This is a genomic window from Rubripirellula lacrimiformis (assembly GCF_007741535.1).
Taxonomy (GTDB): Bacteria; Planctomycetota; Planctomycetia; order Pirellulales; family Pirellulaceae; genus Rubripirellula; species Rubripirellula lacrimiformis.
In genome coordinates, this window is sequence record NZ_CP036525.1 from 6,978,235 (window position 1) to 7,035,905 (window position 57,671).

Here is a 57,671-nt window from a genome sequence, read left to right on the forward strand (position 1 = left end):
GCCGCGAAAACACCGAACTGCATCAACGGCTAGATGAACGCTTCGGTTTCGAAGGCATCATCTACACCAGCAAGAAAATGCAGGACGTGATCGATCGCGTCCGCCGAATTGCCGCTACCGATGCCACGGTCTTGATCACCGGCGAAAACGGTACCGGCAAAGAAGTCATCGCCCAAGCGATCCACCAAAACAGCCCGCGACGCGCCAAACGCATCGTCGCGATGAACACGGGTGCGATCGCCGAAAACTTGGTCGAAAGCGAACTATTCGGACACGTCAAAGGATCCTTTACCGGCGCCGTATCCGACCGCGAAGGTGCGTTCCAGTATGCCAACGGCGGCACTCTGTTCCTGGACGAAGTCGGCGACATGCCGATGGCGACCCAGATCAAATTGCTGCGTGTGCTAGAAGAAAACCAGATCACTCGAGTCGGCGACAACAAGACGATCAAGGTCAACGTACGGCTGATCTCGGCCACCAACCGGCCGCTGGAAGACATGATCGAAGCCGGCACGTTCCGCCGCGACCTGTACCACCGTTTGAAGGTCGTGACGATCGAACTGCCTGCCCTGCGTGAACGCCGCGAGGATGTTGTTCCGTTGATGGACAGTTTCCGCAAGATGTTCCTGCGACGCCACGACAAGCCATCCACGCATTTCACACCGGCGGTCACCAAGCGTTTCTTTGCCTACGATTGGCCCGGCAATGTTCGTCAGCTACGTAACTTTGTCGAAACCATGGTCGTGCTGGACACCGACGGAAAGCTAGACATCGACGACCTGCCGCCTGAATTGGTGGACACCGATTCGGATGCGGCTGTGGACAGCGATTTGGCGATGCCGATGGTCGGCGGCAATAGCGACCTGATCGGGAAAAGCCTTAGCGTGATCGAGCGTTGGGCGATCGAGGAAACCTTGAAACTGACCGGCGACAACCGCGAAGAAGCCGCCAAGATTCTGGGGATTGGTGCCCGCACGCTCTACCGCCGCCTGGACCAATACAAGAAACCCGGTGACGGCACCGACCAGGTGGATGAATCCGATCGCGAAGACGATCACGACGACTGATCACTTGCTGACGACGGTGCAAGTCGACGTGGCGGTGGCGACTCGCTTCCCACGCAGGGTGGTGATTTCGCAGTCGACGAAACCGATTCGCAAACCACGCTCGACGACCCGAGCTTTCGCGATGATCATTCCGTCGCGGACGGGACGAATGAAATTGACTTTCATTTCAATCGTCGAAAAGTCTTGGTCGTCCATCAGAGTCCGACCAAACGCAATCCCCATCGCCGCATCGGCAAGCGCCGCAATCAGGCCGCCATGGACGCGTTGCATCGGGTTGTGATGATGGTGCGTGCATTTGATTTGCACGCGGGCAACGCCCACATCGTCACCATCATCGTTCGGCAAAACATCGAAGCCGACCAAACGAGAGATCGGTGCATCGTCGAATCGATCAGGTTTTCCAGACACCCACACCTCGCTTAGGACTGAGCGGAAAATAGGTGTCCGCCCACTTTGGGGGCGAAGCACCCGAAGGGCCGGTTCCCAGCAAAAGGGGTCGGAAACTTTTTGCTCGCACGATCATGACAGACTTCGAACTTGACATCCTATCCAGCTGATCGGACAACCGATCGCCTAGTAAACGTACTGTAGCCCGAAGTGAATCCCTTGCACGTAGAACGTGTCATACCGCAGTGCCGGTGATGGCGTCTGGGATCCCACCAGTGGCGAGGACAAGTTCGATGCCAGGTTCGGATCGATGGCGCCCGAGACTTGCAAAGCATCGGTCATCGCGATGATGTGATAGCCAAGCGTCACGTCAAAGTGAGGGAATCGGTGCCAGCCTAGCGACATGTCCAATTCCGGTACCCAGCCGAACGCGTGATCGGTCGTCGTACCGCTGTTGGTACTCCGCACCAACAATCCCTCGGGTTCGACGAAGACATCTGATCCGTTTTCGCGGCGTGTCGAACCGCTTCGTTTGGCCGTTCGTCGCAGCGATCCAAAGCCGACCTTCGCCAACCCTTGGAACGACCAGCAACCTTCACGGTAGCGAGTCGACAGCCCCAATTGGCCACCGTTGAAATCATTGATCGCATCGATGGAATCAGCGACTGAAATCACCGACCCGGCTGGCCCAAAGGTACCGTCCAGCGACAGCGATTCGCTGGACACGTTTAGGTTTTCGTCCAATCGCATGTATTGATAACCGTACAGCAAGTCGACGGTTCCGCCGTACTGGCCGAACAAGAATTGACGAACCGAGATGTCACCACCGAACACGTTGCTGCTGCCGCGAGCGTGAATCGATCCAGAAGCTGCACCTGGAAACGCGGCGACAATCGTAGCCTGTTCCGCTGGCGTCACATCGGTCGCAAAGAACGGACGTGTCAGCACGGCATGGCGGTTTTGGTCGCTGCCAAAGCTGAACGATTCTTCGGCAACTGCCCAACCGCGGAAAACCAAACTGCGGCACTGCGAACTGTCTAACCATGTTCCCAGTGTCAGACGCAAACCAAACGATGCATCTTTGTATTCCGTGGTCCCACCCGCCAAGACGCTCGTGCCGGCTTGATTCAACTGGCCCGCCGTGACTGGATCCGTGCTTGGCCCCGTGGTCACCAATGGAGGAAGCCGATCGCCATTCCGGAACATCAACATCAGGTCGATGCCGCCGAACCATTGATCGCGGGAAAAACAGATCGATCCGTTCGAAATGCCACGCCCGCATCCACAGCCGCTGTCGCATCCCATCGAATCGCAACCGCCCATGCCACAGCCGACCGATTCACATCCGCAGCCAACATCGAAGCTGCCACAATGATCACAGCCACCGCCATGCATTCCGCCGCCGAACTCCATCTCTTGGCCATAGGACTGGTCATAGATCACGGTGGGTTCTTCGAAGACCCTTGGTTGGTTGATCGCTTGGTGCGATTCGATGATGCGAGTTCCCGGCTGGGTCAAGATGACCTCGTTGTGGCCAACCGGCTGAAGCTCGCCCTGCCAAGATTCCGAATCCCGTGGATCAACATTTTGCCGATCACGGGGAACCGACGAATCCGATCGGGACGCGGTTCGAGATTGCGAACTGGACGCCTGACTTCGCGTGGCCCCTAGCGGTTCGACCTCGACCGATTCCAACTGGGACGCATCGATTTGCGGCGATTGATAGACGTCGCGATCAGGTCGCTTGGTTCGCACCTGAGCCGAAGCTGGCAGTGCGGTCGTCAACAACACAGCCGCAACGACGCCACCGATCGTCAACGGCCGCAGCCATTGAACAGGACGGGAAACACGTTGCAACAGTAATGAAGCACTGGTCGACTCTTGCACCGTGGCAATATTCAGACAGGTGCTTGCGGATTTCGACGGATCCATCGGTGATTCTTCCCGGCAGTCAAATGATCAACTCAAACCGGGGCGAGCGCACCACCGGCGTAACCATCCCATCGACTTTAACGGCAGTGCCGGTTGAATAAATCTGGCAAGCTTTGACGGTTAAGTCGCCTTCTCTGCCCAATCTGTCCTCGGATCGAGCGTCGGTCTAGCGCAGAACCCCAGCCTCGGAAACCTGCCAATACTGACGGTTTCCCAGATCGACAGCGGTCAGCCAGCCGCCGCCGTAGCAATAGGTATCGATGCACAGCAGGTGACCAATATCCAGGACCTCGCCGTCGCGGTTCGCCGTGTGCCCGACGACGGCTGTCTTGCCGCTTCGGTGGCGTGCGGGCAACCCTTCGGTCAACGAATACCAACGCAGCAAATCCGCCGGTTGCTGTTCCAGGGGCGTGTCCGGATCGTAGGCCGCGTGGGTAAAGAAATAGTCCCCATGCTCGAAATAGTCGCCCAGGGAATCAAAGAAAGCCTCGTGTTCAGCCGGCAGGAAATCCAGATCGCCGTCAAAACCATAGCTATCCAGGGTTTCGACGCCGCCATGGCGAAGCCAACTGTGGTGGGATTCCCCCTCGCGGACCACCGAAAGCATCATTTCCTCGTGATTTCCTAACAAACCGACCAACCGGGTTCGCCGCCCCAGGTCGATCAGGGTGTCGATCACGCCTCGTGAATCGGGGCCACGGTCCACGTAATCCCCCAGCGTCACCACAATATCGTCCGGCGTTGGGGCGATCGCCTCCAACAGTTTCTCTAGCGCCGTTCGGCAGCCATGAATATCGCCAATTGCAAGCAGTCGCCCGGACAAATTGATATCTCCGCCAAATAGAGCCAAAAACATGCGGCAACAGGACCATCAGGGTCGCCGCTACGGCCAAGACCGCCGCTGGCGGAAACAACCGTTTGAACCGACTCTGCACCCCGACAGCAGCGGTTGGAATGCCCGCAGATGCCCATCGGGCCAGTTTCGGACCGTCCCTGCTGCCAACGCTACCGATACGCAATCGAGTACATCGTGCCATTCTCTGCGTTCAAAGGATGCCAGCACAACGTCACGAGGTCGGATAAGAAGGGTCACCGACACCCAAACTCCGCCCAGGCGGGGTGAAAGCCAGACCTTCTCGTTGAAAGTTTGTGCGGCTTGAGTGAAACTGTCTATACCAGCTGCATCAATCTCGGCCTCATCACGCCCCACCATTTGGGTGGAACCCAGGAGCGCCTCCTTGTCGACCATTCCCCCTCTGTCTGCAGACTCTAACCTTCCCATCGGCGCCAATGCGGCGACGCCGGTCGGGTCATCGTTGGATTCCAGCTCAGAAGCGGATCCCGTTTCAGGCCTGGACCGTTCGGCGTCAGCGACCGGCGGTCCCCGCGACGATGTCCCAGCCGACGACGACTTGGAGGCCTGGCCAGAAGACGAGTTGGACGATGAATCGATTCTAGAGAGCAGCGAAACAGTCGCGATGATCGGCAGCCTGCTGGTCCACCTGATCATCATCCTGTCGCTGGCCCTGGTCCCGCTGCAACTGATCGAAGACGAAGAAGCGGTTGTGATCGTGTCGAAGCCGCCGGCCGAGACCATCGAAAAAGTCGAAATGATCGACGAGGTCACCTACAGCGATGTGCCCCAACTTCGCGTCGGTGCTAACAGTTTGGCCGAGACCGAGATGGCCGAAGCATCCGCCGAAATCTTCGCCGAGATCTCGGAGATCCCCAGCCCCGTCGAACTGGAACAATCCGATCGTGGCGACTTCCTGCTGAACGAGTTCTTTGACCAAGCGGTCGCACCGCTGGACAAGTTAGAGAATCAAAAAGGGAAAGTCGGCCAGGGGGCCGAAGGAGCCGTGGGGGCAGTCGACCGAATCACTTTCGAACTCCTGAAATCGATGGAGGAACGTCCCACCACGATCGTGTGGTTGTTTGACGAAAGCGGTTCGCTGCATCGCCAACGCCGCGAAATCCGTGACCGATTCGATCGCATCTACACCGAACTGGGGATCGCTCAGAGCAACCAAGCGGCCGCCTTTCGCCGCAACGATGATGATTACCCTTTGCTGACCTCGGTGATCGGATTCGGCAGCCAAGTCAAACTTTACACCGAAGATCCCACCGATGACTTGGACGAGATCAAGGACATCATCGACAACATCCCGGTCGATTCCAGCGGCGAGGAAAAGGTCTTCTCGGCCATCTCGTCCGCGGTGAACGAGTTTCGATCGCTGCGCCGAAGTCGTGGAAGCCACGGGCCACAGCGCAATGTGTTGTTCATCGTCGTAACGGACGAAAAAGGGGACGACGACAATCTGTTGGAACCGTCGATCGATTCCTGCCGCAAATGGGGAATCCCGGTGTACGTGATCGGCGTGCCAGCCCCGTTCGGACGTCAGCATACGTTGGTCAAATACGTTGACCCCGATCCCAAATTTGACCAAACGCCACAGTGGGCCCAAGTCGACCAAGGCCCGGAAACCTATTTGCCCGAACGCGTCCAAGTTGGATTCACCGGCAACTTTGAACAAGAACCTGTCATCGACAGCGGCTTTGGTCCCTATGCGTTGACGCGGTTGTGTTACGAAACAGGCGGCATCTATTTCACCGTGCACCCCAATCGCAATGTCAACCGCCAAGTGCGTCGCGGTGAACTGGACGCGTTCGCATCGGATCTGAAGTACTTCTTTGACCCGATTGCGATGTCCCGCTATCGCCCCGATTACCTTTCGCAGTCGGATTACATTGCGAAGGTCAAAGCCAGCCCACTGCGTCAATCGTTGGTCATGGCCGCGCAATTGAAACCGACCACCGGCCTCAGCCGACCACAAACACGTTTCGTCCGTCGTGGCGAAGCGCAACTTTCGGGCGACTTGACGCGTGCCCAACAAACCGCTGCGGTCCTAGAGACGCCGCTGCTGCGAATGGCTCAGACGCTGGAACCGGGCATGAAGGCTCGTGATCAAGAAGAAAGCCCTCGTTGGCGTGCTGGATTCGACTTGGCGATGGGCCGTGTCCTGGCGCAAAAGGTACGTACCGAAACGTACAACGCGATGCTGGCACGTGGAAAACTAGGCATGTCATTTCAAGATGCCAAGAACAACACGTGGGTGCTGAACCCCAGCGACGATATCTCCGTCGGCAGCAAATGGAAAAGCGAAGCCGAATTGGCCAAAGAACTTCTGACCACCGTCGTCAATGACCACCAAGGAACCCCTTGGGCGTTGCTGGCCAAAGAGGAACTGGAAGTGCCGATCGGATGGACATGGGAAGAGGAGTTCACCGACCTGACTCCGCCGGCCCAGCGGGGTGGTGGGAACAACAACAATAACCCGGCACCGCCCAAAGACGATCAAGCCCGGATGCTGAAGAAAGCTCCCAAACGACCGCTCCCCAAACTCTAACGCGGCATCCCGATCGCGATGCAAGGCCCGCAGCAGTGGATCTCGCCAGCAGCGTGGTGGTGGATTTGATTGTTGAATCTTTCGTAGTGGGATTCGCCAGGATTCCCTGTTCAAAAAGAGTGCTGGGGAAGGCCACTACGCCACTCGTTCAATGGACGTCCGGAGCGTCGGCAAAATGCTGGTCGCCCCAGAACAACGGGGCCGAATCAACGGCTATCATGGTTGCTTTCCATCCCCCGTTGTTCGAATGCGAGTCTGTCATGCTGCGCTCCCTTGCCCTGTCCGTCTGGCTGATCGGCTGCGTTGTCACCGGTGCCAGCGCGGCCGACGATCGCCCGAACATTGTGGTCCTCCTTTGTGACGACCTCGGGTATGGCGACCTAGAATGTTATGGGCACCCTCACATTCAAACGCCCCATCTGAATCGACTCGCCCAGGGTGGCATTCGATTCACCGACTGTTATTCCGCAGCCCCCGTGTGTTCGCCGTCTCGGGTCGGACTGTTGACCGGGCGAAGTCCCAATCGCGCGGGCGTCTATGACTGGATCCCACCAGCGAAAAATCAAACGGCCGATCGCCGGAACCTCGTGCACATGCGGGCTGGCGAAGTCACGATCCCTGCCCTCTTGCGGAAGGCGGGCTATCAAACGGCCATGGCTGGCAAATGGCACTGCAACAGTGCGTTCAATGATGACCGGCAACCGCAACCGGGTGACTTTGGTTTCGACCACTGGTTGGCGACTCAGAACAACGCGTTGCCATCGCATAAGCATCCCAAGAACTTTGTCCGTAATGGAAACCCCGTCGGTGCAACTGACGACTTCAGTTGCCAAGTGGTCGCCAGCGAAGCGATCGATTGGCTGGCGAAGACCGATGATGACAAGCCATTCTTTCTGTATGTTCCCTTTCACGAGCCGCACGAACCGGTCGCGTCACCAGAGGCAATCGTGGCCAAGTATCGCGATGTCGCCAATAGCGAAGACCAAGCACAGTACTTTGCAAACGTGCATAACGTCGACTTGGCAGTCGGGCGGATCATCGATGCGTTGGACCAATCCGGACGCCGGGACAACACATTGGTCATCTTCACTTCGGACAACGGTCCCGAAACGTTGAACCGTTATGCCTCGGCGAATCGATCCTATGGCACGCCCGGCCATCTTCGCGGGATGAAACTTCACACGACCGAAGCAGGCTTCCGAGTGGTCGGGATCATGAACTGGCCCGCGGCCATCCAGGCTGGTCAAACCGTGTCTGTGCCTGTTTCGTCACTGGATTTCCTGCCGACGTTTTGTCGTTTGGGGCACGCCGAAACGCCGGCGGCAGCAACTCTAGACGGCACCGACTTTGGGCCGGCGCTGACGGGTCACCCCATCGACCGCAGCAAGCCGTTGGTGTGGGTCTACTTCAACGCGATCAACGAACACCGCGTCGCCATGCGTGATGGCAAGTGGAAAGTGATCGCAAAGCTGGACGGCGGCAGCTTCCCCAAGATGCAGAATGTGACACGCAGCGACTTGGACAGAATCCGAAGTGCTAAGTTGACGGACATCGAGGTCTACGATCTGGAAATGGATACCTCCGAGCAGACCGACCTGGCACAGTCCGATCCAGCGATGGCTGCCGAATGGGCAGCCAAACTGACGACTGCTTACCAAGAACTAGTCAACCATTCACACGTCTGGTAATCCACGTTAGGTACCACCGGCGGGACTGCCGATCAACTGGTATAACGTGTCGCTGTCCTTCCCGTCGTCGACCAATTGTTCGCCGAATTTTCGCGATCGATTTTGCGTCACCGACTTCTCTTGATATGAACCGCTTTTGCATGAATGATTCAAATGCCACGTCGATGGAAATCCGTCGCCACAACACACGCCTCGGGTTGTGGCTATTCCTGATCTACCTAGCGTTGTACCTAGGCTTTGTGTTGATCAACGCCTTTGCCGCCAACGTGATGGAAACCATCGTGATTGCGGGTCTGAACTTGGCAATTGTCTACGGATTTGGACTGATCGTCGCCGCCTTGGTGATGGCTTTGATTTATGGCGTGATGTGCCGTAGCGAAGGAGAAGCCAAGTGATTTACGAACCCTCCATGATGGCGGTGGTTGTTTTTCTGCTGTTCGTTTTTGTAACGGTCGGGATCAGTTTTTTCTTGGGCCGCAATGCCAAGTCTTCCGAAGGCTACTTCGCCGCGCACGGGCAGATCCCTTGGGCCGTCAATGGCGTCGCCTTTGCCGGTGACTATCTATCGGCTGCATCGTTCCTGGGCATCTGTGGAATGATCTCGACCTACGGCTACGATGGGTTCCTGTACTCCATTGGTTTCTTGGCCGGTTGGATCGTCGCCCTATTCGTGATCGCCGAACCAATGAAACGGTTGGGACGGTTCACGTTCGCCGATGCGTTGGATGCGAAGTTCAATTCGCGAGGGATCAAGGCCGCTGCTGGGATCAGCACTTTGGTCGTCAGCATCTTTTACTTGATTCCGCAGATGGTCGGCGCCGGCGTATTGATCCAACCTCTGTTGGGTTACCCGCACTGGGTTGGTGTGGTGATGGTAGGCATCGTGGTGATCGTCATCGTGGTTACCGCCGGGATGGTGTCGACGACCTGGGTGCAATTCCTCAAGGGATCCTTGTTGGTGATCTTCAGCGCGGTTTTGGTGGTGATGCTGCTCAAAGGCGGCTTCAAGACGGACACCACAACCTTTGCATCGATTGGTCCAATTCCGACCGATTCGTTGGTCGCAGAAACGATTGATGGGCGAAAAGTGTTGCCCAGCAGTGATGGTTGGCAGGACGAACCTTACGTCCGTTTGGCCAGTACCGATTCGGTGGGCTATGACATTTACCGCATCGAAGCCATCGACGACTCCGACAAGATCCTGCTGCGTCGGGCTCAGTCGATGACCAAGATCGATGGGCAGACCATGATCGACGGAGCTCCGTTGGGGATCGAGGAAGGACAGAAGCAACTGTTGCCGGTGGGGCACATCGCCGAGCTTCCTGGTGGCGAAACGGAAACGGGCCCCTTGGGACCGATTGAGTTTTTCAACACGATTCGTGACAGCGAAATCGTGCTGTGGGGGAACCAATCGATCGCTCACGCAAATGGCACCAAAACAACGGTTTACTTCCAGAAGCTAACACCGGGAACGCACGTGCTGCGTCCGGGGGAACACCCTAAATTTGCCGGGATTCGCGGTGACAACGCCATCGACAAGTTGAATTTCTTGTCATTGATGCTGGCGTTATTTTGTGGAACCGCATCGCTGCCGCACATTCTGATTCGGTATTACACGGTCAAGGACGGCGCGGCTGCCCGCAAGAGCACGATCGTCGGCATCGCGACGATTGGTTTCTTTTACGTGCTGACGCTGTACTTGGGATTGGGAGCCATGACCAGTGGCGCGTTGGACCTTTCCGACAGCAACATGGCGGCGCCATTGTTGGCACGCAGCATTAGCCCATGGTTGTTCGCGATCATTTCAGCGATCGCATTCACCACCGTGCTGGGCACCGTCAGCGGTTTGATTTTGGCCAGCAGTGGCGCGGTCGCACATGACTTACTTGGTGGCGTGATGGGAATCGAACTGGAGAGTCACCAGCAGGTTCGAGTTGCCAAGTTGGCGGCGGTTGCAGTGGGTGCGATCGCGATCGTTTTGGGCATTTTGTTCAAAGAGATGAACGTCAGCTACTTAGTCGGCTGGGCCTTCAGCATCGCGGCCAGTGCGAACTTACCGGCGCTTGTCATGTTGTTGTTTTGGAAGCGAACGACCAAGGAAGGCATCATCGCCAGCGTGGTGGTTGGAGCCGCGTCATCGCTGGGCTGGATTTTGTTGTCGGCCGACACCTACGCCAAGGTTTATGGCCTGGATCCTGCGGACGCCATTGCTCCGTTCAGCCAACCCGGCATCGTCACAATCCCATTGGCCTTCGTCACATTGATCGTGGTATCGCTGATGTCACGTCCCCACGAAGACGCACCTACCAGTGCAGGGACGACCTAGCCCGGGCGACCGAATCGGCTGCAACCAAAATCCAAGCAACCCAAACGGTGCCACCCACCTAACCTAGATGGTGCCACCCACCATTTATTTGACTTGGATTCTGAATTTGGTAGGTTTGGGCATGGACAGATTTCTTTAGCAGGAGAACTGGCATGCCTCGACCTCCACGTTCCTCGCAATTTGATGCTTCCGAAGTTTGCATCGTTCACGCGGTCCAACGCTGCGTACGGCGGGCATTTCTTGCCGGCCTGGACCACGTTTCGGGAAAAGACTACTCGTTCCGTAAAGAGTGGATCCGCAGACGAATGGAAGCACTCGCATCGGCCTTCGCCGTCGATGTGCTCTCCTATGCCATCCTTAGCAACCATCTGCACCAAATTATCCGCAATCGCCCCGACGTTGCGGCACTCTGGAGCGATCGAGAAGTTGCCACACGCTGGTTGAAGGTTTACCCAGGTCGACGAATCGAAGAACATCTGGCTGAACCGACGGAGAATGACGTGAAGGCCCTATGCGCCGACAAAGAACGGTTGGCCGAAGTCCGCAAACGCTTGTCCGATATCTCGTGGTTCATGCGTGCGCTCGCCGAGCCGATCGCAAGGATGGCTAACAAACAGGAGGAACGCACAGGCCGGTTTTGGGAAGGACGCTTCAAGGCACAGCGGATCGTTGACGAAGCCGGGTTGTTGGCGTGCAGCATGTACGTGGACCTGAACCCCGTTCGCGCGGCGATCGCCGAAAGTCCCGAGAAATCCGTGCACACATCGGCCTACGACCGAATCGAAGCGGACAAAGGACGCCAGATCATTTCGGCAGCTTTTGACTTAAAGCCGATCCCAACCGAAGAAGCGGGTCAAAAGATTCGCGACACGCCACTGGATCAGCTTCGCAAAGAACGAAAAGCAAAGCGTCGTAACCCTACCGGTCGTAAAGTTCGACGCGACGGATGGCTTGCACCGATGAAACTGAAGCCGGACAAGCTGGTGTCCGACGCAGAGGTCCATACACATGGGTTCCGCAGCAGCGACCGAGGATTCTTGAACCTGGAATGGGCGGACTACAAACAGTTGCTGAACTGGACAGCAAAGCAGTCGGTCGCTGGCGCAACGACAGAGTTGCCGAAGCCACTTGCCAAGACGATCACAGAGCTTGGCATTGACGCTTCGATGTGGCGAGATCTTGTATGGAACTGGCAGAAGTATTTCGGGAAGAGCAGTTGCGTCGGCAGTCCCGAATCGATGAAGGCAAATGCTAAGCGAACAGGCCATCACCACTGCCGTGGCCAAGCATCCGTGTCATGCTGCTTCAGCTAATTCACTTTACTTGCCCCAGTTCTCACGTCTTCAGAATCGGCAGTGACCAGCTGCGTGCGACCGTTGATTGTCGACACCGAAAGCGCTCTACCGTGCTTCGGTCGCGACGAGTGCGGCGCCGGTGCTTCACACTTAGGGTGATGAATCTTGCGGGAGAGCCTGCGGTTCCGGTTTTTTTGGCAAAATCCACTACGCTAGAGTCGACTACCAAAGATGGATCAAGCACCGACGGTGCTCAGGTTTGCCCAATAGTGGGTGGCACCATCTGAAGCGAGCGGTGCAGTAAAGGGATTGTTCGAAAATCCACTACGGCAGTCCTGGATGAAAGTTGCTGAGCCAAGGACTTACGAAATCAGGTCGACGGACCGGTGGGTGGCACCGATTGGGACATTATGAAGGCAAATGCTAAGCGAACAGGCCATCACCACTGCCGTGGCCAAGCATCCGTGTCAGGCTGCTTCAGCTAATTCACTTTACTTGCCCCAGTTCTCACGTCTTCAGAATCGGCAGTGACCAGCTGCGTGCGACCGTTGATTGTCGACACCGAAAGCGTTCTATCGTGCTTCGGTCGCGACGAGTGCGGCGCCGGTGCTTCACACTTAGGGTGATGAATCTTGCGGGAGAGCCTGCGATTCCTGGATTTTTGGCAAAATCCACTACGCTAGAGTCGACTAGCAAAGATGGATCAAGCACCGACGGTGCTCAGGTTTGCCCAATAGTGGGTGGCACCATCTGAAGCGAGCGGTGCAGTAAAGGGATTGTTCGAAAATCCACTACGGCAGTCCTGGATGAAAGTTGCTGAGCCAAGGACTTACGAAATCAGGTCGACGGACCGGTGGGTGGCACCAATTGGGAATGATTGAATAGTGGGTGGCACCGATTGGGAGGGGGGTTAGTGGGTGGCACCGATTGGGAGGGGGAGAAATTAAAAAACCCGGCAAGCCGAATTGGCTTGCCGGGTTTCGGCTCGGTTGATCAACAACTTCTTGGCTTGCCTATGCCTTGGCTACTGCGGGCAGGCCTTCGAGTTCCCATCCGGCGCGATATTCGCGACCGACGAACTGGTTGACCGCTGGCACATTGGGGCTGGTCATCGTGGCGGCGTCCCACTCGATCCGTTGGCCTTGCCCGGCACGCATCGCTAGGTTCCCAGCCAAGATCGTTTCGGTCAAACGTCCGGCGTAGCCAAAGTTGGCCATCGTACCCGGCTCGTATTCGCCCTTGACGGTGCTGACGAATTCCCACTTCTGACGTTGGTCGTTCCCAGCTTCGTACGGGATCCGTGGCAGAGTTTGCTCGGGCGGCGTGAAGTCGGTGTACTGATCGTTGGGCAACAGCATGTACTGTGCACCGTAATCATCAGGCGAGAACAACAAGCCCTTGCTACCGACCAACACAGCGCCGCTGGTCTGACGCTTGGACGGATCTTTCTTCAGCGCGTCGACCTTCTTTTGGAAGCTCTTGGGCAACTGGGCGATGATCCGTTCTGGAGGCAGGTTGCCACCGTCATACCAATGGAAGTTGCAAGCCGACAGGCCTTCGCGTTCCGGGAACTCGAACTTGATTTCCGAGCTGCCCGGGAAGGTTTCGCCTTCGAAGATCCCAGGGTTGCGGACGGCGGTCATCGCGACCGGGTCCCAAAGTTTCAGTGCCATCACGGACAGGTTTGTCGTGTGACATGCCATGTCGCCCAAGGCACCGGTGCCGAAGTCGACCCAACCGCGCCAATTGAACGAGTGGTAAGCACCCGCTTTGTAAGGCCGCATCGGTGCTGGACCAATCCAAGCGTCCCAATTCAAGTTTTCTGGAACCGGATCCGAACCTTCTGGACGCCCCAAACCTTGTGGCCAAACCGGGCGGTTGGACCAAATGTGGATTTCGCTGACGTCGCCGATTGCACCGCTGCGAATCACTTCGACTGCTTCACGCAAACCGTTCTCGCTGGTGCCTTGGTTGCCCATCTGGGTGACCACGCCCATTTCTTCGGCGGTTTCACGCATCAAACGTGCTTCGGCGATCGACCAAGTCAGTGGCTTCTGACAGTACACGTGCTTTTTCATTCGCATCGCGCGGACGGCGGCCGACGCGTGCGTGTGGTCAGGCGTGCTGACGGTGACAATGTCAACCTTGTCGCCCAATTGGTCCAGCATTTCACGGAAATCGTTGAACTGCTTCGCACTGGCGAACTCGCGTCCCTTCTTGACCAAAACAGAACCATCGACATCGCACAGACCGACGATTTCGACGCCTTGTTCAGCGATGTGGCTGGTGTCGCTGCCACCCTTGCCACCAACACCGATGCAACCGGCCGTCAGCTTTTGCATAGGCGAATCAGCAGCAAAAAGCTTAGGAGAGCTGCTGGCAAAGTAGCCGACGCCAGCGGTCAACGCCGCTGTTTGTCCGATGAATTTACGACGTGTAGACTTCTGGCTCATCAATAGTCCTTGAAGGTGAGATCATGCAGTGAGAGATGCGAGTGAACGGAAACAAGCCTTCACACGCAAAATCGGTGGGTAAGATGTGATTTATTCACCCTTTCAGGATACCAGCCAAGGCCCTTGAAAACAATCATTCCGGGGGCTTTCCGCCGGTTTCATTCACCTACCCATCGCGACTACGGCAAGCGATCCTCCACTACCCAAACCACCGCCATTCGCGGCCGTTTGTTGCCGGTTTGCGAGGAAATGTCTAATCTACGTGCCGCAACGCCCACTTTCGGTTGCCCCCAGAAGACCGAAAAATGGCGGCACGCCCCCCATCCCATCCCGTATTCCACCCTTCGCTGATTTGCTGACCGCCATGCCCAATTCATTTTCCAGAGAGTTCGCAGCGTTTGGACTGATCCTGATATCGCTTGCTCTCGCCGGCTGCCGACCGAAATCGGATGTCGCTGAAAGCCCGCAACCCGACGCCGCCCCCCAAGTAGCGAACGTAGCCCCGCCTGCCGATGACGCCGAAATGGTCCAGGCGCTGCGCGACGCAGGCTTCACGCTGACGGAAAACGCATCCGGCAACATCCAGAAAGTCGCCGCCGTCGTAACCCCTGAAACCAGCACGGTGATCGCCCAGCTAGTCGGCCTGCACAGCCTGCAAGAATTGACCCTGTCGGGCAAAGGACTGTCCGACGAAGTCGTCGCTGTGCTGAGCGAACTGGATGGACTGAAACGACTGGACCTTTCTCGATCCGATGTCCGCGATTCGGCCTTGGAAGCCATCCAAAACCTGGGCACCCTGGAGGTCCTGTTTCTTCGGCAAACAAGCGTTACCGACGATGGACTTGCCAACCTAACGGGATTGTCGAAATTGCGAGCGATCGACCTTCGCAACAGCAACATTTCCGATGCCGGCACCGTCCATCTGGCCAAGATCAAAACGCTTTCCGATGTCCAACTGGAAAAAGCAAAGATCAATGACGAAGGTGCCATTCGCTTGGCGTCGCTGCCCCTGCGTTCGTTGAACCTGAACTACTGCACGACGATCTCCAACAAAACGCTCGAAGCGCTTAGCAAGAATCCGAAACTGACGTCGCTGCAAATGGATTACACCAAGATCAACGACGAAGGAATGAAGTTCGTCGCCAACTTCAAGGACATGACCCGGCTTCGTATCCGCGGAACCGATGTGACTGGCGTCGGTCTACAAAACATCCAAGGTCTGCAGAAAATGCAACGCATGGAACTGCGTGATTCCTCTCTGGACGATGATGGCATGGCGATCATCGCATCGCTGCCAAACATCAGCTTCCTTGATATCAGCGAATGCCGAATGGTTACCACCGAAGGCTTCAAGCAGATCGCAAAGATGACCAACCTGACCCTGCTTAGCCTCTGGGAAACCAAACTGGACGACGAAGCGTTTGCGGAGTTCGGCGGTCTAACCAAACTGGAAAACCTAGACGCCAGGTCGACCAAGATCACCGACAAGTCGCTACCCGTCCTGCTGTCGCTGAAAAACCTGACTCAGCTGAACCTTGGCGGCACCCTGTTCAGCAATGAATCGTACCTCGAGATCGGCAAGCTACCGAAGCTGAAAACGTTGATGGTCGCCAACACCAAGATTGGCTACGACGTGATGGACGAATTGGCGGAATCTCGCGAAGACCTCGAAGTCATCGACTACTAATCGCCAACGCCCACCTGGCAAAACGCGTCATCAGAAAAAGGTGGTGGATTTCAATGAAACCCACCACCTTCGATGATTCGCTTGGACCTTGTCCGCAGCAGACGATCCGATCCAACCACGCGACCGCGGTTTGGCTGGACCTCAGCCGATCACTCGTAGTCCCACTTCATGATCCACGGGTCGTCCATTTCTTTCTGCATCGCTTTTAGCTTCGCCTTGTAAGTCTCCAGCACATCCTGGTGCCCCTGGCTATCGGCTAGGTTGGTCGTTTCCAACGGATCGGCCGCGATGTCAAACAATTCGAACTGCGGACGCTGGACGTATTGCCCAACAGTCATGTTTCCGTACGGAGCATCGTTCCCCTTGGCCAACTGGGCCTGCCAACTGCTGGCGCTCCACAAATCCGATGCGAACGGATAGGGCAACGGATAGGCGATATTCCAAATCAACTTGTACTTGTCGTCGCGAATCACTCGCATCGGATAGTACATCTGGATTTCGTGGAACGTGTGTGACGCAAAGATTTCGTCATGATGACTTTCGGCTGGCTGAGCCAAGCAGTGCAGCCATGATTTGCCATGGTAAGAATCGAATGGTTTTCCACCGTCTCGATTGTCCATCTGAGCCTCTTCGCGTTCAGCCCAGAACTTCTTGACGTTCAACGGATTTTTGGGGCCGTTGGTTTCGGGATCCAGCCCGCCTGCAAAGTCCAACAGCGTCGGCGTGATATCGATATGGCTAATCAACGCATCACTTTCCACACCGCGGTTCTCGACATACGGGTCACGCACCACCATCGGTACTCGCAATCCACCTTCGTAAACCGTGGTCTTGCCGCCGGCAAAAGCCATCCCGTGATCGCTGGTGAATACGATCATGGTTTTGTCGTACAGGTCAGCTTCTTTTAAGATCTGAACCAGCCGCGCAACCCCTTGATCGACTCGCGCGATCGACTGGTAATAATTAGCCAACTCCTCGCGGGTTTCCTGCGTATCGGGCAGGAAGGATGGCACCACGACATCCGCCGGATCGTAGAACACTTCTTCCACGCCCGGAAACGATCCACGCTTGGGTTTGTTGCCGAACAGGTTGGGTTTCAGTTCCGACTTGGACGTCTTGTCATTTCCACCGCCACGGTGTGGGTCCGAGGTACCGAAGTACAGCATGAAGGGCCGCGAATCGGATTCGTCCGTCATGAATTCACGAACGTTTTCGGCCATCTGCACTGCGTTTCGCCCATCACCTTTCATGTACGTTTCGAAATGAAATACCGATTCGGGAGCCACGTGATATTTGCCGATGTGGCCGGTCCGATAACCGGCTCGGTCCAGCACGCGTGGCATCGCCAAACGAGCGACGTCATGAAAGGCGGCGAATTTGTGGTAGTGGTGCTGATGCCCAAATTGCCCGTTGCGATGATTGTGCAACCCGCTCATCACGACGCTTCGGCTGGCACTGCACGATGCTGTGGTGGCGAACGCATTGCGAAACACCATGCCGTCGGCCGCGATGGCGTCGATCGCTGGGGTTGCCGCTGCGGTGTCGCCGTAGCAACCCAGCGTCGGACTCTCGTCATCGGTAATGATGAACAGAATGTTGCGTTCGGCAGCGGATACCACAGACCCCACGAACACAAACGCAACGCAATACAAAACTTGTCGAAACAGGGTAGTCATGAACAGACTCTGGAAGATACGTAAACGGGTTACAATGCAACGGCACCTTGGGTGCCATCCGGAAAATCGCGTCGGCCTGCTGACCACCCATTCGCTCCATCGCGGACAGGCAGTCGACGATTGCGAACACGATGACGGGTTTCCGATGGCCCCACTGGCAAGCGGCGACATTCTACAATTCGGCGGCAACGCAAACGAGCCGATCGTTTGCCGAACAGCCCCAGTCTAATAGGCAGCACGGAACGATGGGAAAGATGTTTTGGGAACCGAGATGTTGGAGTGTTCAGTGAGGTCAACTTTAGCGGTTGCCGCATCCTGCTGCCTGTTATTTTCCGTAGGCATGGCGGCCGAACCACCCCATCCGGCCTCGGATCGGACCACGCTGCTGCTGCCGATCATCCACCGCGATGCCACCATCCAAACGGAAACGGCGGATCAGACCGAAGTTGCCCCCGATTCGGGTTCCTCCCCTACCGCCCCCAAGAACGCCGCGGCACATTATCCCGACCAATCGCTAGGATCGTACGCTGGCGAAGGATGGCGGGCCTACATGCAAGTGTGGCGCGAACATCACCGCGATCCAGCCAACGCCGAGATCCGCCGATTCCTAGGCCTGCCTCTATCAGGATCGCCAGGCTGGTCGGCCAAACGCAGCCGATCGGCACCGTCGTGGCTGAACTGGAAACCAGGCACCTACGCCCAAATCGACACACCTCACTTTGTCATCTATAGCCAAGCCGACAAGGACGATTCGGTGACGGTGGCGGACGACCTGGAACGCTGCTATTGGGGCTGGACCCAGATGTTCTTTCCGCTGTGGGAAGGCAGTCCGCAAGTCACCGGTGTGATGGCGGGCGCGGCACCCGACGACTCCATCGTGGATCACCTGAAGTCCAATCGCGGTCGCATCACGATCCGGCGAAAGATGAAAGTGATCCTGTTCCGTGACGTGTCGGGCTACGCCGCTGCGCTTGCGCGAGACGTCCCGGGCATCGAACGTTCCACGGGATTCTATAGCGACGCACGCAAAGCGATGTGTGTGTACGCCGCTGAAAACGACGACGCGGCCACGCGACGACACGAACTGGTCCACCAACTGTTCCGCGAAGCGACTCGCAGCGGGTTGGGGCGATCGATGCCTGGGGAAGCTCGCGATTTCTGGCTGGTCGAAGGCATCGCAGGCTACTTTGAATCACTCAGCATCCATGGCAACCAAGCCACCGTGGGTGGCTGGGATTCACCGCGGCTTCAATTCGCGCGGTACCGTGTGCTGGTCGGTGGCGACCAGATGCCGCCGGACGAACTGAGAACCGATGGACGTTTGGCCGCCCAACGTCGCGATGACATCGCCCGATGGTATGCGCATGCGATCGCCGAAACGCATCGCATGCTAGACGGTGGCAATCTTGCCGATCGACTCGCCGTCTACCATCAACTGGCGGAACTGTATCGCATCGATTCGCCGCTTGACGACACCCCGATCGAAACCGACCAGGTGCCCGCGGCGAGAAAGCTTTCCGAATTCTTGGCCATCAACGATGCGACTCTGATCGACAATCCAAGCAATCGCCAAATCCAATCATTGTGTTTCGCGGGCTGCCAAGTCACCGAAACGGGGCTGGCGTCGATCGATCCGCAACCGGATCTGACGTGGCTTGACCTAGCCCGTTTGCCGGTCGGAAACGAAGCCGTCCTGCGGTTGGCCCCGAATCCAGCCCGGCTGGAACAACTGACATTGGAGGCGACACAAGTCGACAATCAGATTGCAACTTGGTTGTCCCAAGCGGTCAACCTTCGCGAACTGGACCTCAGCTGGACCGATTGCGGCGACCCCGTTCTGGATGCGATCCAACCAGCGGCGAAGATCAGTGTGCTGTGGATGACCGGCACGGCGATCACCGATGAATCGATCGATACCATCGCGGCCAAAACGCAACTTTCGAACATCGATGTTCAACGAACCGGTGTGTCCGAAACGGGGCTGAACAGAATCCGCCAATCGACCGATGCCAAGATCAACCCGCTGGAATTGCGACCCCAACCATGACGACCACTTTGGATCGCTCGCCGATCGCATTTCCCAAAATGTTTCGCGTGCGGCAAAGGTTTGATTCGCATGCGATTCCCGACATCCAGTTTGCGGTATCCAACGAGATGCGGCGGGTCGGGTTGGGCGGCATCATTCATCCGGGCCAACGGGTTGCACTGGCCGTCGGCAGCCGAGGCATCACCAACCTGACTGGGATCGTCGCCGCAGTGGCTGATTCGGTCCGTCAAACCGGTGCCACGCCAATCGTTGTTCCCGCAATGGGCAGCCACGGCGGGGCAACGGCCGATGGCCAATCCAATGTGCTTGCGTCTCTGGGGGTCACCGAATCCACCGTCGGGGCCCCGATTGTTTCGTCGATGGAAACGGTCGTCGTGGGCCAATCGCATGGCATCGACATTCATTTTGATCAGGCCGCCAGCCAATGCGACCATGTCATCGTGATCAACCGCATCAAACCTCACACCCGACTGACCGGTCGCTATGAAAGCGGTCTGATCAAGATGTTGATGATCGGGCTGGGCAAACACCGGGGCGCTGCGATCTATCACCAAGTCTTTTCCGAACATCACTACCGGTTGGATTCTTTGGCCGACGATATCGTAGGCGTGGTCCGTCACGCGATGCCGATCACGATGGGCATCGCTGTGGTAGAGGACGCCTTCGAACACACATCGATCATCGAAGCGGTCCCGGCCGCATGTTTTCTGGATCGGGAACCCGAACTGCTGGCGATCGCACGATCACGCATGCCAAAGTTGCCGTTCGACCACGCGGAACTGCTGATCGTCGATCAAGTCGGCAAGGAAATCAGTGGCACCGGAATGGACACGAACGTGATCGGCCGCAAATTCAACGACAAGGTCGCGGCTGCGGACGAGTTCCCCAAGATCAAACAAATCCATGTACGCAGTTTGTCGTCCAAAACGGCCGGAAATGCAGCCGGCATAGGGATCGCCGAGTACTGTCACCGGCGGGTCGTGAACGCGATGGACCACCACGCAACGCGGATCAACTGTGTGACCAGCGAACATGTAACCGCCGGCGCCATCCCGCTGACGTTTGACTCCGATCGCGAAGTCTTCCAAGCCGTCCTGTCCCAAAACGGGCGAATTCCAGTTGCCCGGATGAAGTGGATGCGAATTGCCGATACGCTGCGTTTGGAAATGATCGATTGCAGCGAAGGATTCTGGGACGCGGCCCAACAGGACGCGAACCTGGAAATCTTGACCCAGCCGAAACCGATCCGTTTGAATGCCGGCGATGACCTGGAGAACTTGAAATGAATGACGACGGAAGCTTTCCAGCCGATCTACTGGCCCGAATCCGACGCTGTGGGATGATCCCGACAGCCACGATCGATGATGTGTCCGCTGCGATCCCGTTGGCCAAAGCGTTGCTGGCATGCCACATCGACGTCATCGAGATCGCACTCCACACCGACGTTGCCTTCGACGCGATGCGGAAAATCCGGGATGAAGTTCCCGGCATGATGGTGGCCGCGGGAACCATCCTGAACCCCGACCAGATCGCACCGGCGATCGAATCTGGGGCCGCACTGGCCGCCGCAAATGGATTGTGCGATGAAGTCGTTCAGGAAGCACGCGCACAACGACTGCCGTTCATCCCGGGAATCATCACACCGTCCGAATTGGAATCCGCCATTCACTTGGGCTGCCGCCACGTGAAAGTGTTCCCGATCGAACCGATGGGCGGTGTCAAATATCTGCGGACTCTGGCGATGCCCTACGAACATCTGGGCATCAAGTACTTTGTTTCCGGGGGGATCACATCCGAAAACGCACCGGCGTACCTGTACCACGAAGATGTGACGGCGATCGGGGCGGGATGGATCGCTTCACGACCGATCATCCAGAGCCAACAATGGTCCGACCTGATCAATCACGCCGTCGAAGCCACCGGGATCGTGAAAGAGATGCGGCCGCACTAGTCCAGGTTGCTCTTGTCGAAGGCTATCGCTGTCGGTTACCAGAAGAAAAGCGACCGTGACCAGAACAGAGTTTGACCGAAGGCCAAGCATGCCCATCGAATCCAGTGTGATCAGCGACTACGTCAGTTTGGGGGGATCGCTGCTGGCCGTCTCGTCGACATTCTATTTCTGGCTCGTCCGTGCCAACCGCGAACGCCCCGACCTGGGCATCCATCCGATCGGCGATCTAACCGGATGTGCCCTGATGCCGATGGAGGACGGTGAAGCGTTCCGTCGAATCGGCATGCCACCGGAACGAACTTTTCTGAAGTATTGGCTGCATCTAGCCGTCGTCAACAACAGCACACTCCCCAACGCTCTGCTGGGCGCCAAAGTGTGGCTGAAAATGAACGACGGTGTTTGGCAGGCGATGGATGTCAGTCACGTCGAAGCCGACCAAACACTGTTCCCCGCCAACATCGATCCGATGACGACCATCAGCTTGAAGATGGCATTGGCAGGGCGGATCAATCACGAGGCGGGCGATGGGTTCGCTGGCCGTGCGGCCGCAGGCGGTGATGCGCTGATGCGAAGCGTGCCGATCAGAGTCGAACTGCTGGGGCTGAACGAAAGAACGTTCACCCATGGATACTTGGACCACGGCAATGGCCTGCAGCGAACAGAATCGACGCCCACGTCGCGGGCTGCCTAGCAGGCTAGAACGCGAAGCCGCCGGTTGTGAACCAAAACAGAACCAGCATGCACAGCCAGACGACGTCCAAGAAGTGCCAATATTGAGCCGAAAAGTCGACGGGCCAATGACGTTCGTGATCGTAGTGTCCCAACCACGACCGAACCGAAACGATCCCCAACGCGATCACACCACCGGCCACGTGCAGAGCGTGCAGAAGCGCTAACACGACCACCATCCCGGCAACCCCTTTGCCCGTCCCGCCCTGCAGGGCAGGCCCCGCCAGCATCTCGGACATCGCGTAAAACTGGACGCCCATAAAGATGACGGCCGAAGCCGCGCTGGCCAGCAACAGCAACGTCGTCTGGCCCCTGCGTTCGCGGCGAACCGTTCGCGTCGCCAAGTGGACCAACCCGCTGACCACGATCAAGCATACCGTGCTGACCAGAAAACTGGCCGGCATCGGAGCGGTGCTCTGGATGTCCCCTCGACGTGTGTAGGCGTAAATCCCGTACAGCAGGATGCTGGTGACAAAGAAGACGCTGAGGGAAATCAGGAACAACAGCCCGCCAAGCTGGTACCGCCGATCGTTGGGGAGCATGCGTCAAACCGCGGGCTAAAGGACAGGAATCGTTGGAAACGAGATGGAAATCGTTGGAAGTGAGCCAAGCTGACCTACAGTTTGCCTGATCCCAGGAAACGCAAAAGAGGGGCGAATCGAAAACGGGCTCGATCGGGATGCAGATGCCCAGTTCCCACGAGTGATCAAAATCTGCGGCCCGCCGCCTGCTGCGTGACGGGCTAGAATGAACGCCGTTCTGCTCCGATCCTTCTCTAGGGACGCTATCTGTGCTAGGTCGCCAACATTCATTGTCACACCTCTGGCTAGCATCCGCCATCGCCGCTGCCCTGGGACTACTGTCCGAAACCGCATCCTTGGCTGATCCCGCCCAAACCGCCGACCAGCGTGTGACCGACGGCTTGGTCGTGCTGTACGATTTCCAGGACACCGGCGATGTGGTCTACGACAATTCGGACGTTGGCGACCCGATCGACATGCGAATCAGCAATGTCAATGCAGTGCGTCGCTTGCCCGGTTCATTAGAAGTCACTGCCGAAACCACCATCGCCAGCGACCGAAACACTCGCAAACTTTCGGCGGCGGTCAAGCAATCCGGCGAACTGACGATCGAAACGTGGATTCGACCAGCCAAGATTCAACAATCCGGACCAGCTCGGATCGTCACCTTCTCGCAAAACTCCGTCCAACGCAACTTCACGCTCGGCCAAGACAACGCCGCTTTTGACGTGCGACTTCGCAGCGCATCGCGAGACGCCAACGGACTGCCGTCCACCGTCACCCAACCTACCGATTCGCAACTAGAAATCACCCACGTCGTTTTCACTCGTGACCGGGATGGGCATGCCACGATCTACCAAGACGGAAACCCGATCACCCACCAAGACGTGAAAGGCGACTTCGATTCATGGAGCGATTCGTTCAATCTGGGGATCGGTAACGAGATCAGTGGTGGTCGCCCCTGGATCGGGACCTATCACTTGGTCGCGATCTACAACCGATCGCTTTCTGCCGACCAGGTTCAACAGAACTTTCGAGTCGGCCCCGGCAAGTCGGCCGCCGCCGGTCCGGGGTCCGCCGATACCGTTGCCGCGTCCGGCTCGGCCCCAGCGACCAACCCGCACCATCCCAACACGTTCCAGACTGAAATTGCGCCCCTGTTGTCGAAACACTGCTTGGAATGCCATGACTCGGCTTCGAAACAGGGCGGTCTGGATCTGTCGCGACGCGCGGGCGCCTTTGTCGGCGGTGATTCCGGTGGCCCCATCGTTCCCCGCGATGCTGGACATTCACTTCTTTACACCGCCGTCGAATCGGACGAAATGCCGCTGGACCGCGAACCGCTTACCGATGAACAAAAGTCGGTGCTGCGGCGGTGGATCAACGAGGGCGCACAGTGGACCATCGATTACGTTGACCCGGCGATCTATCGGCACACCCGCCCCCAACAAAACTGGGTCCAACGACTGACCGTGACGGAATACATTTCGACCGTCAAAGCAACCGTTGGCGTCGACGTCGCCCTGCAAGCTCGTGAGATCCTACCTGCGGATGGCCGGGCCGATGGATTCCGAAACACGGCCTACAACTTGAACGTCGACTTCGCCCACGTGAACGCCTATGCGCAGATGGCCGAGATCATTGTCGACGAAATGGATGTGGTTGAGTTCGCCAAACCCTACGCCAAAAATGAAACGCTAACCGATCCCGACATGCGATCCCTGATCGAGTCGATGGGGCGATGGGTGCTGCGCGGACCGCTGACCAATGACGAAGTCATCTTGTACCGCGGGGTATCGACCAGTGTTGCCAGCGCGGGCGGAACCTACCGGGACGCGGTGAAATACGTGCTGCAGACGATGCTGCAATCACCGCGATTCCTGTATCGGATCGAACCACAGTCGGAAATGTCCGATGGATCGGCAACATCCAACAGCGCCGGTGCAATCGACGGTTACGCAATGGCTGCCCGCATCAGTTACATCCTTTGGGGATCATCCCCTGACAAACGATTGATCCGTGCCGCCGAGCGGGGACAACTGGACAAACCGAACTTGGTCCGCCATCAAATCCAACGCATGCTGGAAGACGAACTTGCGGTGGAACGATCGATCGACTTCGTGCATCAATGGCTTGACTTGGACCGACTGCATCACCTGTCTCCCGATCCATCTCACTTTCCCGATTGGGATGAAAATCTAGCCAACGACATGCGAGTCGAAACGACGGAGTTCTTTCGAGACCTCGTTTGGCAACAGCGACAACCCTTATCCAAACTCCTCGATGCCCCCTTTACCTATGCCACGCCAAGGTTGGCCAAACACTATCGATGGGATGCCCCGGACGAATCGATTGCAACCGCAGACGTGTCAGCCGAAAGATCTGCTGACGACGACTTCCCCGATGGGTTTCGACGCTACGACCTAACCTCGGTCCCGTCCCGCGGTGGACTGCTGACACAGGGAAGTGTGCTGACGATCGGTGGTGATAACGCGTCGATGGTCACGCGCGGACTGTTTGTACTGCGCGACCTTCTGTACAGCGAAGTGGGCGACCCGCCGCCCGGACTGGACATCACACCGGTGCCGACTCGCCCCGGACGCACCCACCGTAGCGTCGCAGCCGAACGGATCAAGAGCGAAGCTTGCGGGGGCTGCCATCAACGATTCGAGCCACTGGCGTTTGGGCTGGAACGATACGACGGACTGGGGACTTATCGCGTCGAGGATGAATTCGGCAACTCACTTCGCCAGGACGGAGAAATCTTGTTTCCGGGCGAGGCGGAATCAGTCGCCTATCAAACGGCTAGCGAACTGATGCAGCAACTGGCCAGCAGCGACCGCGTCGCACAGTGCCTGACTCGCAAGGTTGTGCAGTTTTCACTGGGACGACCTCTCGTGGCCGCCGACCATAACATCGTCCAAAAGATTCACGCCAACGCGATGAAGGCCGGTGGAACCTACCAAGCGATCGTCGAAGAACTGTTGCTAAGCGAACTGGTCCGGAACTGAACGACGCCGACCTCGGCCCGACTGGACCGTTTCGTTTCGCGACTCCACTTCGGGATAGCAATTACACGTGTCGCCGAAACGCGAAAAACGCCAGCAAGAGGATCCTGTTGACCCACTGGCTGACGTTTCGAGTTTGCAAAATTCGTTCGACCATCTCGGGAAGATTCAATCGACGAACCCTTGATCCGTTCCCGCTACCCTAAGCGATCGACTCTCTGACACACTAGTGATGACCGTGGTGACCATAGTGGCCGCCCCGGTGGTAGTCGTAGTGACCAGGCGTCACGTCATAGTGGTTTCCATGACGACGAATTTCAGTCGGATGATAATCGTAGTGACCAACGCTGCGACGATACACAGGCACTCGGTAACTAGGGGCATGACCGTAGTAGCTGTTGTACGACGGTCGGTAAGACTGATAGCCGTACCCATAGCTTGGACGATACGAGCGGTAGCCGTGAGAGCCGTAGTTACCGCCGCCGATCGAGATCGAAAAACCGCCAGCGTCAGCCTTAGGCGTATCAGCGGCGAACATCATTCCGGCTGCCAACAGGGGTGCAACCATCCATTTGGTTAGTCTGAACATTTTCAGGTGCCTTTCTTGCGCTTGCCTCGTGGGCCGTCAGTGGCACGAGGCGGGGGGGAGTATTTCTTGCGAACTCGATGATTCGCTTTGGGAACAGTGCTCTTTCAATGCACATGGCAGACCAGATCCGCCGGAAACTCACCAAGAACTGCCGCGGGAAACACGGCAAACCGTTTGCAGCAATAGACTTACAACCGCCCAACAAAAATCCGTGAAACTTGCGTCCTGATGTCACCCGAGCACTGTTATCCGATGAACGTCATCACTTCGAACACACCCCTGTCGCATAATGGATTCGACAGGCACCAGGTTGATCGCTAGCTGGTTCGAAATGGTCCGGTTCTCCGGCCGTCACGCACGGCGTGAACCGGCGGGTTTGATGCTGGGTCGGCCGCAGGGGCGGACGGATCGCCTAGTTCGGGTGCGGGTGCGAGTTCGAGTTCGGGTGCGAGTTCGAGTTCGAGTTCGAGTTCGAGTTCGAGTTCGAGTTCGAGTTCGAGTTCGAGTTCGAGTTCGAGTTCGAGTTCGAGTTCGAGTTCGAGTTCGAGTTCGAGTTCGAGTTCGAGTTCGAGTTCGAGTTCGAGTTCGGGTGCGAGTTCGAGTTCGAGTTCAAGTTCAAGTTCGGGTGCGGGTGCGGGTGCGGGTGCGGGTGCGGGTGCGGGTGCGGGTGCGGGTGCGGGTGCGAAGGCTGAAGGCTGAAGGCTGAAGGCTGAAGGCTGAAGGCTGAAGGCTGAAGGCTGAAGGCTGAAGGCTGAAGGCTGAAGGCGAAGGCAAGTTCGGCGGCGGGACGCCCGAGGCATTCGACTGCTGCCGGGATCGTTAGGGCTGCCAGAGCGGCGGCGACCCGTAGGAGTACGGGCTTCCCCAATCGTAGGATCGACCGTAGGAATAGCCGTTCCCACCACGGTAGTATCGTCCACCGTGTGATCGGTGATCGTGGAAATGGCCGGGCCGGATCACCCACCGCCTGCCGACCTGCTGCACCACGGGCGGGTGCCAATCGAACAGGATCGATCGACCGTACAATCGATATCCATACAGGTCGTTGTACTGGTACAGAGAGTGCGACAGCAGCAGGCTTGAAACCGCATCCTGGGATGCCTGCAGTCGAGCGATCGCGTCGGCGTTCCCATCCTTGCGAATGACCGTTTGCCGAGACCGGTTCTGGCCTAGGCTGGCACCGATCCCAAGATCACTGCTGTGGCTTAGGATCGCACGCCGCTGGCGCATCCATTCTTGCTTTCGCGCCGCCATCGCTTCTTCATGGGTTTTGCGCGACGCAGTCGGCTTGGCGGACGGGGAAGCACCGTCATCCGCGTCGGATTTGGCAGCGGTAGATCCAACCACCACGGCCTGGCCGCTTGGGGGATCACCGGCCGGCGCCCCGGACGCGAAACAGCATCCGATCGCCAGCACAAGGCAACAATCTCTCAGTCGTTTGACCAACATTTGGGATTCGGCTCCGGCTTGTTGAAGTGTCCGCAGTCACCAACGCCAGAGAAGGGGTTCTCCACCGAATCCCTGCTGTGGCTAGGACTTCACGATGTCTTTCATCTTCGGTTCCAGATAGGTCACCGTCGAATGCATGCTGGCCAAGTGGCCGTAGTCTTCCTCAGGAATCTGAACGCGATGGCGCTTGCGCAGTTCCATCACGATGTCCAGAAAATCCATGCTGTCGAGTTCAAGCTGGTCGCGAAACGCCTTTTCGTCATCAAGATTTTCGAGGTCGTCGTCAGGCGAAATATCCTCGAGGATATCTAGAATTTCGTCTCTAATTTCAGCAGGCGTCATCGCTTAGGTGGCTCCCAAAACGTCGTTTTCGACGATGGATATGGATCAGAACTTGGTGACTTAGAAAGCAGGCGGGGCTAGCTCGGTTTAAACGCGTCCGATGATCACGACCGAGTTGATTCCCAACATGCCAAACGAATTATTCAGGATGTAGTCAACCTTGGCGACCTCCTGAGATTCGTTTAGCACTAAACCGGGCAGTTCACAGGAGGGGTCGAGCTGGTCGACATTGATCGTCGGGTGAACCACTCGATCTTGGAAAGACGATAGGTTACCGGCCAATTCAAGTGAACCCGCCGCCCCCATCGCATGCCCGATATAGCTTTTGGTGTTATTGATTCGGGTGTTCGTACATTTGCCAAATACATTCCGCAGTGCTAGACACTCCTGCGTATCGCCACTGTTGGTGCCTGTGGCGTGGGTACTGACGATGTCGATCTGATCAGCCTGCAAACCGGCTCTTTTCAGCGCCATTTCGACGCACTGCGTCTGGCGTTCCGGGTTGGGCAGCACGAAATCGGTGGCGTCGGTGTTCATCGCATAGCCGACCAGTTCGCCGATGATCGTCGCACCGCGTGCTTTGGCGTCGCTGAAGCGTTCCAACGTGTACAGACAACCGCCTTCAGCAACCACGATGCCGTTTCGATTCATATCGAAGGGGCGTGACGCCTTGGTCGGGTCTTCGTTGGTCGCCAGCGCGTTCTGGCTGTTGAAACTGGCAAAGATCCCGAACGTGTGGATGCTTTCGCTGGTCCCACCGGCGATCGCCACATCACATTCGTCCAACCGCAGCATCTGGGCACCTTGGATCAGCCCTGCATTGCCAGCGGCACAGGCGGCGCCGATGGTGTAGTGCGGGCCGGTGATCCCCATGTTCAATGCGATTTCGCCCGCTGGATTGTTGGCGACCGTTCGCGGGTTGTGGTGGTGTGACCAACAACTGGTGTCGTAGTCAAACCCTTTGATGATGTGGATTTCGTTCTCGGTTTCGACGTTCCCGTGCTCCGTCACACCGACATAAATGCCGACGCGTGACTTGTCCACGTTTTCCCAGTCCAATCCGGAATGCTTGACCGCTTCGTTGGCGGTGTAAACACCGACGCTGCCGGCCCGAGTCCCGCGGCGAATGTCTTTTTTCGACTGATATCGCTTGGCATCGAAATCGCAAATCCCGGCCAATGTTTTGCCGAAGTAGCGAATTTCGTAAGGGCTGACACCGCTGCGGCCTTCCAAGAGGGCTTCACGATAAGTCTGCCAATCGTTGCCATTCGGAGCCGTCAAACCGATCCCGGTAATGACGATCCGCTGGTTGTCGGGAAGTTCAGAGGCGCGGCTAGGTGCGATCACGGAATTGATTTTCACAAGGGCGAAGTCGGGGACCCGTCTTACCGAATCAGACCCGCAGGGATGAACCAGAAGGCTACCAATGCACGGCTTTCTAGGCAACGGGCTGGTTTTGGGGAGTCACTCAAACGCTCGCTGCCAAAGCCCCTGCGTTTGATACTTCGACGTCCAAAGCTCCTGCTGCCAAAGCTCCTGCGTCCGCCCCCCCCCATCACGACCGTCCGGACCAGGCCTGTTCCAGCTGATCCAACCCGTCCTGCATCCCGATCCGCACGTGGTACCCCAGACGATCCTTTGCCGACGAAATATCGAAATAGTGGTCGTGAGCCAACTGGGCGGCCACAAATCGCGTCATCGGTGGCTCGTCCGTCTTGCCAGTCATTCGGTACACGGCTTCCAACACGGCCCCCACCCGATAGGCGGCGGCCGCTGAAATCCGTTTCTGTGGCGGTGCGACACCGCCAAAGCGACAGACATTGGCGATCCAGTCCCAACAGTTGACCGGTTCGTCTTGAGCGATGAAGTAGGCGCGGCCGGCCGACCGGTCCGGATCTTTTGCCAAAGCGTCCAGGGCATCCAAATGGGCGGCACCGGCATTGATAACGTGAACAGTATCCACCCGATTGGTCCCGTCGCCCACGATCCGAAGCCGTTTCTTGCGGGCTCGGTCCAACATCCGCGGCAAAAGATGCGGGTCATCGGGCCCCCAAATCAGGTGAGGCCGCAGTGCCAGGGTCCGCAGGCCGCTTGGATCATCCGCCGCCAAGACCGCCTGTTCGGCCAGCGCCTTAGTATGGGGATAGTGACACAACCACCGATCCGGATAGGGCTCGGATTCATCCACCCCCCGCTGATGATCGCCACCGAAGGTCACGCTGGGGCTGCTGGTGAACACCAGCCGGCCGATTCCCCGATCGCGACAGGCCGCGATCACGTGCTCGGTCGCCACCGTATTGTTCTGATAAAAATGCTGCCACGGCCCCCACACGCCGGCCACCGCCGCGGTGTGCACGACCGCGTCCACGTCGGCCACCGAGGAAGCGACAAATTTGCCGTCGGTCAGGTCGCCGCGGACCGCCACCATGCCTTGGCGGACCAACTCCGGGTACTCGCGACGAGAAATTCCGAAAACTTCGTCGCCCCGATTGAGCAATTGTCGAACAATTTCGCTGCCTAAGAACCCACCACAGCCAGTTACCAGTACCCTCATTTGCCGTTATTTCCCGTACATACCTCGCAAAACTCGGCCTTCGGAGGCCATTTTCCATCTTCGTGCCTAGCATCCTCGAAGTGAACCTTTCGCAAAACCCGGCCGTCCGCTAATCTGTCCGGACGTCGAGACGAATCGGACTGATTCCGAATCGCTTCGGCGGACAAATCTCGGGGCGTGGCGCAGCCTGGTAGCGCGACTGGTTTGGGACCAGTAGGTCGCAGGTTCGAATCCTGTCGCCCCGATTTGAAGACAAAACAGCCCGTCGCATTCATTTGCGGCGGGCTGTTTTTCGTTCTACCGTCACCGCCGCACGCAGTCTTCCACGCTTTTCGTGTCGAGCGTGCCCGCGATGTCGCCGCTGAAATCGGATCGGGCGGCAAGGTAAGCTAGACGAATGGGGCTGAAATTTGCCGATCATGTTGGACGGCAAGCCAGTGACCCCGATTTGCATAGCGGACACCTCGATGAAGATCCTGAACCTTGTTTTGCTGACCGCCCTGGGCATTCTTTTCGCGGCGTCTGGTGCACGGTCGTCGGTGGCGGCCGAACAAGAACCGACGGCCCCAATCGACGGCGGTCGTAAGCCCAACATCATCCTTGTCATGGCGGACGACCAGGGCTGGGGCGATGTCGGGTACAACGGCCATCCGTTTGTGCAGACGCCGGAACTCGACGCGATGGCAGCGGACGGTTTCGTGTTCGACCGTTTCTATGCCGCGGCGCCCGTGTGCTCACCCACTCGCGCCAGCGTGATGACCGGACGCAACCCCATCCGCACCAAAGTGACCAACCATGGTCGATACATGCGGCCCCACGAACAGACCATTGCGGAATCACTGAAAGCGGCAGGATACGTCACCGGGATCTTTGGCAAAGTCCATTTGGGATCGGGACAACCCGAATCGCCTTGCAATCCAACGGGCATGGGATTTGACGAATGGGTGATCGGCCTGAACTTTTTCGACAACGATCCCTACCTCAGCCGCAACGGCAAAATCGAACACCGCCTAGGCAAGGGATCCGTGATCGCGATGGATGACGCGATCACGTTTATCAACCAACACAAAGATGGGGATCAACCACTGTTCGCCGTTGTCTGGTTCCCATCACCGCACGACCCACACCAAGAAGTTCCGGCCGGCCCGTCGCTTTACGATGACGAGAAGCATGCCGGATACTATCGTGAAATCACACTGCTGGACCAACAAGTTGGGCGACTGCGTCGTGAACTGAAACGCGCCCAGATCGCCGACAACACAATCCTATGGTATTGCAGCGATAACGGCGGGCTTGTCGAAGCGACTTCCGGCGGTCGCGATCGCAAGGGCAGCATCTACGAGGGAGGTCTGCGGATCCCAGCGATCATCCAGTGGCCGGCACAGAAAATCAGTGGACGAACGGCTGTGCCGGCATGGACGTGCGACATCTATCCGACGCTGCTGGCGATGGCTGGAATCCCATCCAGCGCAACCTACCCGATGGACGGGACAGACATCAGCAACATCATTGTGGGAAAGGCCCACAAGCGAACCAAGCCGATGGGATTTTGGCACAAATTTCAAACGGGACAGGCGACCTGGAGCGACCGCATCCAGAAAGCGATCATGGAAAAGCAGCAGGCCGGTGCACCGCTGCCTCATAACCCCGATCGCATTCGCAAGGACGTCGATGAATTCCCACAGTTCCCCGAAGACACAGCGACCGGGCATGCAGCCTGGAACAGATGGCCGTGGAAACTGCACCGCATCAATGGCACGCGGTACGAACTGTACAACCTAGCCGACGACGCAATGGAAACCACGGATCGATCTGACGATCCCGATCAGCAAACGCGATTGGCAGAGATGAAACAGGAACTCGATGACTGGATGCGTTCGGTCGTTCGCAGCGTCAACGGCCAAGACTACTCCGCCATCGCTCGCTAGCTTCGCAACAAGCCTGGACGACCGCCACCATCCAACGGGGGCACGTCGAACGCTTACAATCATGCCAAGCGCCGACTCGGTTCGCGACCGAACAGCATCTGACTTCCCGTGCTCACGCACCATCGAGCCCATTCATTTGTCTGCGACCTTCTGCGATCGCAGCATCGGAGACACCCATGACATCCTGGCCCACCTGCATCCAAAGAACCTGTCATCGGTTTTGTTTAGCGATGCCTCTGGTCGCGGCTGCCTTGCTGCCGATCGTGCTTCCCACCGCCGCACTGGCGGCGGATCTACCGACGTTGATTGTGCCAAAGTGCGACGACTTTGATGTCACTGGCAAAGGCGACGCCCAGGCATGGGAAACCTGCCAATGGGTTCCGCTGAACCGGCGAGGCAACGGGCAACTCGACTACACCGCGCAGTTCAAAATCATGTATTCGGACAAGGGCATCTATGTCCTATTCGACGGCAGCGACAAGACGCTGACCGCAACCATGCAAGAAGATTTCCTGGACCTGTGGACCGAAGATGTTTTCGAGTGCTTCTTTTGGACCAACCCCAAAGACCCTGTCTACTTTGAATACGAAATCTCGCCACTCGGTTACGAACTTCCCATCCTTGTCCCAAATCTTGATGGACAGTTTCTCGGTTGGCGTCCGTGGCACTACGACGGCGATAAGAGGATTCAAAAGAAGGTGTCAGCCACGGGAGGCAAAAACGAATCGATGTCGGGCGTCACCGGGTGGCGCGCGGAAGTGTTCATTCCCTACCTCGTTCTGGAACCGCTGCGAAACGTGCCGCCCAAAGAAGGCACGCAGTGGCGTGCAAACTTCTACCGTGTGGATCACGACGAGAAAAAAACCACGGGCTGGGATTGGGCGAGGACGGGGCCAAGCTTCCATGATTCGAAAAACTTCGGCACCCTGGTCTTTGGCAAAGTGGTCGAATCCGAAACGCCCAAGGATGACATCCGCGAATTGAAACTTGCCGACTGGCAGCCGAAGTCCATGCTGAAAACAAAAGTGACGCGAGTCAACACGCCCACGTATCCTGTCATTGACGTGCACAATCACCTGGGCGGCGGAGCGAGCGTGCTGACTGTAGAACGCGTCAAAAGGTACTTGCAAGAAATGGACGACGCCAGCGTCCAGACCGTTGTCAATCTTGATGGTGGCTGGGACGACAAGCTGGCGGAAACCGTCGCTGCACTGGACACGGCTCACCCCGGCCGGTTCTTGACATTCGCACTGATCAATCTGCGTGACTTTGAAACCGAAGGCTGGTCCCAACGCGAAACGGCGCGTCTTCGCAACAGCTTCGAAGCCGGTGCGAAAGGGCTGAAGTTTCACAAATCGCTGGGTCTGTCTTATCGCAATCGCGATGGCAACCTGCTAACGATTGATGACGAACGGTTGGATCCGATTTGGGCCTTGTGTGGCGAGATGCAACGCCCGGTGATGATCCACACCTCCGACCCCGCCGCTTTCTTTACGCCGCTGGATCGATTCAATGAACGCTGGCACGAACTGAATGACCACCCCGGCTGGTTATTCCATGGCGACAAGTTTCCGTCTCGCGAAGAGTTGCTTGATCAACGCAATCGAGCGATCGCCAAACATCCGAAGACCACATTCATCGGGGCTCACTTTGGCAACAACCCGGAAGACCTGGAAACCGTCGGACAATGGTTGGACAAGTATCCCAATTTCTACGTCGACATCGACGCACGGATCTCGGAACTAGGACGGCAACCGTACAGCAGCCGAAAGTTTTTCATCCGCTATCAAGACCGCATCATGTTCGGCACCGATACGACTCCTGATGCCGAGGCGTACCGGCTTTACTATCGGTTCATGGAAACCGACGACGAATACTTTGACACCGCAGAATCGCACCACCGACAAGGGTTCTGGAACATCTACGGCATTTTCCTGCCCGATCCAGTCCTCGAAAAAATCTACCGCGGCAACGCGACCAGAGTGCTGGGACTGGATTGATCAAGCCAGCGAATTCAACGATGGTATTCTTCAATACTCCGGTCACCGTTCCCAGCGGTGACGAAATGACGAAGCGATCCTTCCCCCCACGATTACCTTGGATACCGACCATGACACGAAATCTATTCTTGCTACTGGCGATGGCCCTGCCACTGACGATGGGCTGCGGTGATAGCGGCGAAAACGCGGCATCGCCTGAAGTCCCCGCCGCGACCTTGGCGTCGCTGAAGCAAGCCGACCTGCTGGACGGCAAAGAAGACCATGTGATCAGCAAGTGCTACGTTTGCAGCCTCGGCATGGACGGCAAGCCAGAGTTTGCTGTTGAACAATATGGCTACACCGCTCACCTGTGCAGCGAAGGATGCAAATCCCATTTCGAAGACTCTGCAGACGAAGTCATCGCATCGACCACGATCCCCGTGCCGGCTGCTGAATGATCGACGGATCCCTTTCGGGATTCCGTTTGCTGGCCACCCCTAAACGGCTTCGGGGTCCCGGCTCAGGTACTGATGGACACAGGTAATCGCCAGTGCGCCATCGCCGACGGCAAAGGCACAGCGTTTCGTTGTGCCACTGCGGACATCGCCCGATGCAAACACTCCGGGCAGCGTTGTCTCGAGTTCGCAGGGCGGTTTTGCCGACACCCATCTTTCATGATCACCGATCGCCGGACCAGTCAGAACGAAACCGCGCTGGTCCAAGGCCACCGATTCGGGTAGCCATTCGGTGTGCGGTTTGGCCCCGACAAAGATGAATGCTGCGGAACAGGGCACCCATTCCTGATGGCCGGTTTGACGGTTGTCGATGTGCACTTGGTTCAGGCTCCCGTCACCCGACATGCCGCATACTTCGCTGTGATACTGAACTTCGATGTTCGCAGTGTTTTCAATCCGCGTTGCCAGATAGCTGGACATCGATTTGCGCAAGTCATCGCCCCGCAGCAGCACACGGACCTGCTGTGCGTGTTGCGACAAGAACATCGCCGCCTGGCCTGCGGAGTTGCCGCCACCGACAACGATGGCCGTCGAACCCTGGCACACTCGGGCTTCGACCGACGTTGCCGAATAATAGACTCCGACGCCCTCGTACCGTTCGCATTCATCCAGCGGTAGTCGCCGATAGGATGCGCCGGTCGCAATCAACACCGATTTTGCACGGACGGATTGGCCGGTGCAAAACTCCAGCACATGATGGCCGTTGTCTGCACGCGACATTGAAACAACGGACACCGGGGCAGTGAACTCGGCCCCAAACTTCAACGCCTGCAGAAACCCTTGGTTGGCCAAATCGGTTCCTGAAATCCCCGATGGAAACCCCATGTAATTTTCGATCCGCGAACTTTGGCCGGCTTGACCACCCGGCCCGACCCGATCCACCACCAAGGTCCGAAGCCCTTCCGAGGCACCGTAGACCGCGGCCGCCAACCCTGACGGCCCGGCGCCGATGATCAACACGTCATAAGTCAGGTCGGGAATCTGCCTTGAAATCCCCAAACATTCGGCAACCTTGGCCAGTGTCGGCTGTCGCACGACACTCTCACCACAAACCAAGATAGGCGTCTCGGCAACCGTCGCGTCGCACTCAGCCAGCAACGCTTTGCCCGCTTCTGTGTCGGTCTCGAACAACGTGTGCGGAACCTTGTTCTTGTAAAAGAACTCACGCAAACGCATCGTGTCCTTCGAATTGGCCGAGCCGACCAAACGTATCCCCAGATAGCCCGATTCTTCCAGTATTTGGCGACGGGCTTGAAACGCAGTCAACAGCTTGTCGCTTAGCGTCGGAATCTCACCCAGCATTCGCCGAATCCGGCAGGCGGTGACTTCAATCACTCGGCAATCATCACGTGCCCGCGCGGAAACCGTTGCCGGGCGTCCGGTCAGAATGGCTTCGTCTCCGGCAAACCCCTTGGCCGAATGTACCAACAACTCGCGTGCGTCGCCGCTGGACCGATCGATGATTGCGACATTCCCAGAGACGACCGCAAAGAACGAATAGTCCTTTTGCCCACTTTCGAAAAGCGACTCACCTGTCGCCAAATCGCGGACCATGCCAATCCGAGCAAGATCATCCATTTCTTGTTCAGTCAACTCTGGAAAAGCGACGCGGTCGGCGGTGGGGTATGACATCAAGTTCCTATCGTTGGGGTACGTCTCAGACGCCTATGGCTAGTCCGCCATCCTAGCATAGCGGAGTGATCGTCCACCAAGACGCAAAGACACATCCAGGGCAAGCCAGGTAGCCTGGGACACACCCATGAACGGCTAGGGCGATCGCCCCGGTTCTTCGGAGACCAAACCGAGGATAACAAGGCCACCACCATTGCCCCCCTCTCCCCCGGATTGAACACGAGCCCCGCTCGAATTCAATCCGGGGGAGAGGGGACGGGGGTGAGGAGGCCGGCGCACCAACACAAACCGCCCAAAAAAGCCGGCTGAAGCCGGTACTACAAACGGAAGTAGGCCGGATCAAGGAGCAAAGCGACGCGGATCCGGCAATCCCCCCAAAACCACCTAGCCGATAGCCCCGGTTCTTCGGTGACCAAACCGAGGCTAACAAGGCCACCACCTCCGATGCCCCCCTCTCCCCCAGATTGAACACGAGCCCCGCTCGAATTCAATCCGGGGGAGAGGGGACGGGGGTGAGGGGGCCGGCGCACCAACACGAACCGCCCAAAAAAGCCGGCTGAAGCCGGTACTACAAACGGAAGTAGGCCGGATCAAGGAGCGAAGCGACGCGGATCCGGCAATCCCCCCCACAAACCGCTTAGCCGATAGCCCCGGTTGAACGCAGGAACCAATGCGTTTGCCAAACCGCCTAACCAACCGAAAGACGCTGCGGTCAGGGCATCACTCTTGCTGCGTGAAAGGCACGCAACGTGCACTGATGCACTTCGGCTGCTGGTCCGATTCCTCTGCAGAGGTCCGAAGATGCCCTTAAACTACCAACGGGGCATTCCCATCCCCGTACTATCCACCAGTGCGCGGCAAGGTCAGCGGCACGAATCGACACATAGTTTGCCGTTACCAACAGTCCATCAACGGAATCAGCGATCTTATGAATCCATCTATCGGCACAGCGACGCCTGTGGACGCCTTCCTCCTGGACGTCCAATCGGGGCTATCGAAGTCGCAAAAGACGCTGTCGTGCAAGTATCTTTACGACCAACGTGGATCGGAACTGTTCGACAAGATTTGCGAAACCGACGAATACTACCCGACGCGGACCGAACTGCAGATCATGGAACGCAATGCCGATTCGATCGCTGATCAGATCGGATCGCGAGTGATGCTGGTCGAATACGGCAGCGGCAGCAGCATCAAAACACGGGTGCTGCTAGACGCGCTGGACACACCGGTCGCGTACGTTCCGGTCGACATCTCCGAGGACCATTTGCTGCGAACCGCCAAGGGCCTGCAAACGGCCTATCCCGAAACCGAGATTCTGCCGGTAGTGGCGGACTTTACCCAACCGTTCTCGCTGCCCCAGTCCAACCAGGACTACAGCCATGTGGCGATCTATTTCCCGGGATCCACGATCGGGAACTTCACTCCCGAAGCGGCCGGCGAACTGTTGCAGTTCATGTCATCGATACTCGGCCCTCAGGGTGGCCTATTGATCGGCATCGATCTGCAAAAAGAAGTTTCCGTGATCGAATCGGCCTACAACGACCAGGCTGGCATCACGTCTGACTTCAACTTGAACCTACTCTCACGAATCAACTCGGAACTCGATGGCGACTTTCGTCTCGACGAATTCAAGCACCAAGCGGTCTACAACTCGGACCAACACCGCATCGAAATCTCCATCGTCAGCCAGCGTGACCAGCAAGTCCGGATCGGCGGCACCACGTTCAGCTTTCGCAAAGGCGAAACGATTCGAACCGAGTATTCGCACAAGTACACCATCGACGGGTTCGCCGAGTTCGCGTCCCAGTACGGTTTCGCATTGCACAAGCATTGGACGGACTCGCGGGACTACTTTGGCGTCCTGCACTTGGTTCTCGATTGAAGGTTTCCCGCACGATCGAAAATCTGACAAACCAACCACGCATGCGTCACTGCGACTGGCTAGGCCCAGCCACGGGAAATCAACATGACTGCCAACTCGATCGCCGATTCATTCCAATCGGTCCGCCACTTCACCGTGCGACTTGCCCAGCCCCTATCGGCCGAAGACTGCATGGTCCAATCGATGGACGATGCCAGCCCCACTCGCTGGCACCTGGCTCACACCACTTGGTTCTTCGAGACATTCGTTCTAGCCCAAGAATCGGACTACCAGCCGTTCGATCCACAGTTCAAGTTTCTGTTCAATTCCTACTACAACACCGTTGGCGATCAGTACCCGCGGCAGCGGCGTGGCATGATTTCGCGGCCCGGTTTGGAACAGATCCAAAACTACCGTCGTCATGTGGATCAGCAGATGATCCAGCGATTGCAAAAACCGGATTTCGCAGCCAAGCATCAACGATTGATCGAAGTTGGAATCCAACACGAACAACAACATCAGGAACTGATCCTGACGGACATCAAGCACGCTCTGTCGTGCAATCCAACCTGGCCCCAGTACCACGCATTGCCGCTGGACCGTACCGCTGACTCTGCCGCTGACGGCGATTCAACACGATCGAAAACTCCCATCAACATCGATGAAGGCGTTTACGAAATCGGGCACGATACCAACGGGTTCGCATTCGACAACGAATCACCACGGCACAAGGTGTTCCTGAACCAGTGTGCGGTGGATTCGGTGCTGGTCACCTGTGGCGAGTATCTGCAGTTCATGAACGATGGCGGGTACCAACAGCCGCAGCATTGGCTTTCGATGGGCTGGTCCGCCGTGAACCAGAACGGGTGGCAGGCACCGATGTACTGGATCGATGTTGACGACGTACCGATGTTCTTCACCCTCGCCGGACTTCGGCCTGTCGACCTAGACGCCCCGGTGGCTCACGTCAGTTTTTACGAGGCCGATGCATTCGCGCGATGGGCAGGCAAACGACTGCCGACTGAATTCGAATGGGAAATCGCGGCCGCACAAACCACGATCGACGACGACGCCCCGTTCGTGGACTGGCTTCTGGATCGACAACTGGCCATCCACCCCACCCGATCCCCCCATGGCTTTTGCGGCAGCGTCTGGCAATGGACGGCCAGCAACTACTTGGGATATCCCGGATACAAGCCACCGGCCGGCGCGGTCGGCGAATACAACGGCAAATTCATGTGTGACCAACACGTCCTTCGCGGCGGTAGTGTGGCAACCCACAGCAGCCACATTCGGCCCACCTATCGAAACTTCTTTCCCGCGTCCACGCGCTGGCAGTTCGCCGGAATACGTCTCGCGGAATAAGACGACTTCGTATCCCATATCCTAGACACCCTGCCTGGGCACCTGACCAGTTCTATCTTGGAAGCCAAGGCGACGTTTTCCCATCGCCGATTCTCCACCGCTCACTTGGTGTGAAGCGATTTCCAATCGGGATAGATCGGTCGATCCTTTGTCTCCCGATCTCCGTGGCCGGCGGGTGCCGGAGGAGCACTGTCCAGAAGCGATTGCAGTTTGCGGTGAGCTTCCAGCCGCTGTTTGCCGGTCAGTTGTTTAGACAGGTCATCGGATTCATCCAAGTCATCGGCCGGTTGGTAGAAACGACCATCGCGGTACAGTTTGAATTGGCCAGTCCGCGCGAACTGTCCGGGCTGTTTGTTCCAATACGGCTGATAGTGGCACAGCACCCAATCGCGTGGGTTGCCCGGCTGGCCGCGAAGTTGAGGCAGGAAACTTCGACCGTCGATCGGATCGGATGGCCCCAACCGGATACCGGCTGCATCGGCCAACGTCGGATAGATGTCCGTAAAGTCCACCAAGTCATCCAGCACCTGGCCTGTTGCGGTAACCCCTTTTTGGTAAGCCACTAGCGGGACATGAGTGCCCATATCGGTCATGGTGCCTTTGCCGCCTCGGATCTCGACTCCGTTCCAACGCGAACGAATCGACACGTTCGTACCGTTGTCGGCGGTGAACAGGATCAACGTGTTTTCAGCGATCCCAAGATCCTCGGTCTTCGCAACGATCCGGCCGACGATCTTGTCCATGTAGTTCACCATGGCCTGAAAGTTCGCCTTGCCATTTTTGTTCCGCTTGTTGGCCACCTGAGTTCGCGGAGCGTCGCCGATCGTGTCGGGAGTAGGCACGAATGGGTCGTGGACCAAGACCATCGGGTAATAAGCAAAGAAAGGCTGCTGGCGGTTCCGTTGCATGAAGTCACACAGAAAATCACAGAACAGATCCGGCCCGTACTTGCCATCGTTTTCTGCGGCAGTCATGAACTTGCCGTTCTGCTGGATCGGTGGACTCCAAAACCGTTCGCTCACCTTGTCCTTCACATGCGTCAGCTGCCACAGACTGTATTCGTCGAATCCTGCTTGATGAGGGCGCGAAGGATCATCGTGACCGGGCAGCTTGTTGTACAGACCGTTCAACTGCCACTTGCCCGCGATCGCCGTCTTGTACCCGGCATCCTGCAACAAGTTCGCGAAAGTCTTTTGGTTCGGATCCAGATACCCAAAGTGCGTGTAGTTTCGAAAATTGTATTGCCCGGTCATGATCATCACTCGCGACGGAGTGCAGATCGGGGTCGAATAACAATGGCGAAATCGGACACCGCCAGCCGCAAGTGCGTCGATATGCGGCGTCTCGTAGTCCTGGGCACCATAGCTTCCGAAGGCTTCCCAACTGACGTCGTCGGCCATGATCAGAATGATGTTCGGACGTTCGGCCGCCTCGGTTGCCACCCCGCCGGCAAGCGAACTCAGCAAAACAGCTAGGACTGCAATCAGCGACTTCATCGTTTGTGATTCTCCATCTGCGTAACCGGACAGCTTGCGATCGGCGACCAGCCTGCAATCTGGCAATCCGACGATTTCCCGACACACGGCGGGGAAACGCATTCTAACCGCCCCACCGCCACCGGATGGTTTCGTAGACAACACGCAAACGCAGGCCCCGGTGGATTCGCCGGCCAACTGCGATCGGAAGTCCAAGACCGGCACTAAAAGCGTCCCTCACTGCGTCACCTTGCTATATTCCATGGGTTCCGTCCAACGCACGGCGTGGGTCGTTCAGGCTGTCCATTGACCGGCTTAGGCGATTCCATTCCGCTGCAGCAAGGCAGCGCCCGTTGTCGCGACGCTGCGTGTGCTTTTCTGTTCGTCCGCCCCATCCCCACCGGAGACTTTTACTTTGTCATCCAATCGTACACGTGCATCATTGCTATTAGCGCTGGCTGGTTCGCTGCTGGGGCTGACTCTTTATGCGCAACAGCGCGGACGTGGCGACGCAGCCGTCGCCGAACCGTTTCGCGGCGTGGCCGCCGGTGGAAAAATAGAAACCGGCCTGTTTCCAATCCAATCGACCGGGGTCAGCACCCAGCCCGCGGTCGATGCCGCCAACGCCTTGCTGGCCTCGTTGACCGATCAACAGAAAGCTCGAACCACCTTTCCCGTCGACGACTCGGAATGGCGCAAGTGGGACAACCGCCATTCATCCAAACGACAAGGCGTCGGCTTCGATGAAATGAGCGAAGCCCAACGCGAAAACGCTTTCGCATTGATGCGAGCCAGCCTCAGCGCCAAAGGGTTGAAACTGTCCCAAGACATCATGAAGCTCAATGGCACGCTGGCCGAACTGGCCAACAACTTTGACGAATACGGACAATGGCTGTACTGGATCACCATCATGGGCGATCCGTCGACGACCGAGCCCTGGGGATGGCAGATCGACGGCCATCACCTGGTCATCAACTACTTTGTGCTAGGCGACCAAGTCGTCATGTCGCCGGTCTTTGTTGGTAGCGAACCAGTGCACGCGACCAGCGGCAAATTCAAAGGCACCATCATCTTGCAAGACGAACAGAACGCGGGCCTGCGTTTTGCACAATCGCTGGATGACCAACAACGCGCCGCCGCTGTCCTGTCATCGGTCAAAGATGGCAACAATGCGTTGGCGCAAGCGTACGAAGACAACCTCGACTTGGACTACGCCGGACTGCCGGGATCCAAGTTATCCGACGCCCAACAAACCCAGTTGCTAGACCTGATCCATCACTATGTCGGTAACATGAACGAAGGTCATGCCAAGATCCGGATGGAAGAAGTAGCCCAGCATCTGGACCGGACCTACTTTGCCTGGGTCGGCGACATGTCCGATGACGGTGTTTTCTATTATCGAATCCACAGCCCCGTTGTGCTAATCGAATTCGATCACGAGCGCCGGGTCGCACCATTTCGAACCAGCGCCCCCACGCGAGACCACATTCACGCCGTCATCCGCACCCCTAACGGAAATGACTACGGCAAAGATCTGCTGCGTCAACACATCGAAGAACATCACGGCCACGATCACAAACACCCGCATTAACGCGGGCGCATCAGTCGTCGGAGACTGCGATACGAGCGGCCATGGTGTGCGATTCACCTGGCTGCAGCGTCACGCTGGCGTCGCCCACGTTGGCGGTTTCGATGCACACCATCGATGGCCATTCATCGTTCCCAAAGTCCGCCATCCGTGCACTCTTGGCGATCCACGGATTCCAAACAACCGTGTTGTCGGAATTCGTCTTGGCGATCTCGATGGTTCGCTTCAACACCGGGTCATGCAATTGGCAGGTTGCGGTGGTCCCCAAATACACACGGTCGCACTCTGCATCGAAGCGGATCGCTGCACCGGATGCCGGCTTGATTTGGCCTCCGTCCACCTTGTCTAGATAGGTCGACGGCTGCAGCCCATCGATGGCAACTTGGTGGATATCACCGATCGCTAGATAGGTGTGCAGTGCTTCTTCGAAACGGGCTGGCTGGTCCGCGGTGGCAGCCAGCGAAACCGTCAACTCCATCGACAACGTCCGGCCCATCACGATCCGATACGACAAATCGTAGGGATCGATCGTCGTGGTCAACACGATCTCGATCCCCTCGGTACCGAGGTCGCTGACCCCTCGGACATCCCATGCCGTTGTCCGAGCCCAACCATGGCCGGGGGCATCGGGGTTGCCCGCCAACGGGCCGAACCATGGGAAGCAAATGGGGACGCCGCCGCGGATCGGCTTGTCCGCATCAAAGTCCGATGATTGGCTGACCCACAACACTGGCGACTGGCCGGTGGGCTGGAAAGCGGTGACATGCGCGCCGTGCAGGAAAACCTCGGCCTGGCAAAGCGACGACTCGACAACGGCCTTTACCAAACCGCCCTGGCCAGCGACAAAAGTGACGCCAGGCACGTCGTGACGCGAATTCAATGTATCAGGATTCATTCGAGATCTTGGTAGGAGTGAAAGTCCGCGATCCTATTCTTTCATGCGGGACTGTCGCACAAACCAACATCATAGGAACCAGCGTTTGGAAATCCGCATCTAGACACCAGCCATCTTCAGCACCGTGTCGAATTCCTTTTTCTTGACCGGCTGGACACTCAACCGACTGCCCTTCTGCAACAGCGCCATCCCCTTCAAACCGGCTCGATCGCGCATCGCCTTCAAAGTCACCGGGGTGTCCAGTTTCTGCTGCAACTGGATGTCGACCATGTACCAAGTCGGTTTGTCCGCGCTGCTCTTGGCGTCAAAGTACTTGCTGCGCCGATCAAACGCATGGCTGTCCGGATACCCCGAACGAACGACCGTCGCTGTCCCCACCACGGCGGGCTCTTTGCAGGCCGAATGATAGAACAGGACTTGGTCGCCCTCTTGAATATCGTCCCGAAGCAGATTCCTAGCCTGGTAGTTACGCACGCCTTCCCAACACGTCGTCTGGTCGGGAGACGATTCCAGGTCGTCGATCGAAAACGTCGTCGGCTCGGTCTTCATCAGCCAGTACTTGGTCATATCGTCAAACTCTCTCTCGTGTTTCGCACATCAAAGTGGGGAAGGGCGACCGACAGCCCCTGCGTTGTTAAGCGGTGCCGACTGGGCAAACTGTTCCGCCCCGCAGATTTTTTTCTCAGTTTGGTTCATCACCCAACCGATCTATCTATTGTGCGCCGGGATAGGCGTGCAGTGAAGCGACCATGACTGCGCCCATGAATCGGGATCAGACATGACATGCGGGCCATGGAACGGGCCAAGAACACACCCGTTTCCTCTTTTCGAAGGCTCGTTATGAACGTTGACGCCATCCACACCGCCCTGGGTTTGACCTTTACCTTTGTTTGGCTGCTGGTCGGTCAAATTCTAGTGGGGAATCGCTAACCCAAACGCAAAGACCTGGCGTGACTGCCAGCGTTTGGCCATCGGCGCCACCAAGTCCCCCCAACGCATCTCACGCTACGGATTCGATCCGATCACCCAGCGGGTGCCTCGAAAACGTGACCTGGAAAACGTTACTTGGAAGATCGAAACCGAGATTACGCCAGCAGCTTCGAAAAAGTGCGCTGCAAGTAGTCGATCGGGAAGATACAAAACGGATGTTCGCGGCTAGCCATCAAACGCTGGGCCGCCGCGGAACGTTCCACCTGAACCAATTCGGCCTGCAGTTGGCTTCGCATCGAAACCAGCTGTTTCGAAAGCTTCGCATTGATGCTCTCGACCTCCCGATGCCACAGCTTCTTGTCCAACGCGACGTCGACCGCCGAAATCAATTCGACCTTTCGAGCCAACAGATCCGGGTCCAGATCGACACGATCAGCAAACCGCTCGGGTTGATAGACGATGTCGCGAAGTGATCGACGCAGCCGACGGATTTTTTGGTCGTGGTCGTCCGGCACAAAACCGGGCAATTGAACGGTTGCCGAGATCACCATGAAACGCAGCGGTTTCACCCCAAAGAACGCCGTGCAAATTTCGTCACCCAATTGATCGTATTTGCCGCCACCGATGCCGTGCAAAAACAGATCGCTTAGCACCATCCGAGCGTACATCGTCGTCACCAACGCACGAGGACGCAGCTTGAAGTTCGGCGACACTAGGTTTGCCAACTGTTCGGCAGCCAGCTTGGGATGACGCACATCGATCCGCAGTTCGCGGTCACGAACACCTTCGCGCCCCATCCGGTCGCTGATGATCAATTGATCCCCCGACAACCGCACCCAAGCCGGGCGCCGCTCGGGCGAATCATTCCCATAGATCCACAGTGGTGCTTCGAACCACTCGTCGTCCACCGCTAGGTTCGGCACCGGGTGCGCACTGCTGCGGATCCCATGCGCCGACCGATACTGATCGGCCGAATCGTTATAGCAATGATGGAACCGTGGCAACTCAGTCAAAATCGACAGCAAGAATTCCGCATAAGCCGTCGTACGACAGACCACGCCCAACGGCAACTCCAACGTCCGCAGCCCCAATTCGCCCTCCAACCCATGCCGGGCCTGAGCCAACGCGCAACCGGCCACTCCGCAACGTTCAATCGCAGACTTGGCGTGCTTCCAAAGCTTTCCCACACACGGATCATCCACGATCCCTGCAACCGCCTCGGTCACGGCAACGTCGAATCGATCGAAGATGTCACGGCGACGAACCGTCGTCTGTTCATAGGGGACGCCCCCACCTGCGTCGTCGTAGGGCACGACTTCGTAATGAACTTCGCCCTCCGTGGGCTGGCCAGGCGATTTACGATTGGAATGATTCAGACTGGGCACACGCACCGAACTGCCCGATGCCACATCGTTGTCGATCACCAAATTAATGCCGATCCCACCGCAGCGACGGGCCAGATGATCCAAGGCAAAGTTCTTGAACCAAACCCCAGGATGAAAGATCGCTGGCTGGTGCCCCGCCATCAAGATGGGGCCCAGCGTGCCTCGGTCCAATGCCTGGCGATCCACCCACGACGTATCGCGATAAGCCGACGTGTAGCGGATCGCATCGTCGATCAACGACGCACGCGCACGCTGGCGAAGCGAATCCCAGAACGGCCCGTGCGATGCCGACAGCGCAGCGTTGCACGTCAACCAATCGTCCACTTCGCCAAGCGGCGGATCGATCAACGCGTCGCCATGGTTCTGTGGCGCACGGTACTGTCGGTATCGGTTCAACGTCGCTTCGGGCTGGGAATTCGAAATGGATAACGGGTTCGCCACAGGGGCGATCACTTGATCGTCAATGCTCATGATCAGACACACAGGGCCGCATCTCGCGCCGGAAAATCACGACCGGCCGCGGCGGCCGATGCAAAGGCGTCATCGAGCACCTGATGATAATAACGCAGACGGGTTTCAGCATGATCCAGCGAACCGCCAAACGAACGTTCCAAATCCAAGTAGATCAGCGGAACGGGAATTTCGACCACTCGCAGATCGGCCGCCGCCGCCTCGACCCACAATTGAAGCGGCATCGCGTAGCCCGGATCCGTAATCTCGATCCGCCGCAGCGCCGACGTCCGGTACGCCTTGAACCCGCAAAATGCATCCGTCAGCTCGTAGCCTAGTCGCTGATTCAATTCGCGAGTGATTCGGCGGTTGATAAACATCCTTTCTTCCGGCGGGGCGCTGTCGCCCTCATACACCTTCAGGTATCGGCTGCCCGAAACGATGTCGACGTCCTTCGCAGCCGCAATGAACTCGGGAATCCGCTTGGGCTGATGCTGGCCGTCACAATCCAGGGTGACGATCCCCTCATACCCCTCGGCGATCGCGTATTCAAACGCCGTCATCAGCGCCGCCCCGTAGCCGCGATTGACCGGATGATGGACCACACGAACGTCGCTGCGCCGATCCAAGACCTCCGCGGTCCCGTCGCTCGACCCATCGTTGACCACCAGCACGTCCGAGGCATACCGAGTCACCTCGTCCAACACCCCGTCGACGTACTGAACTTCGTTATAGACAGGCAGCGCAGCCAACCAGCCACGATTCACCCCGTCCAATTCGCCGCCACGTGGGCGTGCGTCGTCATGGTCGTTGGGGCTACTGGAACGATTGGTCATCATCTTCCCTCGATCAAATTTTCACTAAACAGACATCTCGGCGATCAATCATACGAATGAAGCAATCGCCATGCCGTGATTGGATTCTAGAGACATTTAGATGATGGTCAATATTTCAAATCCCCCGCCACCCCTCAATCAGCCAACCAATCCCCCCGCCACCCATCGACATCCCCTCTCCTCCCACGCCCGCCACCTTCCATGCCCCCGCCCATCCGTCTTCCATGCCCCCCTTCCATGCTGTCTTCCACTGCCCCCTTCCACCCACCTCCCATTGCCCCCCTCTCCCCCGGATTGAATACGAGCCCCGCTCGAATTCAATCCGGGGGAGAGGGGACGGGGGTGAGGGGGCCGGCGCACCACCACAAACCGCCCAAAAAAGCCGGCTGAAGCCGGTACTGCGAACGGTGATCAACTGCCACCTCCCATTGCCCCCCTCTCCCCCGGATTGAATACGAGCCCCGCTCGAATTCAATCTGGGGGAGAGGGGACGGGGGTGAGGGGGCCGGAGCACCACCACAAACCGCCCAAAAAAGCCGGCTGAAGCCGGTACTACAAACGGTGATCAACTGCCACCTACCATTCCCCCCCTCTCCCCCGGATTGAATACGAGCCCCGCTCGAATTCAATCCGGGGGAGAGGGGACGGGGGTGAGGGGGCCGGCGCACCAACACAAAACGCCCAAAAAAGCCGGCTGAAGCCGGTACTGCGAACGGTGATCAACTGCCACCTACCAGCGCCCCCCTCTCCCCCGGATTGAATACGAGCCCGCTCGAATTCAATCTGGGGGAGAGGGGACGGGGGTGAGGGGGCCGGCGCACCAACACAAACCGCCCCAAAAAAAGCCGGCTGAAGCCGGTACTACAAACGGTGATCAACTTCCACCTACCAGCGCCGATCTAGCCGATCGACTGCACCGGGTCCGACTCACTGCGACTGGCCCACACCGTCACTTCGGCGTGCTCAGCGGCTAACTGCTCTGCCAACCGCTCCATCGCGAAACGCTCGCTCTGGTAATGCCCCAGCAGGACCAACCCGATCCCGAGCGAACGGGCCTCCAGACAGGTATGAAAGGTCGCTTCGCCGGTCACCAGCGCGTCACAACCGCGCCGCTTGGCAGCCGCCAGAAAACTGCCGCCACTGCCACATGCAAGCGCAACCTTGGTCACTGCCCGAGCGGGGTCACCGACCAAACGAGTCGATGACGGACCACCTGAATCGCTAGAAGCCTGCCCCTGAACCATTTCGGTTGCCTGCCTGGCCAACTGCCCCAGCGTCGTGGCGGCCGCGAACCGGCCAAGCCGACCAGCCCCCAGACTGCCATCAGATGACTCCGACAATGCAGTGGACGAACCCGCTGCGAGAGAAATCGCCTGACCGGCCTCAGAAACCGACGGCACCAATGGCTCGATCGACTGCAGCCCTAACCCGGCGGCCCACATCTGGTTGACACCCTGGGCGGCCGAATCAAATGCGGTGTGAGCGCTATAGACCGCGATCCCGGCCCCGATCAATCGCCACAGCATTTCGCCGGCGACGGAGTCAGTGGTGATCTTCGCTACCGGCTTGAAGGGCAGCGGGTGATGCGCCACGATCATTCCCGCCCGGTCTTCGATCGCCTCATCGACCACGTCTGGCGTGACCGTCAGGCAGGTCATGACACGGCCCACCGAAGACTTCCGATCGCCGATCAGCAGACCGACGTTGTCCCAATCCTCGGCCAATCGCAGCGGAGCGATCTGGGCCAGAGTTTGACAGACATGGTTGATCGTGGTGTTCATCAGGCAGGGTCATCCAATCCGTGAATACCTAGTCCTGGACGCCGACTGCACTATTTAGGTGCAATCATGCAGATCATGCGGCGACCGTGCTGTTGAGGCGAGGTTTCGACCTTGCCGACGGCGCTAAGCGTTTCGATGACCATCTCCATGACCTTTCGGCCTTCTTCGATGTGAGCCATCTCGCGACCGCGGAACAGAACACTGACTTGCACTTTGTCTTTGTGCTCGAGGAACTTTTCGGCTTGCCGAACCTTCGTCCGGATGTCCTCGTTGCCAGTCTTTGGCCGTAGACGAATTTCTTTCGTCTTGGTGTGCGACTGCCCGGTGTTCTTCTTTTTGTTCTTGTCGTACTTGTACTTGCCGTAATCCATGATTCGGCAAACCGGCGGTCTTTCGCCAGGAGCAACTTCGACAAGATCTAGGCCCGCATCGCGGGCCCGCTGAAGTGCGTCGTCGGTGGAGATAATCCCCAACTGCTCGCCTTCTTCGCTAACCACTCTAATCGGAGTGATGCGGATGTTGTTGTTGATACGGACAGTATCGCGATTCTCGGGCTGAGTGTTTTTTCGTGCCAATGCCACTAAAAGCTGTCTTCTCCGGCCGGTGGGCGTACCAGCACAAATGGAAATGAATGTAACCGTGGATCGAAACAATCCATCGGCAAATCGTCAGCCTCTCGACGACTCATTCGGGTACTTCCCCGAAAAATCGCGAAAACGGTTTCCCGCCTCAGTTGTCAAGACCAACTCAAAGAGTATCCGGCGGACGGGTGGCGAGCGTCAACAGTGAAATGTCCGAAAACGCAAGATTTAACGATTCCGGCCACATTTTCGGCCGGATGACGGGCAAGTGGGGGTCCACGGGAATCGACATCGCGATCGGCGCCACATTTCCTGTGACGGGACCATCTTGACGATTCCGAATTCGCAACGCAAACTACGCACGCGATCTTTGAAAGAGAAATCTTCATCGACCGCCCGCGTCCCGCCGATGGAACCTTCTACGGCTCCCCGACGGACCCGAAAAGGGCGATTAGCTCAGTTGGTTAGAGCGCCACGTTGACATCGTGGAGGTCACAGATTCGAGTTCTGTATCGCCCATTTTTTGTTTTTTCCCGTGCTGGAACGCTTAAAAGCGTTACCGCCATTGTTGGCGAGCGGCTCATGTTTGGATCATTTCGGAGTAGGCAACTACTCCGAAACCAGCAGGAGTGCCGACAATGGCGAGACCCAGAAGCCCACAACCGGCTTACCAGTACCACGTCAGCGGCCAGGCCAAAGTCAGGCTAGGCTACGACGATTTCTATCTTGGGAAGCACGGTAGCCCAGAAAGTTACGCCCGCTATTACGCGTTGCTTTCCGAATACAACGCAAATGGCAAAGTTGCCCCAGTCCGCGGCAAAGACGTGATGCGTCAGGCTGGCGACCAGATTCTCGTGAAGCACGTCACGGCCGATTTTCGCGCCAACGTCCTGCCCGGCTATGCCGAAAACGGGCAAATGACCAACCGGTACACCAATCTTTGCCTGTTGCTGGAAAAAAGACTCGGCGAAACCAATGCCGAAGAATTTGGCCCACGATTGCTGGAAAGCCTGCGAGAGGTTTTTCTGACGAAAGGGATCGGGGAAAAGGGGCGAGCAAATTGCCGTCGGCAATCCAACGAATTGACCCGCAACGTCATCCAAATTTTCCGGCACGGCGTGGCCAGGGAATTGATTGCACCAGAGCGGCTGGTCGCACTTTCGGCATTGCCTCCGCTAAAAATCTCCGCCGGCCAAGATAACGACGCCCGCGAAGAGGTCCCACTTGATGACGTTCGTGCCACGATTCCTTTCCTGACGGCGACGGCAGCGGCGATGGTCAGGATCCAACTGGCCACCGCCATGCGGCCGAGCGAATTGTTTCGGATGACGCCGGCAATGATCGACCGCAGCGGCAAAGTTTGGGTCTACAAGCCAACGACCCACAAAACGGCCCACCATGACCGGAAAAAGAAGCGGGAGAAAAAGGTGCCGATTCTGGGCGAGGCATTGAAGGCACTAACGCCCTATCTGTTCGGGGACGCCGACGAAGTTTGTTTCCTGACGACGAAGGGCACGCCGTGGAACAAGGACTCTTACCGGATCGCGGTGGGGCGAGCCGCCAAAGCCGCCAAGGTCAAACACTGGACGCCCTACCAACTTCGTCACGCCGCACTTCAAGCGGTGCGAGATGCGAAGGGCCCCGAAGCTGCGCAAGCCTTGGCAGGGCACAGCCGGCTCGCAACGACTGAACTGTACGCGTCAGCATCCGAGGCCAAAGCCATCGAAGCGGCCAAGGTTGCCCCGAGGCTGTAAAATCCAATCTACGTCGTCAGCGGATTGATCCCCGCGCGTCGTTCGTCGTCATCGGTCCCATAGCCGATGGCGACGGACGGCAACGACATCTTTCAACTATGGGATTCAATCGATGAAATTTGTGAACCTAACGCACTCTGCCGGCCAGTTTTTCAGCGACCTAAAGCAGATGGCCGATGACGTGGTTCTGTACTGGGACATCCCTGCCGACGAAGCATCTAGTCCCGGTTGGCTGGAGAGCATGACAAGCAGCATCAAGGAAGTGTTTGATTCTGCTATTCGGTTCAATAGCGACAATCGCTTTATCGACGAGCAGATGCTACGTGATGCACGCAACAACTGCATGACGCTGGTTCACATCTTGCACCAAAACGCAGGCATGGCCCGCGGCGACTATGGGCGTGACGTTCCTAACGCAGTGGCAGGTTTGCGTAGATTTTCTGCCGAAGTTGATGCGGTCGCAAACGCTCTCGATGAGGGCAAGCAAGTGCAATCGCCGAAGCCTGGAAAATTGGGCCGCGAAGCACCCCCGATTATTCCGCCGGAGTATCAACTGCAATTAAGCCAGACCGACGCCGCCAGGAAGTATTACAGGCATCTTGAATTGAGCGATCGGCAGAAGCTAAGGAATTTCAGTAAAGAGATCGAAGATGGAAACGTGGCTTGCGAGAAAGTCAGCGACCGCCTGTTCATCTTCGATGCCCGTCAACTGAATCCGCTAACAGACATAGCGGACAAATAGCGGACATAGCGGATTCACGCCTGAAAACCCCCTCATAGTTACTCGCGTTGCACAAAAGGCACGCTCCAACTATGAGGTTTTTTATGTCCGCGACTGTATCGACAACGTCCCGAATTCTGACCGAGGACGTTCTGACACTCCAAGATGCCCGCCGCGAATTGGCAAAAGCCACTGGGCGGAGACCAGACAAGAGTACTTGTTATCGTTGGTGCCTCAAAGGCGTAGGCGGAACCAAGCTGGAACACATCCGGCTCGGCGACCGCATTCTGACCAGCCGTCAAGCGTTGACCCGCTTCATCGAAGCCCGCACCGCCAAATCCTAAATGACAGAACGCCAGCGCCGGAAATCCGGTGGCTGGCGTTTTGCGTTTCTCATTTTTCGTGTCGCGAATGACCGGGCAGGTTAGGCGACAACACACAATCAAGGACTACATGGATGGTAACACCAAGCACACCAGCGGCAAGTCTGAATGCCGCACTTTTCGATCCAGACGACTTACAGCTAGCCGAGACATTGCGACCAGCCAGCAATTCGCGGGAAAGTGCCGGTCGGCAATTTGAAGAGCTGGCAATGATCGAGCCAAGGTTGCGGAACATCGCCGCCGATGCGTCGTCATCGCGGTGGTCTGTCGCCCGATACGAAGGACTGAAACGCCGCGCCGCCCGGCTTGTCGGCTGGCACGCGGCCAATCCACTGCTTGCGTCATCGCGATGCTACGAGGTGGTGGTGTGGCACTTGGCCGGACTGCTGCGAAGCCGGAGGCGGGCCAAATGAGGACACCAAAGACGATAGCAGTCGATGCCGACGAAATCCTGCGACGGCGTGACTCGATGGCTGAATTTCTTGCCGAAGAAATGGCGGTAGATCGAATGATCCGCGGCAAACAACAGCGGGCGCAACTGCGCGAAAGGTTGTCGGTGAGCATGACGCCCAGGGAAACCGATGCCGCGATGAGGGTCCGGACCAGATGCATGGACTTGCTGCTATTCGCAGTTGCTTACAACAGCCGCGTTTGGGTTGAGGGCGGCCGCGTTGCAATCGCTGGGACCAACTCCGCCAAGTACCTACGAGCGCTAGAGCCCCTCAACCAGCGATTCAAAGGACAGTCACGAAGCCTCGCGGCGTACTACTTCGACAAGGTTTTTCCAGAGGTGAAACAGTGACGGACCACTACCCAAAACGATCGTCACATTGGGCGCACAAACTGACCCGGCTGCTTTTCAAAAGCTGCGCCGCCCAGGACATCGGCCACCATGCCGTTTGTCTTGTGACCCACATTGCGCACACCGAAGATGCAGCCCGGTATCAGGGGCCAGTGCGATTCTGGAACTCGCAACTGATGGAAGTGCTTGGATTCAACAGCCCCAAGCAGTTGACCGCGGCAAGGGACAAAGCCATCCAAGCTGGCTGGCTTGTCTACCATCGCGTCAACGATCGATCGGTTGGCAACTACTGGACCGAGATGCCAGATTCTGTGTCCCGATTCTCGGATGAGCCAATCGAGGAATCGTGTTCCGATAACGGAACGGGAAAGCATTCCGAAAACGGAAAGCATTCCGATTCCGAAAACGGAAAGCATTCCGATTCCGGAAAGGGTATGCATTCCGAATCCGGAACGCATGGCGGAACACATAGCGGAATGCATTGCGGAACACATAGCGGAATGCATTGCGGAACACATAGCGGAAAGCCTTCTTACCCTACTCCTAACCCTACCCCTAATCCTAAGAATGCGGCGAAAAAGTCGCCGGACTACTCTGACGCTTTTGAAGAGTTCTGGAAGGCATACCCCGCCAATTCAAAAGGGCGGAAGCGTGGCAAGTCTGAAACCTTCAAGTTGTGGCGAGCGGTTCCGGTTGACGATCATGACTCTTTGCTTGTAGCAGCCAGGAACTACGCCGCGGACGAAGGGGGATCCGAGTACGTCAGGGATCCAGAGCGATTCTTGAAGAAGGATTGGTGGAGGGATCTGGTCGGACCGCCTGAGCGACAACCGAGCGGTGACGAAGCATCGTTGCCATCGTCGCCGGTTTCGAGCATCGCTGACCGTCGTCGCCAAATCGAGGCAGAACGGACGGGGGTGACCAGCCATGCGTGAAATTGACCACATGGATGCCGCCCGTGGCTTGCTGAATGCCATGCTGCTTGACCCGAGATCGACTCCGGTTGTGGAAGGCATCGTTTCCTCGCGGGACTTTCCGGCGGACGAAGCATCGTCAACATCGATTACCGGCCGGCTGTTTTCGCTGCTGATCGAAATGCATCGATCCGGCGAAAGCATCCGAGACGGAAGGCTTGTGATATCGCGGGTCCGCGCGGCCGGCATGATCGAATCGTTTGGTGGGCAATCGCAATTTGAGCGTGACTTTCTGGATCCGCTATCAACCGAGAACGCAACGCACTACGCCAGAAGCCTTCGGAATTGTTCCATCCGCAAACGGCTCCAACGGTTAGCGAGGGACTTTTCACGCAAGGCGGACTCCGACAACCAGGACTCCGGCGAGCTAGCCGAGTGGATGCGATACGAATTGGCGGCGATCGAGTCGCAGGCGTCAGACAAATCACACATCCATCGCATTGGTGACGGATGCAACGAACTGCTTGCGGCAATCGATGAAACCCTAGCCGGCGGACAATCGCCGGGACTGCACACCGGCCTATACCACCTCGATGACAACTATGACGGATTGCACCCCGGCCGGTTGTACGTGTTCGCTGGCCGGCCAGGCGGTGGAAAGAGTTCGGCGGCGCAGCAAGTGGGCGAAAACATTGTTCACGGCGTTGGCGAATCAATCGCAGACCGTCACCGAGGTGCCCTGTTTGTTTCGCTCGAAATGGGAATCGACGAAGTGACGGCCAGGTTCATCGCTCGCCAATCGGGAATCAATGGCAAGCACATCCTGAGCCATGCGGTCACCGAAGCAGAACGCCGGCAAATGCAAACGGTCGCCGAAAAGTCGCAATCGGTTCCGTTCTTCGTGAGCGTTCCGACTGGACGCCAAGCGACCGCCGAAGCGATCTGCGCCGAAGCGCGGGTGATGAAGGCTACCGAAGACATCGCCGTTGTGATCGTTGACTATCTGCAAATCGTTGAGGACAGCACGCCGAACCAACGCGAGATCGACAAGACCACCCGAGCAACGCGAGCGTTCAAGCAACTGTCGCGAGAGTTAAACATCCCGGTTGTGATCCTGTCGCAACTGAACCGAGCCGGTGAATCCGACAGCAAGAATGAGAAGCCGCGCGAACCCCGATTGAGTGATCTGCGGTCCAGCGGAAGCATCGAACAGGACGCCGATGCCGTCATATTCTTGCATCACGAAGGCGGCAGGAATGTCCGGATGATTGTCGCCAAGATGCGTGGCGGCGAGCGATCTGAAAACATGTTTACGTTCGACGGGCCAACGTGTTCGTTTCACAAGCCAGAGCCAGCGCCGCACGAAGAGTTTGCGGAGTGGTCGCCATGAATTGCCGGCCAATCGCAATAGTCATCGCCGCAAATCGATACGGAAGGATTCCCAAATGACCAGAGACTGGAAGACAGCGCCGATGGTGATCATCGAAGCAGCCGCGTGCCCGGTCTGCTTTGCATTGAAGCCGATCATCGTCCGGACCGAACAGGGTGGCGATGGCAGTTCAAGCCGTCGATGCGTTTGCCGAGAATGTTCGGCGCACTTTCTTTTGGTGATCGAGCCACCGGTTCCAAATTCTGGAAGTGTTTAGTTTTCGACCACTATGATCCAACGATGTTCAAACTTGCAAAGGCGAAGGCGATGATTCAAATGATGCGAAAAATGATCTGCGGCGTCGGTCCCGATGTTGTCACCAAGTCGTCAGCGATGGCGGGTGCATCGGCGGAATCGCGACCGTCGTTGTACTTGCCTAAGTCCAAGATTCCCGCCAACTCTGATACCGGCGTCGGCGTCGATGGCTCTTGCTGGGCACCGTGGCGCGAAAGCCGAAACGGCGAAATGTGGTTCCAGCGGATCAGCAACATCGAAGCCGGCCAAACCATGCCCGCGATCAAAGCGTTTGACTCGGACGACGACGCCGTTGATTGGGATGAGTTCGACCGAGCTTTCGAGCAAAAGAAGCTTTGGGTCAATCGATCGATGAACTACCCAAACATTGACGAAGAATCCGCCGAGGGATGCGACCAATGATCGCGACCAGCCTTTTGGACGATTGCCGACGCTTGGCGTTTACCGTCGCGCCCGAACTAGAAGCGAATCCGCTTTACGTCGTCGATGCCGAAACGCTGGCCGGTACACCGAACCCGGCGGATTGTCTTGGTTTTGCACGACGTGGTAACTGGATGGACTACGAAACGATTGACCGGATCGGTGACGCATGGACCGGCCCAGGCCCATTGATCGCATTGGACGGTGAAGTGATCCGAGAATCCCACGGCGAGAACTTTACCGCGGCAGTCACCGGCACCATGGTTCACGAACTGGCACACATACTGCCGGCCATCGAGGCGCGCGAACTAAGCCATCGACAGCCCGGTGACAAGATGGATTGCGATGCGGTCCGACAGAATCAGGCCGTTTCACTTTCTCGCAGCATCGCGAAGCCCGCAGCCGAACCAGGATCTTGCATCGATCCCCACAACGATCAGTTCATTCGGCGAACGTGTCACGTATACAGCCGGGCCGTTGCCCATGGTTGGGACGTGTCAATTGATGGGCTATTCGGTGGCTCGCTCTGGTTTGCTTGTCAGCCGGCCCACTGGATCACGTCGCTACTGCCCGAGCTGCATTCGATGCGAACAGCCAGCTTTGCCGAGATCGAAACAGCAACGCCACCAGAAGCGTTCACGAAGCTATGGCAGAGCAGTTTGGATCTTTACCGTTCGTTTCAAG

The 57,671-nt window shown here is 57.4% G+C and carries 48 protein-coding genes and 2 tRNA genes (2 of these 50 only partly in view); 29 read left to right on the forward strand and 21 right to left on the reverse strand.

Annotated elements, in window-relative coordinates; genetic code table 11:
* Window positions 1-1,067, forward strand: partial view of a sigma-54-dependent transcriptional regulator gene (locus tag K227x_RS24325; protein WP_145174050.1) — the 3' portion only. It extends 409 nt beyond the left edge of the window; the window shows 1,067 of its 1,476 coding nt (coding positions 410-1,476); the start codon falls outside the window, past its left edge; its stop codon occupies window positions 1,065-1,067.
* Here the strand turns inward: K227x_RS24325 and K227x_RS24330 are convergent, their stop codons facing one another.
* The 3 genes from K227x_RS24330 to K227x_RS24340 form a co-directional block, all read right to left on the reverse strand.
* Window positions 1,068-1,475, reverse strand: a complete 408-nt coding sequence (locus K227x_RS24330; protein WP_145174053.1) for a PaaI family thioesterase — start codon at window positions 1,473-1,475, stop codon at window positions 1,068-1,070. It abuts the gene before it with no gap.
* Between the two features lie 165 nt (window positions 1,476-1,640).
* Window positions 1,641-3,386 carry a BBP7 family outer membrane beta-barrel protein gene (locus K227x_RS24335; protein ID WP_145174055.1) on the reverse strand — a complete coding sequence of 582 codons (1,746 nt, stop codon included), beginning with the start codon at window positions 3,384-3,386 and terminating at the stop codon, window positions 1,641-1,643.
* Between the two features lie 166 nt (window positions 3,387-3,552).
* Window positions 3,553-4,242 carry a metallophosphoesterase family protein gene (locus K227x_RS24340; protein ID WP_145174060.1) on the reverse strand — a complete coding sequence of 230 codons (690 nt, stop codon included), beginning with the start codon at window positions 4,240-4,242 and terminating at the stop codon, window positions 3,553-3,555.
* 382 nt (window positions 4,243-4,624) lie between these two features.
* Between K227x_RS24340 and K227x_RS24345 the strand changes: the two genes are divergently transcribed.
* From K227x_RS24345 to K227x_RS24365, 5 genes are all read left to right on the forward strand, one after another.
* Window positions 4,625-6,793 (forward strand): vWA domain-containing protein, encoded by a 2,169-nt coding sequence (locus K227x_RS24345; protein ID WP_246146185.1) that lies wholly within the window; start codon window positions 4,625-4,627, stop codon window positions 6,791-6,793.
* 260 nt (window positions 6,794-7,053) lie between these two features.
* Complete coding sequence (locus K227x_RS24350; protein ID WP_218933493.1) at window positions 7,054-8,481, forward strand: sulfatase-like hydrolase/transferase; 1,428 nt, start codon at window positions 7,054-7,056, stop codon at window positions 8,479-8,481.
* A gap of 140 nt (window positions 8,482-8,621) precedes the next feature.
* Window positions 8,622-8,876, forward strand: coding sequence for a DUF485 domain-containing protein (locus K227x_RS24355; RefSeq protein WP_246146187.1), 255 nt, complete (start codon window positions 8,622-8,624; stop codon window positions 8,874-8,876).
* A complete protein-coding gene (locus K227x_RS24360; protein ID WP_145174066.1) occupies window positions 8,873-10,807 on the forward strand; it encodes a sodium/solute symporter in 1,935 nt (644 codons plus the stop codon). Before K227x_RS24355 ends, K227x_RS24360 begins: the two co-directional genes overlap by 4 nt.
* A 152-nt stretch (window positions 10,808-10,959) precedes the next feature.
* A complete protein-coding gene (locus K227x_RS24365; protein WP_145174069.1) occupies window positions 10,960-12,120 on the forward strand; it encodes a hypothetical protein in 1,161 nt (386 codons plus the stop codon).
* Between the two features lie 995 nt (window positions 12,121-13,115).
* On the opposite strand, the gene K227x_RS24370 is transcribed toward K227x_RS24365, so the two are convergent.
* The gene (locus tag K227x_RS24370; RefSeq protein WP_145174072.1) at window positions 13,116-14,555 is read right to left on the reverse strand and encodes a Gfo/Idh/MocA family protein; all 1,440 of its coding nucleotides are present in this window, start codon (window positions 14,553-14,555) and stop codon (window positions 13,116-13,118) included.
* Between the two features lie 364 nt (window positions 14,556-14,919).
* On the opposite strand from K227x_RS24370, the gene K227x_RS24375 reads away from it, so the two are divergent.
* Entirely contained in the window at window positions 14,920-16,242 is a 1,323-nt protein-coding gene (locus K227x_RS24375) for a leucine-rich repeat domain-containing protein (RefSeq protein WP_145174075.1), read from the forward strand.
* A 149-nt stretch (window positions 16,243-16,391) separates the two neighbouring features.
* Here K227x_RS24375 and K227x_RS24380 read toward each other — a convergent pair whose 3' ends face one another.
* Window positions 16,392-17,918, reverse strand: a complete 1,527-nt coding sequence (locus K227x_RS24380; protein ID WP_145174078.1) for a sulfatase family protein — start codon at window positions 17,916-17,918, stop codon at window positions 16,392-16,394.
* A gap of 340 nt (window positions 17,919-18,258) precedes the next feature.
* Between K227x_RS24380 and K227x_RS24385 the strand changes: the two genes are divergently transcribed.
* The 4 genes from K227x_RS24385 to K227x_RS24400 all read left to right on the forward strand — a co-directional run bounded on the left by K227x_RS24385 (window position 18,259) and on the right by K227x_RS24400 (window position 22,607).
* On the forward strand, window positions 18,259-19,965 hold the full coding sequence (locus K227x_RS24385) for a leucine-rich repeat domain-containing protein (protein ID WP_145174082.1): 1,707 nt from the start codon (window positions 18,259-18,261) through the stop codon (window positions 19,963-19,965).
* Window positions 19,962-21,251 (forward strand): lactate racemase domain-containing protein, encoded by a 1,290-nt coding sequence (locus K227x_RS24390; protein ID WP_145174085.1) that lies wholly within the window; start codon window positions 19,962-19,964, stop codon window positions 21,249-21,251. The genes K227x_RS24385 and K227x_RS24390 overlap by 4 nt, the downstream gene beginning before the upstream one ends.
* Entirely contained in the window at window positions 21,248-21,916 is a 669-nt protein-coding gene (locus tag K227x_RS24395; protein WP_145174087.1) for a bifunctional 4-hydroxy-2-oxoglutarate aldolase/2-dehydro-3-deoxy-phosphogluconate aldolase, read from the forward strand. Before K227x_RS24390 ends, K227x_RS24395 begins: the two co-directional genes overlap by 4 nt.
* Window positions 21,917-22,004: 88 nt before the next feature.
* Window positions 22,005-22,607: a hypothetical protein gene (locus K227x_RS24400; protein ID WP_145174091.1), complete on the forward strand. Its 603-nt coding sequence runs from the start codon at window positions 22,005-22,007 to the stop codon at window positions 22,605-22,607.
* Window positions 22,608-22,611: 4 nt separating this feature from the next.
* Here the strand turns inward: K227x_RS24400 and K227x_RS24405 are convergent, their stop codons facing one another.
* Window positions 22,612-23,187 carry a cytochrome c oxidase subunit 3 gene (locus tag K227x_RS24405; RefSeq protein ID WP_145174094.1) on the reverse strand — a complete coding sequence of 192 codons (576 nt, stop codon included), beginning with the start codon at window positions 23,185-23,187 and terminating at the stop codon, window positions 22,612-22,614.
* Between the two features lie 248 nt (window positions 23,188-23,435).
* On the opposite strand from K227x_RS24405, the gene K227x_RS24410 reads away from it, so the two are divergent.
* Window positions 23,436-26,177 carry a DUF1592 domain-containing protein gene (locus K227x_RS24410; RefSeq protein ID WP_246146188.1) on the forward strand — a complete coding sequence of 914 codons (2,742 nt, stop codon included), beginning with the start codon at window positions 23,436-23,438 and terminating at the stop codon, window positions 26,175-26,177.
* A gap of 223 nt (window positions 26,178-26,400) precedes the next feature.
* Here K227x_RS24410 and K227x_RS24415 read toward each other — a convergent pair whose 3' ends face one another.
* The 6 genes from K227x_RS24415 to K227x_RS24440 form a co-directional block, all read right to left on the reverse strand.
* Window positions 26,401-26,763: a hypothetical protein gene (locus K227x_RS24415; protein ID WP_145174096.1), complete on the reverse strand. Its 363-nt coding sequence runs from the start codon at window positions 26,761-26,763 to the stop codon at window positions 26,401-26,403.
* Between the two features lie 317 nt (window positions 26,764-27,080).
* Window positions 27,081-27,563, reverse strand: a complete 483-nt coding sequence (locus K227x_RS30815) for a hypothetical protein (protein ID WP_218933494.1) — start codon at window positions 27,561-27,563, stop codon at window positions 27,081-27,083.
* A 19-nt stretch (window positions 27,564-27,582) separates the two neighbouring features.
* The gene (locus K227x_RS24425; protein ID WP_145174099.1) at window positions 27,583-28,212 is read right to left on the reverse strand and encodes a hypothetical protein; all 630 of its coding nucleotides are present in this window, start codon (window positions 28,210-28,212) and stop codon (window positions 27,583-27,585) included.
* Between the two features lie 81 nt (window positions 28,213-28,293).
* Complete coding sequence (locus K227x_RS24430; protein WP_145174102.1) at window positions 28,294-28,554, reverse strand: acyl carrier protein; 261 nt, start codon at window positions 28,552-28,554, stop codon at window positions 28,294-28,296.
* A gap of 87 nt (window positions 28,555-28,641) precedes the next feature.
* Window positions 28,642-29,901 carry a beta-ketoacyl-[acyl-carrier-protein] synthase family protein gene (locus K227x_RS24435; RefSeq protein ID WP_145178405.1) on the reverse strand — a complete coding sequence of 420 codons (1,260 nt, stop codon included), beginning with the start codon at window positions 29,899-29,901 and terminating at the stop codon, window positions 28,642-28,644.
* A gap of 208 nt (window positions 29,902-30,109) precedes the next feature.
* Window positions 30,110-31,108 (reverse strand): NAD-dependent epimerase/dehydratase family protein, encoded by a 999-nt coding sequence (locus K227x_RS24440; protein ID WP_145174105.1) that lies wholly within the window; start codon window positions 31,106-31,108, stop codon window positions 30,110-30,112.
* 171 nt (window positions 31,109-31,279) lie between these two features.
* Between K227x_RS24440 and K227x_RS24445 the strand changes: the two genes are divergently transcribed.
* From K227x_RS24445 to K227x_RS24460, 4 genes are all read left to right on the forward strand, one after another.
* Window positions 31,280-31,353: transfer RNA gene (locus K227x_RS24445), tRNA-Pro, on the forward strand.
* A 222-nt stretch (window positions 31,354-31,575) separates the two neighbouring features.
* Window positions 31,576-33,036, forward strand: a complete 1,461-nt coding sequence (locus K227x_RS24450) for a sulfatase-like hydrolase/transferase (protein WP_145174108.1) — start codon at window positions 31,576-31,578, stop codon at window positions 33,034-33,036.
* 176 nt (window positions 33,037-33,212) lie between these two features.
* Window positions 33,213-35,036, forward strand: a complete 1,824-nt coding sequence (locus K227x_RS24455) for a carbohydrate-binding family 9-like protein (RefSeq protein ID WP_246146193.1) — start codon at window positions 33,213-33,215, stop codon at window positions 35,034-35,036.
* A gap of 110 nt (window positions 35,037-35,146) precedes the next feature.
* A complete protein-coding gene (locus tag K227x_RS24460; protein WP_145174111.1) occupies window positions 35,147-35,473 on the forward strand; it encodes a hypothetical protein in 327 nt (108 codons plus the stop codon).
* 39 nt (window positions 35,474-35,512) lie between these two features.
* Here K227x_RS24460 and K227x_RS24465 read toward each other — a convergent pair whose 3' ends face one another.
* Window positions 35,513-37,162 carry an FAD-dependent oxidoreductase gene (locus K227x_RS24465; protein WP_145174113.1) on the reverse strand — a complete coding sequence of 550 codons (1,650 nt, stop codon included), beginning with the start codon at window positions 37,160-37,162 and terminating at the stop codon, window positions 35,513-35,515.
* Between the two features lie 928 nt (window positions 37,163-38,090).
* Here K227x_RS24465 and egtD point away from each other — a divergent pair.
* Both egtD and egtB read left to right on the forward strand, forming a co-directional pair.
* A complete protein-coding gene (egtD, locus tag K227x_RS24470; RefSeq protein WP_145174115.1) occupies window positions 38,091-39,044 on the forward strand; it encodes an L-histidine N(alpha)-methyltransferase in 954 nt (317 codons plus the stop codon).
* A gap of 84 nt (window positions 39,045-39,128) precedes the next feature.
* Window positions 39,129-40,388, forward strand: a complete 1,260-nt coding sequence (gene egtB / locus K227x_RS24475) for an ergothioneine biosynthesis protein EgtB (RefSeq protein WP_145174117.1) — start codon at window positions 39,129-39,131, stop codon at window positions 40,386-40,388.
* Between the two features lie 101 nt (window positions 40,389-40,489).
* Here the strand turns inward: egtB and K227x_RS24480 are convergent, their stop codons facing one another.
* Window positions 40,490-41,884 carry a sulfatase-like hydrolase/transferase gene (locus K227x_RS24480; protein ID WP_145178409.1) on the reverse strand — a complete coding sequence of 465 codons (1,395 nt, stop codon included), beginning with the start codon at window positions 41,882-41,884 and terminating at the stop codon, window positions 40,490-40,492.
* 421 nt (window positions 41,885-42,305) lie between these two features.
* Between K227x_RS24480 and K227x_RS24485 the strand changes: the two genes are divergently transcribed.
* A complete protein-coding gene (locus K227x_RS24485; RefSeq protein ID WP_391540463.1) occupies window positions 42,306-43,454 on the forward strand; it encodes a DUF3500 domain-containing protein in 1,149 nt (382 codons plus the stop codon).
* A gap of 10 nt (window positions 43,455-43,464) precedes the next feature.
* Here the strand turns inward: K227x_RS24485 and K227x_RS24490 are convergent, their stop codons facing one another.
* The 6 genes from K227x_RS24490 to infC form a co-directional block, all read right to left on the reverse strand.
* Window positions 43,465-44,346: a D-hexose-6-phosphate mutarotase gene (locus K227x_RS24490; RefSeq protein ID WP_145174122.1), complete on the reverse strand. Its 882-nt coding sequence runs from the start codon at window positions 44,344-44,346 to the stop codon at window positions 43,465-43,467.
* Window positions 44,347-44,445: 99 nt separating this feature from the next.
* Window positions 44,446-44,913, reverse strand: coding sequence for an EVE domain-containing protein (locus K227x_RS24495; protein WP_246146195.1), 468 nt, complete (start codon window positions 44,911-44,913; stop codon window positions 44,446-44,448).
* A 518-nt stretch (window positions 44,914-45,431) separates the two neighbouring features.
* Entirely contained in the window at window positions 45,432-47,132 is a 1,701-nt protein-coding gene (locus K227x_RS24500; RefSeq protein WP_145174125.1) for a hypothetical protein, read from the reverse strand.
* Between the two features lie 2 nt (window positions 47,133-47,134).
* Complete coding sequence (locus tag K227x_RS24505; protein WP_246146197.1) at window positions 47,135-47,950, reverse strand: glycosyltransferase family 2 protein; 816 nt, start codon at window positions 47,948-47,950, stop codon at window positions 47,135-47,137.
* 896 nt (window positions 47,951-48,846) lie between these two features.
* The gene (locus tag K227x_RS24510; RefSeq protein ID WP_145174128.1) at window positions 48,847-49,728 is read right to left on the reverse strand and encodes a Nif3-like dinuclear metal center hexameric protein; all 882 of its coding nucleotides are present in this window, start codon (window positions 49,726-49,728) and stop codon (window positions 48,847-48,849) included.
* Between the two features lie 50 nt (window positions 49,729-49,778).
* On the reverse strand, window positions 49,779-50,309 hold the full coding sequence (gene infC / locus K227x_RS24515; RefSeq protein WP_145174131.1) for a translation initiation factor IF-3: 531 nt from the start codon (window positions 50,307-50,309) through the stop codon (window positions 49,779-49,781).
* A 445-nt stretch (window positions 50,310-50,754) separates the two neighbouring features.
* On the opposite strand from infC, the gene K227x_RS24520 reads away from it, so the two are divergent.
* From K227x_RS24520 to K227x_RS24545, 6 genes are all read left to right on the forward strand, one after another.
* Window positions 50,755-50,828: transfer RNA gene (locus K227x_RS24520), tRNA-Val, on the forward strand.
* 119 nt (window positions 50,829-50,947) lie between these two features.
* Window positions 50,948-52,063 carry a tyrosine-type recombinase/integrase gene (locus tag K227x_RS24525; RefSeq protein WP_145174134.1) on the forward strand — a complete coding sequence of 372 codons (1,116 nt, stop codon included), beginning with the start codon at window positions 50,948-50,950 and terminating at the stop codon, window positions 52,061-52,063.
* A 169-nt stretch (window positions 52,064-52,232) separates the two neighbouring features.
* Window positions 52,233-52,805: a hypothetical protein gene (locus K227x_RS24530; RefSeq protein ID WP_145174137.1), complete on the forward strand. Its 573-nt coding sequence runs from the start codon at window positions 52,233-52,235 to the stop codon at window positions 52,803-52,805.
* An 83-nt stretch (window positions 52,806-52,888) separates the two neighbouring features.
* Window positions 52,889-53,128, forward strand: coding sequence for a DUF1580 domain-containing protein (locus tag K227x_RS24535; RefSeq protein WP_145174140.1), 240 nt, complete (start codon window positions 52,889-52,891; stop codon window positions 53,126-53,128).
* A 113-nt stretch (window positions 53,129-53,241) separates the two neighbouring features.
* Window positions 53,242-53,580: a hypothetical protein gene (locus K227x_RS24540; RefSeq protein WP_145174143.1), complete on the forward strand. Its 339-nt coding sequence runs from the start codon at window positions 53,242-53,244 to the stop codon at window positions 53,578-53,580.
* A complete protein-coding gene (locus tag K227x_RS24545; RefSeq protein WP_145174146.1) occupies window positions 53,577-53,969 on the forward strand; it encodes a hypothetical protein in 393 nt (130 codons plus the stop codon). Before K227x_RS24540 ends, K227x_RS24545 begins: the two co-directional genes overlap by 4 nt.
* Window positions 53,970-53,992: 23 nt before the next feature.
* On the opposite strand, the gene K227x_RS30820 is transcribed toward K227x_RS24545, so the two are convergent.
* Window positions 53,993-54,361, reverse strand: coding sequence for a hypothetical protein (locus tag K227x_RS30820; RefSeq protein ID WP_218933495.1), 369 nt, complete (start codon window positions 54,359-54,361; stop codon window positions 53,993-53,995).
* A 535-nt stretch (window positions 54,362-54,896) separates the two neighbouring features.
* Here K227x_RS30820 and K227x_RS24555 point away from each other — a divergent pair.
* The 4 genes in view from K227x_RS24555 to K227x_RS24570 are tightly spaced (at most 55 nt apart) and all read left to right on the forward strand, a layout consistent with a single transcriptional unit that may run on beyond the window.
* Window positions 54,897-56,273, forward strand: a complete 1,377-nt coding sequence (locus K227x_RS24555) for a replicative DNA helicase (protein ID WP_145174149.1) — start codon at window positions 54,897-54,899, stop codon at window positions 56,271-56,273.
* Window positions 56,274-56,328: 55 nt separating this feature from the next.
* A complete protein-coding gene (locus tag K227x_RS24560) occupies window positions 56,329-56,529 on the forward strand; it encodes a hypothetical protein (protein ID WP_145174152.1) in 201 nt (66 codons plus the stop codon).
* A 23-nt stretch (window positions 56,530-56,552) separates the two neighbouring features.
* Complete coding sequence (locus tag K227x_RS24565) at window positions 56,553-56,969, forward strand: hypothetical protein (RefSeq protein WP_145174155.1); 417 nt, start codon at window positions 56,553-56,555, stop codon at window positions 56,967-56,969.
* Window positions 56,966-57,671 carry the 5' portion of a hypothetical protein gene (locus K227x_RS24570; RefSeq protein WP_145174158.1) on the forward strand. Its footprint extends 32 nt past the window's final position, so 706 of the gene's 738 nt are visible here — the first part of the coding sequence; its start codon is at window positions 56,966-56,968; the stop codon falls past the right edge of the window. The genes K227x_RS24565 and K227x_RS24570 overlap by 4 nt, the downstream gene beginning before the upstream one ends.

Coding starts and splice junctions, on each gene's coding strand:
- K227x_RS24335 (WP_145174055.1), bottom strand. CDS start 3,386: ATGGATCCGTCGAAATCCGCAAGCACCTGTCTGAATATTGCCACGGTG.
- K227x_RS24340 (WP_145174060.1), bottom strand. CDS start 4,242: ATGTTTTTGGCTCTATTTGGCGGAGATATCAATTTGTCCGGGCGACTG.
- K227x_RS24350 (WP_218933493.1), top strand. CDS start 7,054: ATGCTGCGCTCCCTTGCCCTGTCCGTCTGGCTGATCGGCTGCGTTGTC.
- K227x_RS24355 (WP_246146187.1), top strand. CDS start 8,622: ATGAATGATTCAAATGCCACGTCGATGGAAATCCGTCGCCACAACACA.
- K227x_RS24365 (WP_145174069.1), top strand. CDS start 10,960: ATGCCTCGACCTCCACGTTCCTCGCAATTTGATGCTTCCGAAGTTTGC.
- K227x_RS24370 (WP_145174072.1), bottom strand. CDS start 14,555: ATGAGCCAGAAGTCTACACGTCGTAAATTCATCGGACAAACAGCGGCG.
- K227x_RS24375 (WP_145174075.1), top strand. CDS start 14,920: ATGCCCAATTCATTTTCCAGAGAGTTCGCAGCGTTTGGACTGATCCTG.
- K227x_RS24380 (WP_145174078.1), bottom strand. CDS start 17,918: ATGACTACCCTGTTTCGACAAGTTTTGTATTGCGTTGCGTTTGTGTTC.
- K227x_RS24385 (WP_145174082.1), top strand. CDS start 18,259: ATGGCGGCCGAACCACCCCATCCGGCCTCGGATCGGACCACGCTGCTG.
- K227x_RS24390 (WP_145174085.1), top strand. CDS start 19,962: ATGACGACCACTTTGGATCGCTCGCCGATCGCATTTCCCAAAATGTTT.
- K227x_RS24395 (WP_145174087.1), top strand. CDS start 21,248: ATGAATGACGACGGAAGCTTTCCAGCCGATCTACTGGCCCGAATCCGA.
- K227x_RS24400 (WP_145174091.1), top strand. CDS start 22,005: ATGCCCATCGAATCCAGTGTGATCAGCGACTACGTCAGTTTGGGGGGA.
- K227x_RS24405 (WP_145174094.1), bottom strand. CDS start 23,187: ATGCTCCCCAACGATCGGCGGTACCAGCTTGGCGGGCTGTTGTTCCTG.
- K227x_RS24415 (WP_145174096.1), bottom strand. CDS start 26,763: ATGTTCAGACTAACCAAATGGATGGTTGCACCCCTGTTGGCAGCCGGA.
- K227x_RS30815 (WP_218933494.1), bottom strand. CDS start 27,563: ATGCCTCGGGCGTCCCGCCGCCGAACTTGCCTTCGCCTTCAGCCTTCA.
- K227x_RS24425 (WP_145174099.1), bottom strand. CDS start 28,212: ATGTTGGTCAAACGACTGAGAGATTGTTGCCTTGTGCTGGCGATCGGA.
- K227x_RS24430 (WP_145174102.1), bottom strand. CDS start 28,554: ATGACGCCTGCTGAAATTAGAGACGAAATTCTAGATATCCTCGAGGAT.
- K227x_RS24440 (WP_145174105.1), bottom strand. CDS start 31,108: ATGAGGGTACTGGTAACTGGCTGTGGTGGGTTCTTAGGCAGCGAAATT.
- K227x_RS24450 (WP_145174108.1), top strand. CDS start 31,576: ATGAAGATCCTGAACCTTGTTTTGCTGACCGCCCTGGGCATTCTTTTC.
- K227x_RS24455 (WP_246146193.1), top strand. CDS start 33,213: ATGACATCCTGGCCCACCTGCATCCAAAGAACCTGTCATCGGTTTTGT.
- K227x_RS24460 (WP_145174111.1), top strand. CDS start 35,147: ATGACACGAAATCTATTCTTGCTACTGGCGATGGCCCTGCCACTGACG.
- K227x_RS24465 (WP_145174113.1), bottom strand. CDS start 37,162: ATGTCATACCCCACCGCCGACCGCGTCGCTTTTCCAGAGTTGACTGAA.
- egtD (WP_145174115.1), top strand. CDS start 38,091: ATGAATCCATCTATCGGCACAGCGACGCCTGTGGACGCCTTCCTCCTG.
- egtB (WP_145174117.1), top strand. CDS start 39,129: ATGACTGCCAACTCGATCGCCGATTCATTCCAATCGGTCCGCCACTTC.
- K227x_RS24480 (WP_145178409.1), bottom strand. CDS start 41,884: ATGAAGTCGCTGATTGCAGTCCTAGCTGTTTTGCTGAGTTCGCTTGCC.
- K227x_RS24490 (WP_145174122.1), bottom strand. CDS start 44,346: ATGAATCCTGATACATTGAATTCGCGTCACGACGTGCCTGGCGTCACT.
- K227x_RS24495 (WP_246146195.1), bottom strand. CDS start 44,913: ATGACCAAGTACTGGCTGATGAAGACCGAGCCGACGACGTTTTCGATC.
- K227x_RS24500 (WP_145174125.1), bottom strand. CDS start 47,132: ATGAGCATTGACGATCAAGTGATCGCCCCTGTGGCGAACCCGTTATCC.
- K227x_RS24505 (WP_246146197.1), bottom strand. CDS start 47,950: ATGATGACCAATCGTTCCAGTAGCCCCAACGACCATGACGACGCACGC.
- K227x_RS24510 (WP_145174128.1), bottom strand. CDS start 49,728: ATGAACACCACGATCAACCATGTCTGTCAAACTCTGGCCCAGATCGCT.
- K227x_RS24525 (WP_145174134.1), top strand. CDS start 50,948: ATGGCGAGACCCAGAAGCCCACAACCGGCTTACCAGTACCACGTCAGC.
- K227x_RS24530 (WP_145174137.1), top strand. CDS start 52,233: ATGGCCGATGACGTGGTTCTGTACTGGGACATCCCTGCCGACGAAGCA.
- K227x_RS24535 (WP_145174140.1), top strand. CDS start 52,889: ATGTCCGCGACTGTATCGACAACGTCCCGAATTCTGACCGAGGACGTT.
- K227x_RS24540 (WP_145174143.1), top strand. CDS start 53,242: ATGGTAACACCAAGCACACCAGCGGCAAGTCTGAATGCCGCACTTTTC.
- K227x_RS24545 (WP_145174146.1), top strand. CDS start 53,577: ATGAGGACACCAAAGACGATAGCAGTCGATGCCGACGAAATCCTGCGA.
- K227x_RS30820 (WP_218933495.1), bottom strand. CDS start 54,361: ATGCTTTCCGTTTTCGGAATGCTTTCCCGTTCCGTTATCGGAACACGA.
- K227x_RS24555 (WP_145174149.1), top strand. CDS start 54,897: ATGCGTGAAATTGACCACATGGATGCCGCCCGTGGCTTGCTGAATGCC.
- K227x_RS24560 (WP_145174152.1), top strand. CDS start 56,329: ATGACCAGAGACTGGAAGACAGCGCCGATGGTGATCATCGAAGCAGCC.
- K227x_RS24565 (WP_145174155.1), top strand. CDS start 56,553: ATGTTCAAACTTGCAAAGGCGAAGGCGATGATTCAAATGATGCGAAAA.